General features: G+C 70.7%; 53 protein-coding genes and 3 pseudogenes (2 of these 56 cut by a window edge). 23 read left to right on the top strand and 33 right to left on the bottom strand.

Features of this window, described 5'->3' with window-relative positions:
* From IEY36_RS19150 to IEY36_RS19135, 4 genes are all read left to right on the top strand, one after another.
* Positions 1-664 carry the 3' portion of a uroporphyrinogen-III synthase gene (locus IEY36_RS19150; protein ID WP_188969681.1) on the top strand. 71 nt of this gene lie to the left of the window's left edge, so the window shows 664 of its 735 coding nt (coding positions 72-735); the start codon falls outside the window, past its left edge; it ends in the stop codon at positions 662-664.
* An 80-nt stretch (positions 665-744) separates the two neighbouring features.
* A complete protein-coding gene (locus tag IEY36_RS19145; RefSeq protein WP_188969679.1) occupies positions 745-1899 on the top strand; it encodes a hypothetical protein in 1155 nt (384 codons plus the stop codon).
* A 10-nt stretch (positions 1900-1909) separates the two neighbouring features.
* Entirely contained in the window at positions 1910-3178 is a 1269-nt protein-coding gene (locus IEY36_RS19140; RefSeq protein ID WP_188969677.1) for a heme biosynthesis HemY N-terminal domain-containing protein, read from the top strand.
* A 70-nt stretch (positions 3179-3248) separates the two neighbouring features.
* Positions 3249-4073: a GGDEF domain-containing protein gene (locus tag IEY36_RS19135; RefSeq protein WP_188969675.1), complete on the top strand. Its 825-nt coding sequence runs from the start codon at positions 3249-3251 to the stop codon at positions 4071-4073.
* Here the strand turns inward: IEY36_RS19135 and pgaD are convergent.
* The 5 genes and pseudogenes from pgaD to IEY36_RS31400 form a co-directional block, all read right to left on the bottom strand.
* Positions 4063-4533 (bottom strand): poly-beta-1,6-N-acetyl-D-glucosamine biosynthesis protein PgaD, encoded by a 471-nt coding sequence (gene pgaD / locus IEY36_RS19130; protein ID WP_188969673.1) that lies wholly within the window; start codon positions 4531-4533, stop codon positions 4063-4065. The two genes, IEY36_RS19135 and pgaD, sit on opposite strands and share 11 nt — an antisense overlap.
* Positions 4533-4907, bottom strand: a complete 375-nt coding sequence (locus tag IEY36_RS19125; protein WP_188969671.1) for a hypothetical protein — start codon at positions 4905-4907, stop codon at positions 4533-4535. Before IEY36_RS19125 ends, pgaD begins: the two co-directional genes overlap by 1 nt.
* A gap of 58 nt (positions 4908-4965) precedes the next feature.
* A pseudogene (locus tag IEY36_RS31405) lies at positions 4966-5214 on the bottom strand (glycosyltransferase family 2 protein); the annotation flags it as partial.
* Positions 5130-5654, bottom strand: a pseudogene (locus tag IEY36_RS19120) (polysaccharide deacetylase family protein); the annotation flags it as partial. The pseudogenes IEY36_RS19120 and IEY36_RS31405, both read right to left, overlap by 85 nt.
* 491 nt (positions 5655-6145) lie before the next feature.
* Positions 6146-6337 (bottom strand): annotated as a pseudogene (locus IEY36_RS31400) (hypothetical protein); the annotation flags it as partial.
* A gap of 7 nt (positions 6338-6344) precedes the next feature.
* Here IEY36_RS31400 and IEY36_RS31395 point away from each other — a divergent pair.
* Positions 6345-6698, top strand: a complete 354-nt coding sequence (locus tag IEY36_RS31395; protein ID WP_373290337.1) for a hypothetical protein — start codon at positions 6345-6347, stop codon at positions 6696-6698.
* Here the strand turns inward: IEY36_RS31395 and IEY36_RS31125 are convergent.
* Positions 6684-6809 (bottom strand): tetratricopeptide repeat protein, encoded by a 126-nt coding sequence (locus tag IEY36_RS31125; protein WP_268238153.1) that lies wholly within the window; start codon positions 6807-6809, stop codon positions 6684-6686. The two genes, IEY36_RS31395 and IEY36_RS31125, sit on opposite strands and share 15 nt — an antisense overlap.
* A gap of 331 nt (positions 6810-7140) precedes the next feature.
* On the opposite strand from IEY36_RS31125, the gene IEY36_RS19110 reads away from it, so the two are divergent.
* Genes IEY36_RS19110 through IEY36_RS19100 form a run of 3 tightly spaced genes read left to right on the top strand, consistent with a single transcriptional unit; the run spans position 7141 to position 11026 of the window.
* The gene (locus IEY36_RS19110; protein ID WP_188969665.1) at positions 7141-8184 is read left to right on the top strand and encodes an AbrB family transcriptional regulator; all 1044 of its coding nucleotides are present in this window, start codon (positions 7141-7143) and stop codon (positions 8182-8184) included.
* On the top strand, positions 8181-9725 hold the full coding sequence (locus tag IEY36_RS19105) for an amidase (RefSeq protein WP_188969663.1): 1545 nt from the start codon (positions 8181-8183) through the stop codon (positions 9723-9725). Before IEY36_RS19110 ends, IEY36_RS19105 begins: the two co-directional genes overlap by 4 nt.
* 14 nt (positions 9726-9739) lie before the next feature.
* The gene (locus IEY36_RS19100) at positions 9740-11026 is read left to right on the top strand and encodes an amidase (RefSeq protein WP_188969661.1); all 1287 of its coding nucleotides are present in this window, start codon (positions 9740-9742) and stop codon (positions 11024-11026) included.
* Between the two features lie 72 nt (positions 11027-11098).
* Here IEY36_RS19100 and IEY36_RS19095 read toward each other — a convergent pair whose 3' ends face one another.
* Entirely contained in the window at positions 11099-12133 is a 1035-nt protein-coding gene (locus IEY36_RS19095) for a MerR family transcriptional regulator (RefSeq protein WP_188969658.1), read from the bottom strand.
* A 316-nt stretch (positions 12134-12449) separates the two neighbouring features.
* Here IEY36_RS19095 and IEY36_RS19090 point away from each other — a divergent pair, with 316 nt between their 5' ends.
* The 4 genes from IEY36_RS19090 (at position 12450) to IEY36_RS19075 (ending at position 17235) form a co-directional block, all read left to right on the top strand.
* The gene (locus tag IEY36_RS19090) at positions 12450-13676 is read left to right on the top strand and encodes an MFS transporter (protein WP_188969656.1); all 1227 of its coding nucleotides are present in this window, start codon (positions 12450-12452) and stop codon (positions 13674-13676) included.
* A gap of 70 nt (positions 13677-13746) precedes the next feature.
* Positions 13747-14835 carry a TRAP transporter substrate-binding protein gene (locus IEY36_RS19085; RefSeq protein ID WP_188969654.1) on the top strand — a complete coding sequence of 363 codons (1089 nt, stop codon included), beginning with the start codon at positions 13747-13749 and terminating at the stop codon, positions 14833-14835.
* An 11-nt stretch (positions 14836-14846) separates the two neighbouring features.
* Complete coding sequence (locus IEY36_RS19080; protein WP_188969652.1) at positions 14847-16415, top strand: glycosyltransferase family 39 protein; 1569 nt, start codon at positions 14847-14849, stop codon at positions 16413-16415.
* A 16-nt stretch (positions 16416-16431) separates the two neighbouring features.
* Positions 16432-17235 carry an undecaprenyl-diphosphate phosphatase gene (locus tag IEY36_RS19075; RefSeq protein WP_188969650.1) on the top strand — a complete coding sequence of 268 codons (804 nt, stop codon included), beginning with the start codon at positions 16432-16434 and terminating at the stop codon, positions 17233-17235.
* Between the two features lie 41 nt (positions 17236-17276).
* Here IEY36_RS19075 and IEY36_RS19070 read toward each other — a convergent pair whose 3' ends face one another.
* Together IEY36_RS19070 and IEY36_RS19065 are read right to left on the bottom strand one after the other, a co-directional pair.
* Positions 17277-17930 (bottom strand): DUF4893 domain-containing protein, encoded by a 654-nt coding sequence (locus tag IEY36_RS19070; protein ID WP_188969648.1) that lies wholly within the window; start codon positions 17928-17930, stop codon positions 17277-17279.
* Positions 17931-18155: 225 nt separating this feature from the next.
* Positions 18156-18425, bottom strand: coding sequence for a hypothetical protein (locus IEY36_RS19065; RefSeq protein ID WP_188969646.1), 270 nt, complete (start codon positions 18423-18425; stop codon positions 18156-18158).
* A 456-nt stretch (positions 18426-18881) separates the two neighbouring features.
* Here IEY36_RS19065 and phbB point away from each other — a divergent pair, with 456 nt between their 5' ends.
* The 3 genes from phbB to IEY36_RS19050 are packed head-to-tail and all read left to right on the top strand — an operon-like array spanning position 18882 to position 20918.
* On the top strand, positions 18882-19604 hold the full coding sequence (phbB, locus tag IEY36_RS19060; protein WP_188969644.1) for an acetoacetyl-CoA reductase: 723 nt from the start codon (positions 18882-18884) through the stop codon (positions 19602-19604).
* Between the two features lie 45 nt (positions 19605-19649).
* The gene (locus IEY36_RS19055) at positions 19650-20225 is read left to right on the top strand and encodes a YciI family protein (protein ID WP_188969642.1); all 576 of its coding nucleotides are present in this window, start codon (positions 19650-19652) and stop codon (positions 20223-20225) included.
* Between the two features lie 54 nt (positions 20226-20279).
* Entirely contained in the window at positions 20280-20918 is a 639-nt protein-coding gene (locus tag IEY36_RS19050) for a YciI family protein (protein WP_229681429.1), read from the top strand.
* Positions 20919-21018: 100 nt separating this feature from the next.
* On the opposite strand, the gene IEY36_RS19045 is transcribed toward IEY36_RS19050, so the two are convergent.
* The 3 genes from IEY36_RS19045 to IEY36_RS19035 form a co-directional block, all read right to left on the bottom strand.
* Positions 21019-22041, bottom strand: coding sequence for a helix-turn-helix domain-containing protein (locus IEY36_RS19045; RefSeq protein ID WP_188969640.1), 1023 nt, complete (start codon positions 22039-22041; stop codon positions 21019-21021).
* A gap of 122 nt (positions 22042-22163) precedes the next feature.
* Positions 22164-22787 carry a DedA family protein gene (locus tag IEY36_RS19040; RefSeq protein ID WP_188969638.1) on the bottom strand — a complete coding sequence of 208 codons (624 nt, stop codon included), beginning with the start codon at positions 22785-22787 and terminating at the stop codon, positions 22164-22166.
* Positions 22788-24476 carry an ArnT family glycosyltransferase gene (locus IEY36_RS19035; protein WP_188969636.1) on the bottom strand — a complete coding sequence of 563 codons (1689 nt, stop codon included), beginning with the start codon at positions 24474-24476 and terminating at the stop codon, positions 22788-22790.
* Between the two features lie 37 nt (positions 24477-24513).
* On the opposite strand from IEY36_RS19035, the gene IEY36_RS19030 reads away from it, so the two are divergent.
* Complete coding sequence (locus IEY36_RS19030) at positions 24514-25833, top strand: RsmB/NOP family class I SAM-dependent RNA methyltransferase (protein ID WP_188969634.1); 1320 nt, start codon at positions 24514-24516, stop codon at positions 25831-25833.
* Positions 25834-26220: 387 nt separating this feature from the next.
* On the opposite strand, the gene IEY36_RS19025 is transcribed toward IEY36_RS19030, so the two are convergent.
* The 3 genes from IEY36_RS19025 to IEY36_RS19015 form a co-directional block, all read right to left on the bottom strand.
* Entirely contained in the window at positions 26221-26403 is a 183-nt protein-coding gene (locus IEY36_RS19025; RefSeq protein WP_188969632.1) for a hypothetical protein, read from the bottom strand.
* Between the two features lie 190 nt (positions 26404-26593).
* Complete coding sequence (locus IEY36_RS19020; RefSeq protein ID WP_188969630.1) at positions 26594-27217, bottom strand: DUF2459 domain-containing protein; 624 nt, start codon at positions 27215-27217, stop codon at positions 26594-26596.
* A gap of 148 nt (positions 27218-27365) precedes the next feature.
* The gene (locus tag IEY36_RS19015; RefSeq protein WP_188969628.1) at positions 27366-28349 is read right to left on the bottom strand and encodes a Bug family tripartite tricarboxylate transporter substrate binding protein; all 984 of its coding nucleotides are present in this window, start codon (positions 28347-28349) and stop codon (positions 27366-27368) included.
* Positions 28350-28463: 114 nt separating this feature from the next.
* Here IEY36_RS19015 and IEY36_RS19010 point away from each other — a divergent pair, with 114 nt between their 5' ends.
* From IEY36_RS19010 to IEY36_RS18995, 4 genes are all read left to right on the top strand, one after another.
* Entirely contained in the window at positions 28464-28934 is a 471-nt protein-coding gene (locus IEY36_RS19010; protein ID WP_188969626.1) for an Lrp/AsnC family transcriptional regulator, read from the top strand.
* 456 nt (positions 28935-29390) lie between these two features.
* Complete coding sequence (gene rpe, locus IEY36_RS19005; RefSeq protein ID WP_188969624.1) at positions 29391-30050, top strand: ribulose-phosphate 3-epimerase; 660 nt, start codon at positions 29391-29393, stop codon at positions 30048-30050.
* Complete coding sequence (locus tag IEY36_RS19000) at positions 30047-31708, top strand: heparinase II/III family protein (RefSeq protein WP_188969622.1); 1662 nt, start codon at positions 30047-30049, stop codon at positions 31706-31708. The genes rpe and IEY36_RS19000 overlap by 4 nt, the downstream gene beginning before the upstream one ends.
* Positions 31709-31714: 6 nt before the next feature.
* The gene (locus IEY36_RS18995) at positions 31715-32962 is read left to right on the top strand and encodes an MFS transporter (protein WP_188969620.1); all 1248 of its coding nucleotides are present in this window, start codon (positions 31715-31717) and stop codon (positions 32960-32962) included.
* 251 nt (positions 32963-33213) lie between these two features.
* Here IEY36_RS18995 and IEY36_RS18990 read toward each other — a convergent pair whose 3' ends face one another.
* From IEY36_RS18990 to IEY36_RS18970, 5 genes are all read right to left on the bottom strand, one after another.
* Complete coding sequence (locus tag IEY36_RS18990; protein WP_188969618.1) at positions 33214-33846, bottom strand: flavin reductase family protein; 633 nt, start codon at positions 33844-33846, stop codon at positions 33214-33216.
* A gap of 117 nt (positions 33847-33963) precedes the next feature.
* Positions 33964-35457 carry a tripartite tricarboxylate transporter permease gene (locus tag IEY36_RS18985; RefSeq protein ID WP_188969616.1) on the bottom strand — a complete coding sequence of 498 codons (1494 nt, stop codon included), beginning with the start codon at positions 35455-35457 and terminating at the stop codon, positions 33964-33966.
* A 323-nt stretch (positions 35458-35780) separates the two neighbouring features.
* Positions 35781-36674 (bottom strand): PhzF family phenazine biosynthesis protein, encoded by an 894-nt coding sequence (locus IEY36_RS18980; protein WP_188969614.1) that lies wholly within the window; start codon positions 36672-36674, stop codon positions 35781-35783.
* A gap of 149 nt (positions 36675-36823) precedes the next feature.
* Positions 36824-37330 (bottom strand): tripartite tricarboxylate transporter TctB family protein, encoded by a 507-nt coding sequence (locus IEY36_RS18975; protein WP_188969612.1) that lies wholly within the window; start codon positions 37328-37330, stop codon positions 36824-36826.
* A gap of 19 nt (positions 37331-37349) precedes the next feature.
* Complete coding sequence (locus tag IEY36_RS18970; RefSeq protein ID WP_188969610.1) at positions 37350-38318, bottom strand: Bug family tripartite tricarboxylate transporter substrate binding protein; 969 nt, start codon at positions 38316-38318, stop codon at positions 37350-37352.
* 963 nt (positions 38319-39281) lie between these two features.
* Here IEY36_RS18970 and IEY36_RS18960 point away from each other — a divergent pair.
* Positions 39282-39875 (top strand): hypothetical protein, encoded by a 594-nt coding sequence (locus IEY36_RS18960; RefSeq protein WP_229681427.1) that lies wholly within the window; start codon positions 39282-39284, stop codon positions 39873-39875.
* A 439-nt stretch (positions 39876-40314) separates the two neighbouring features.
* Positions 40315-41493, top strand: a complete 1179-nt coding sequence (locus tag IEY36_RS18955; RefSeq protein WP_188969606.1) for a cupin domain-containing protein — start codon at positions 40315-40317, stop codon at positions 41491-41493.
* A 231-nt stretch (positions 41494-41724) separates the two neighbouring features.
* Here IEY36_RS18955 and urtE read toward each other — a convergent pair whose 3' ends face one another.
* The 11 genes from urtE to IEY36_RS18900 form a co-directional block, all read right to left on the bottom strand.
* A complete protein-coding gene (gene urtE, locus IEY36_RS18950; protein WP_188969604.1) occupies positions 41725-42417 on the bottom strand; it encodes an urea ABC transporter ATP-binding subunit UrtE in 693 nt (230 codons plus the stop codon).
* A 251-nt stretch (positions 42418-42668) separates the two neighbouring features.
* A complete protein-coding gene (gene urtD / locus IEY36_RS18945; RefSeq protein WP_188969602.1) occupies positions 42669-43406 on the bottom strand; it encodes an urea ABC transporter ATP-binding protein UrtD in 738 nt (245 codons plus the stop codon).
* A complete protein-coding gene (gene urtC / locus IEY36_RS18940) occupies positions 43403-44497 on the bottom strand; it encodes an urea ABC transporter permease subunit UrtC (RefSeq protein WP_188969600.1) in 1095 nt (364 codons plus the stop codon). The genes urtD and urtC overlap by 4 nt, the downstream gene beginning before the upstream one ends.
* Positions 44494-46065, bottom strand: coding sequence for an urea ABC transporter permease subunit UrtB (urtB, locus tag IEY36_RS18935; RefSeq protein ID WP_188969598.1), 1572 nt, complete (start codon positions 46063-46065; stop codon positions 44494-44496). Before urtB ends, urtC begins: the two co-directional genes overlap by 4 nt.
* Before the next feature lie 41 nt (positions 46066-46106).
* Positions 46107-47351 (bottom strand): urea ABC transporter substrate-binding protein, encoded by a 1245-nt coding sequence (gene urtA / locus IEY36_RS18930; RefSeq protein ID WP_188969596.1) that lies wholly within the window; start codon positions 47349-47351, stop codon positions 46107-46109.
* Positions 47352-48009: 658 nt separating this feature from the next.
* The gene (locus IEY36_RS18925; RefSeq protein WP_188969593.1) at positions 48010-48411 is read right to left on the bottom strand and encodes a hypothetical protein; all 402 of its coding nucleotides are present in this window, start codon (positions 48409-48411) and stop codon (positions 48010-48012) included.
* Between the two features lie 5 nt (positions 48412-48416).
* Positions 48417-48743, bottom strand: a complete 327-nt coding sequence (locus tag IEY36_RS18920; protein ID WP_188969591.1) for an NIPSNAP family protein — start codon at positions 48741-48743, stop codon at positions 48417-48419.
* A 16-nt stretch (positions 48744-48759) separates the two neighbouring features.
* Complete coding sequence (locus IEY36_RS18915) at positions 48760-49725, bottom strand: Bug family tripartite tricarboxylate transporter substrate binding protein (RefSeq protein ID WP_188969589.1); 966 nt, start codon at positions 49723-49725, stop codon at positions 48760-48762.
* Between the two features lie 73 nt (positions 49726-49798).
* Positions 49799-51340, bottom strand: coding sequence for a hydantoinase/oxoprolinase N-terminal domain-containing protein (locus tag IEY36_RS18910; RefSeq protein ID WP_188969587.1), 1542 nt, complete (start codon positions 51338-51340; stop codon positions 49799-49801).
* On the bottom strand, positions 51337-52410 hold the full coding sequence (locus tag IEY36_RS18905) for a DUF917 domain-containing protein (RefSeq protein ID WP_188969585.1): 1074 nt from the start codon (positions 52408-52410) through the stop codon (positions 51337-51339). Before IEY36_RS18905 ends, IEY36_RS18910 begins: the two co-directional genes overlap by 4 nt.
* Positions 52410-53069 (bottom strand): AroM family protein, encoded by a 660-nt coding sequence (locus IEY36_RS18900; RefSeq protein ID WP_188969583.1) that lies wholly within the window; start codon positions 53067-53069, stop codon positions 52410-52412. Before IEY36_RS18900 ends, IEY36_RS18905 begins: the two co-directional genes overlap by 1 nt.
* Positions 53070-53189: 120 nt before the next feature.
* Here IEY36_RS18900 and IEY36_RS18895 point away from each other — a divergent pair, with 120 nt between their 5' ends.
* Positions 53190-53915, top strand: a complete 726-nt coding sequence (locus IEY36_RS18895) for a transporter substrate-binding domain-containing protein (protein WP_188969581.1) — start codon at positions 53190-53192, stop codon at positions 53913-53915.
* A gap of 3 nt (positions 53916-53918) precedes the next feature.
* On the opposite strand, the gene IEY36_RS18890 is transcribed toward IEY36_RS18895, so the two are convergent.
* Both IEY36_RS18890 and IEY36_RS18885 read right to left on the bottom strand, forming a co-directional pair.
* Complete coding sequence (locus tag IEY36_RS18890) at positions 53919-54878, bottom strand: oligopeptide/dipeptide ABC transporter ATP-binding protein (protein ID WP_188969579.1); 960 nt, start codon at positions 54876-54878, stop codon at positions 53919-53921.
* Positions 54875-55630 carry the 3' portion of an ABC transporter ATP-binding protein gene (locus tag IEY36_RS18885; RefSeq protein WP_188969577.1) on the bottom strand. 231 nt of this gene lie beyond the right edge of the window, so the window shows 756 of its 987 coding nt (coding positions 232-987); the start codon falls outside the window, past its right edge; the stop codon is at positions 54875-54877. Before IEY36_RS18885 ends, IEY36_RS18890 begins: the two co-directional genes overlap by 4 nt.

Raw genomic sequence — 55630 nt, 5'->3', positions numbered from 1 at the left:
CGCCAGCGAAACCGCCGCTGCCTGCGCGGCGTTGGGCTGGGATGCGATCCTCGCCCCGGCCATGCTCCTGCAGGCGACGCCGCCGGTCCGGCTGCCACGGGCGCAAGCGGTGCTGCTCGCCTCCCGCGCCGCCGCCCGCGCGCTCGCACCCATGGCGCTGCCGGTGCTCGCGGTCGGCGACGGCACCGCCGCCGAGGCCCGCGCCCGCGGGTTCACCAATGTCCGCGCCGCTGAGGGTGACGCCGCCGCCCTCGCCGAGGCCGCCACCGCCACGCTGGACCCGGCGGCCGGGCCACTGCTGCTCGCGGTCGGGTGCGGCTATGGCGCCGAGCTGGCGGCAGCGTTGCGAAGGCGGGGCTTCCGCGTCATCCGCCGCGTCACCTATGCCGCGGCCCCGGCCACCGCCCTGCCGCCGCCGGCGCTGGCAGCGCTGCGGGCCGGCCGTATCACCGCCGCGCTGTTCACCTCGCCGCGCGGCGCGCGCATCACCATCGCGTTGCTGCGCCAAGCCGGCCTGGCAGCGGCGGCGCGCGGCATCCGTGCCATCGCGATCAGCCCGCGCATCGCCGAGACCCTGGCCGTGCTGCCCTGGGCCTCGACAGACTGCACCGCCCGCCCCGACCCGGCCCTGCTGCCGGCCCGGCTCGGCCCGCCACCGGTTTGATCTGGCGCGGGGGCGCGATCCCGCACAGCGGTGCTATACAGCGCTCCCCGTCGCCATGGCGCCGCAGCATGAGGACCGGCATGACCGAAACGCCCACTCCCCCGATCCGTCGTATCCTTGACCCCGCCGCCCTGCCCCTTTTGGCGGGAGGCGTGGTGCTGGTGATGGCGGCGGCCTGGCTTTGGGTCACGCCCCGCCCGGCCCCGCCGCAGAACCCCGACACGGCCGCCATCGCCGCGCTGGAGGCCCGTCTCGCGGCGCTGGAACTGCGCCGCGGCCCGAGCCTCGCACCGATCGAGCAGCGGCTCGCCGCGCTGGAAGCCCGCCCGGCACCCGACCTGTCGGGCATCGAACAACGCCTCGCCGCCATCCCGGCGCCGCCTGACCTGCGCCCGTTCGAAGGCCGCGTCGCCGCCGCCGAGGCCCGCGCCTCCCAGGCGCTGGAACGCCCGATCCCCGACCCGGCGTCCTTCGCCCCGCGCGCCGCCGTCGAGGGCCTGACCAACCGGGCCGATCGCCTGTCGGAACGGCTGGACGCCGTTGCCGCCCGCCAGCAGGCCGCCGACGCCGAGGCGATCCGCCGCACCGAGGACCTCGCCCGCGGCATGAATGAACGCCTCGCCACCGCCGAGCGGACGGAGGCCGAGCGCATCACGGCGGCCACCACCGGCCTCGAATCCCGACTGCGCGGCGCCGAGTCGGCCCTCGCCACCCGTCTTGCCGCGCTGGAGGCCGCCCAGGCCCGAGTCGCGGCGGTCGAGTCGCGCGCCACCCGCCTCGCCGCCTTTGACGCGCTGCGGCTGCGCCTCGATGCCGGCCAGCCGCTTGGGCCGGCGCTCGCGCTGCTGCCCGCCGCGCCGGAGGCGCTGACCCGCTATGCCAGCGCCGCCCCGCCGACCGAGGCATCGCTCCGCCTGTCCTTCGAAGCCGCCGCGCGCGCCGGACGGGCCGCCAGCGAGCCGGCCCGAGAAGGCCAGGGCATGCTCGATTCCGCCGTCACCCGGTTGTCCGGGCTGGTGACGGTGCGCCGTGGGGACCAGGTGGTGTGGGGCGATGCCGCCGCCGCCGAGATTGAAGGCGCCCGCCGCGCCCTGGAAGCCGGCGACGTCGACGCCGCCGTGGCGCGGATCGACCATCTGCCGCCGGCCGCACGCGCCGCGATGGCCGATTGGGTGGCCCAGGCCCGTGCCCTCGGCGCCGCCCGCGCCGCCCTTGCCACCCTGGCCGCGGGCTGAGGAGCGCAGCATGCGTCGTGCTCTGAAGGTGCTGGTCGCGCTCGCGGCCATCACCGCCCTCGCTTTCTGGTTCGCCGAGACCGGCGGCACCATCGAAGTCCAGGTTGGCGAGCTGTGGATCGGCATCGGCCTGCCGATCGCGGTGCTGATCCTGGTTGCCGCCTTCCTCCTGCTGCATGCGATCCTGGCGGCCTTCGCGGCGCTGCGCCGGATGCCCGCGCGGCGTCGGGCGGCCCGTGCCGACCGCCGCCGCAACGATGGCGATGCGGCAGTGACCCGCGCCCTGATCGCGCTGGCCGCCGGCACGCCCGAGGCCGCGCGGGTTGAGGTGCGCCGCGCCCGCTTCCTGCTCGGCGACACGCCGCAGACCCTGCTGCTGGCCGCCGAGGCTGCCCGCCTCGCCGGACGCGAGGACATGGCCGCCGACGCCTTCAAGGCGCTGGCCGAACGCCCCGATGCCCGCTTCCTCGGCCTGCGCGGCCTGCTGCGCCAGGCAATGCAGCGCGAGGATTGGGACGCCGCCCATCGCCTCGCCAAGGAAGCCGACGCCGCCCAGCCGGGCGCCGCTTGGCTGCGCGAGGAACGCCAGCTCCTGGCGCTGCGCACGCATGACTGGCGGGAGGCGCTCGCCCTGTCGCCCCCCGGCGGGCCGCGGGCCGCGCTGGCGCTCGCCGCCGCCGAGCAGGAAACCGACCCCGGACGCGCCGGCGAGTTGGAGAAACAGGCCTTCACCGCCGATCCCGGCTTCGCCCCGGCGGCGATCGCCCATGCGAAGCGCCTGGCCACCGGCAGTGCCAGGCGGGCGCGCGCGGTGCTGGAACAGGCCTGGGCCACCGCGCCGCATCCCGATATCGGCGCCGCCTGGATCGCTGGCACGCCGGCGGCGCTAGCCCGCGTCAAGACGGTGGAAGATCTCATTCACCGCAACCCGGAACATCTGGAAAGCCGGCTGCTGATGGCGCGGGTGGCACTCGATGCCGGGCTGACGGGCCGTGCCCGCGCCGAGCTGGAGGCTCTGGTCAACGCCGAGGCGGCCGACCGCCGCGCCTTCCTGATGCTGGCCGAGTTGGAGGAGGCCGAGCATGGCGACACTGCCGATGCCCGCGCCGCCCAGGCCCGCTGGCTGCGCGGCGCGGCCAATGCCCCCGGTGCGCCGGTTTGGCGCTGCGCCGCCTGCGGGGCGGAACACAACGCCTGGAAGGCCGAGTGCAATGCCTGCGGGGAGGTCGGCCGGATCGCCTGGTCGGCGCCTGGCAACGTGCTGACGGGGGGCGCGTAACGGTTTCCCAAGATGTTTCGTCCATTGATGGCGTGCCGGCGCCTGCCGGGCTAACCAGAGAGGCCGCGCCATGCCCTGGGACATCTTCCTGCACTTTGCCCTGCGCACGACAACGGCGGGGCTGGCCATCGCCGCGCTGGCCTACGGCGCCATGCGGGCCGTGTCGGTGCGCGGCGACCGCTGGCGCCGCGCCATGCGCCTGCTTGGATTGCCGTTGCTGGTCGGCATCGCCACGCTGTCGATCATCGATATCGTGTCCGTGTTGCGTCTGGGCGCGGTGCCGGAGAGCCGGACGATCGACTGGTTCTGGGCCTCGCTCGACGAGTTGGTGCCAGTCTTCTTCCTGCTGCAGATCGAAAGCTGGCGGCGCCGCGACCAGCTTGAAAAGCAGCTCGCCATGCTGTCGGAGACCGATCCGCTGACCGGCCTGCCGAACCGGCGTGGCTTCCTCGCCCGCGCGCTGCTCGCGATGGCCGCTGCGCGCCGCAATGGCGGCCGCTGTTCGGTGATGATGCTCGACCTCGATCGCTTTAAGGCGATCAACGACAATTTCGGCCACCCGGCCGGCGATGCGGTGCTGCGCGGCGTCGCCGTGGCGATCGGCCAGGCGGTGCGCGGCAGTGATGTGGCCGGGCGCCTGGGCGGGGAGGAATTCGCCCTGCTGCTGCCCGATGGCGTGGCCGATTCGGCGCAGGTCGCAGACCGATTGCGTGCTGTGGTCGCGACGGAAGTGGCCCATCCGGCCGGGGCGGACAGCCTCGTCACCTTCAGCGCCGGGATCGTCGCGCTGGACCCGGCCGGTGATGAATCGGCGTTGGAGGCCGCCCTCGCGGCGGCGGACCGCGCACTCTATGCCGCCAAGGCGGCCGGCCGGGACCGGGTGGTCATCGCCTGACCGGCTCGCCGGTCTCCATCCGTATCACCTGCCCCGCCGCATCGTGGTGGATGGCAAGGCGACGCGCGCTGCGCCAGCCAGGCAGCGCCGCGGCGGCGACACCGAAATCCTCGGCGATGGCGGCATCATCCGGGCGCGGGAAGGCACGGCGGCGGTCCTCGCCAGCGTAGCGGCGACGCTCGACGATGACCCGCAGCAACATTAGCGTGCAGATGAAGGTGGCGATGGCGACGCACAGCACCGCGACGTGCACGACATCCCACGGATGCGCCGGCGGGGCGACCGGCAGCAGCCGCTGCACGAAGGGCGGCACCCATAGCGCACCGACCGCCGCCGCCAACAGGTAGCACCAGCCGGCCCAGAGCAGCAGCGTCAGCACCGCGTCCCGCCACCGCGCGGCGCGTGGGCGCGAGGCGGCATCAAGGATCAGCGGCGGGACGAAGCGGACCGGACCATGCATCAGCGGAACCCCCTGTCGGGACTGGTCCATCGCGCGCGGGCTCCGTCGCGCCGCAGCAGGGCGCGCGAAAAACCGGCGGCGGTGGAGGCGGCCGACGGCATCCAGAACGCCGCCGGATACCAGATGACCCGCAGCAGCGGCCGGAAGGCCTGCGCCTTGGCCGGTTCATGCCGCCGGTCAATGAACAGCGCGATGGCGAACTGCACCAGGCAGGCGACCGACAGTACCATCCCCCAGATCGACAGCAGCGAGGGTGCGGGTTCGAGCACCGGCGGCACAAGGCCGAACTGGCCCAGCGCTGTCATCGCCAGGGTGAAGATCATGGCGTAGCACCAAGCGGTCGAAACGACGTATTGCGCCAGCACGCCCCCCATGCGCCGCCCATCCCAGCGCAGATGATCCGGTGCGTTGCGGAGGTAAGGTCTGCGCCCCGCCCTCGGCCCAGCGCAGCCGCTGCTTCCACAGCCCGCGCAGCGTCTCGGGCATCAAGATGTAGGAGAGCGCGTTGGGTTCGAAATGCACCACCCAGCGGCGGCGCTGCAGCTTCCAGGTGACATCGACATCGTCGGTAAGGTTGTCCGGGGTCCACCAGCCGACATCATGCAGCGCGGCCGGCTGCCGAGTTCGCGCGCCAGGATTGTGCTGGCGCGGGCAAGGTCGGTCTCGATGCGGCGTTTCCATTTGGCGTCGGTCTCGTAGCGCACGCCGTTCCAGTTGCGCGTCACCACCGCGAGCTTGACATCGCCCTGCGGATTGGCCGGCACGCCGTGGTGCAGGTCATGCGTGTGCGAGGCGAATTCGCACAGCCTGCTCGCCTGCATCGCGCGCGCCTGCGCCCAGGTGATGAGGCCGCGCCGTGGCGTCGGCGTGCCGCCATAGTCGAGGGTGCCGTTGGCCGGCGTCTCCATCCAGGAGGTGACCAGCGCGACGACCGCCGGCACGTTGACGGCGTGCAGCAGCGGGAAGACGCGGGTGGCATAGTCGTCATAGCCATCGTCGAAGGACAGCAACAGCACCTTGTCCGGCAACGGCCGGCGGCCGTCGGGCGCGGCGAGCAGCGCGTCGATACCGATGAAGTGCCAGCCATCCTGCCGCAGGAAGGAGACGTGCTGGACCAGCATGCTCTCGGCGATGGAGTAGTGCTTGTCACGCCCATCCTCGCCGATCGCGTGATAGGCGATGGTGGCGAAGCGGCCCGGGCCGGGCCTGTGCCTGCGTGCCGCGCGGCAGGGCGAGGGCGACGGGCAGCGACAGCACCCCACGGCGGGTGAGGGGCAGGATGCGCATCAGAACCTTCAGCGCACCATGCCGGTGACGGTCAGCCCATCCTCCCGCTGCCCGTCATGGTCGCGCGAGACCCAGTCCGCACCGTAGGCGATGGAGAAGGTGCCCAGCAGCACATGCTGGTTCTCCCAGCGCAGCGCGATGAGCGGCGACCAGCCGTAGTTCTGCTGCCATTAGCCGCTGGCGGTGGCGACGAAGCGCACGCGCAATTCGCCTTCATAGCGCTTCCAGGCGAACCAGGTGAGCGAGGCGGTGATGCCGGTCTCGAGGTCGCTTTCGGATTGTAGTAGGGCGTGCCCTGCTCGCTGTTCTGCATCGCATAGGCATAGGGTTGCAGGTCGAGTTTCCAGTCCGGCAGGTTCATCTCCCGTTCCTGCCAGCCGAGGAATCCGATGAGCCGGATGTTGTCGTCGAAGAAGCGCATGACGCGGAAGGACGCGCCGGCCTCGCGAAAATCGGAGGCGCGCCAGACGATGCCCGCCCCAGCGGCATCGGCCGGGTTCCAGCAATGCCAGCGCATCGAAGGGGTGGCCGGCATCGAGCAGGGCGTCGATGCGCGGCAGGATCGAGGGTGGCGCGGGCGGGCGGGCGATCTCGGCGACGACCTGGGCGATGCGCGGGCTGCCGGGGTCGATGGCCTCGGCCTCGGCGAGGGTGGTGCGGGCGGCGGCGGCCTCAGCCAAGGCGAGGCCGAGGCCGAGGCCGAGGCGCGTTTCGGTGCCGGTCTTGCCGGCCGCGATGGCGCGGCGATACAGCACGACGGCGCGCGCCGCCTGACCGCTGTGCCGCGCGGAAACCGCAGCGGCGGCGATGGAGTAGGCCGGCGGGTCGCGCAAGGTGGTGAAGCGCGCCAGCGCCTGCCGATCCTACCCGGCCCATGACAGCACGACGACGAGATCGGCCAGCGCGCCGGCGTCGCCTGGCGCCGTGGCAAGGGCGGCTTCGAGCAGGAGGCGGGCTTCCGCCGTTTGGCCGGCGCGCGCTGCCGCCACGCCGGCGGCGCGCAGGGCCGCGGCATCCTGTTGCCCGCGCCGGCGGCGCCGCGAGCAGCGCGAGGGCGAGAACGAATCCCGCCATGGCCCGCGCGGCGCGGCGCGGTGGCGGCGTGGGGCCTGGCTGCAGGATGGCCGTCTCTAGGCTCGGTTGCCGGCGGGACTGGCCACCCCTTCACGCCAAGCATGGCGGCAATTCGCTACCATCCCCTTAGTGGCGCGGGACTTGCGTGCGAGGATCGTTCGGGTACCCAGGATCGCCCTCGCGATGACCGACCAAGGAGCACGCCAGCATTCGCCAGCCCCTGGAGACTGACCTGGGCGGCCCGTCGTGACCGCCACCCAGGCCCTGCGCCTGCTGTTCGGTGCCGTCATCGGCGGCGTGGGCGGCACAATATTCTGGCTGCTTCACCTGCCATTGCCCTGGCTGATTGGCGCGCTGGTCGCGGTGGCCGGCGCGCGCCTCGCCGGGCTGCCGGCCGATGCCAACCCGAAGATGCGCAACTTCTTCCTCGGCATCATCGGCATCGCGCTGGGTTCCTATTTCACGCCGGCCACCGCGGCGGTGCTCGCTGCCAAGGCAGGGCTGCTGCTGCTGGCGGCCTTCGTGACGCTGGCGATCGGCGCGGCACTCGCCCCGCTGCTCGCGAAACGGGCGCGGGTGGACATGGCGACGGCGTGGTTCGCCTCGATCCCCGGCGGCGTCGCAGACATGGCGATGCTCGCCGAAGGCTATGGCGGAAGGCCCGCACCGGTCGCGCTGGCGCAATTGCTGCGCGTCTGTTCCGTCGTCATCCTGGTGCCCAACATCTTCGCGTTGCTGGGGCTGCGGGGGGACATGCCGCAGCTCTCCTTCATCCTGCCCTTCCTGCCGCTGATCCTGGCGATGCAGGTCGCGGGTGGCCTGGTGGCGGGGTGGCTGCTGGTTTGGGGCGGGGTGCGGGCAGGATGGATGCTCGGGCCGCTCTCGGTGACGGCGGCGCTGACCGCCTCGGGCGTCGTGCTGTCGGGCGTGCCGCCGTGGCTGTCTTCCCTGGCGCAGGTGATGCTGGGGACCAGCCTCGGCGCCGCTTTCGGGCGCGAGACGATCCGTCCGCTGCGCCGCTTCCTGCCCTATGCGGTGATGCAGGTGGTGCAGCTGATGGCCGCCTGCGCGGTCGCCGCCATCGTGCTCGCCTGGGCGTTCGGCGAACCGGTGGGCGCGATGCTGCTCGGCACCGCACCTGGCGGCGTGGCGGAGATGAGCCTGACCGGCAAGGTGCTCGGCCTCGATGTTGCATTGATCGTCACGCTGCACGTCACCCGCATCTTCCTGGTGACCGTGCTGACGCCGCCCGCTTTCCGCCTGCTGCATGCGAGGAAGAAATCCGAATGAGCGACGACCCCTGCTTCCTCTCCGCCGCCGAGGCGGGGCGGCGCATCGCTACGCGGCGCCTCTCATCGGTCGATCATGTGCATGCGATCTTCGACCGGATCGACGCGATCGACGGGCGCGTGCGCGCCTACATCACGCCGTTGCGCGACCACGCCATGGCCGCCGCGCGACGCGCCGAAGCCGAGATCGCCACCGGGCTGTGGCGCGGCCCGCTGCATGGCGTCGGCTTCGCGGTGAAGGACAATTATTTCACCGCCGGCATCCGCACCACCGGCGGCTCGCGGCTGATGCTGGACTTCGTGCCCGATGCCTCCGCGCATATCATCGCGCGGCTGGAGGCGGCGGGCGCCATCCTGCTCGGCAAGCTGAACACCTGGGAATACGGCACCGGGACGGGCGCGGTGCATCACGACCTGCCGTTCCCGGTGGCGCGCAACCCGTGGGACCTCGACCGCTTCACCGGTGGCTCCTCGACCGGGTCGGGCGCGGCAGTGGCGGCGGGGATCGCGCCCTTCGCGCTCGGGTCGGATACCGGCGGGTCGATCCGCCTGCCGGCGGCGGCGAATGGGTTGCAGGGGCTGAAGGCGACCTATGGGCGCACCAGTCGCGCGGGCGTGCTGCCCAATTGCTGGTCGCTCGACGTCACCGGCGCGCTGTGCTGGACGGCGGAAGACAGCGCCCTGGTGCTGAACGTCGTCGCCGGGCATGACCCAGGGGATGCGGGTTCCAGCACGCTGCCGGTGCCGGATTATCGTGACGGGCTGCGCGCGGGCGTGGCGAGCATGACGGTCGGCATCGTCACCGGCCTGCCGGACAGCGAGATCACGCCCGCCATCGCCGCCGGCGTCGAGGCGACGGCGCGGCTGCTGGAATCGCGTGGGGCGCGGCTGATGGAGATCCCGCTGCCCGCACCGCTCGCGCATTACCGGCGCGCGGCGGGGATCATCAACCCGGCCGATTCCTACTCGATCCACGAGGCGGATTTCGTCGAGCGCGCCGGGATGATGGGCCAGGCGCTGCGCGACAAATTGACCACGGGCTCGATGATCCGCGCCGGCGACGTGATTGCCGCGCATCGCCTGCGGCGGCATCTCGCCCGCGCCACCGATGCGCTGTTCGGGCTGTGCGATCTGCTGCTGCTGCCGGGGGCGTATCGCACCGCGCCGCGCTTCGATGACCCGGCCGCGGTCATCGCCTTCACGCGTGAGGGTGCGATGAATATTGCCAGCCTGTCGGGCCATCCGGCGATGTCGGTGCCGTGTGGCTTCGATGCCGATGGCCTGCCGCTCAACGTGCAGGTGATGGGGCCGTATTTCGGCGAGGGCCGCGTGTTGCGCGCGGCGCAGGTGATCGAGGACGGACTCGGCGAGCGCGACCGTCGCCCGACGCTGCGTGGCGGCGACCTGCCGCTGGCGCCGACGCCGCCTGTGGATCGCGCAGCGCGGGAAGCGGAGCTGGCCCAGGCGCTCGCCACCGCGGCGGCCGAATTGCCGCGCCTCGACAACAAATTCGCCGAACCCGCCGGCGTGTTCCGGCCCTGACGAGGATGAGCCCGATGGAACCCTGGCAACTCACCGCCGCCGCGGCCGCCGCGAAGCTGCAGGATGGCTCGCTGACGGCCGAGGCGCTGACGCGCTCCTGCCTCGAACGCTGCGCCGAACGCGAGCCGATCACCAAGGCCCTCGTCTTTCTCGATGCCGAGTTGGCCATCCGCAATGCGCGCCGCGTGGACAAGGCTTACGCGAAGGGCGTGCTGCACGGGCTGCCGCTCGGCGTGAAGGACATGATCGACACCGCCGACATGCCGACCACCCACAACTCGCCGCTCTATGCCGGGTTGCAGCAGGGGCGCGACGCGGCCTGCGTGGGCGTCGCGCGGGGCGAGGGCGCGGTGGTATTCGGCAAGACCGATACGGTGGAATTCGCCGCCGCCGGCAGGCGCGCGCTGACGCGCAACCCGCATGACGTGACGCGCACGCCGGGTGGTTCCTCCTCCGGTTCCGCCGCCGCCGTCGCGGAGGGGATGGTGCCGATCGCCTTCGGCACGCAGACCGGCGGCAGCACTATCCGTCCCGCGTCATTCTGCGGCGTCTATGCGATGAAGCCGACACATGGCGTGGTGAACAGCGAGGGCGCGAAGCGGTATTCGCACACGCTCGACACCATCGGCTGGTATGGGCGCTCGCCGGCCGACCTGCACTTGGTCGCACGCGCCTTCCGGCTGTTCGGCACCGAGGCGCCGGTCGCGAAGAGCGTGGGCGGGCTGCGCATTGGGCTGTGTCGTGGGCCGCATTGGAATATTGCCGCGCCGGAATCGCAGGAGGCGGTGCTGACCGCGGCCAAGCGCCTGGAAGCTGCCGGCGCGGTGGTCGAGGACATGGTGTTGCCAGATGCCTTCGACGAGATCTCCCGCGCGCATCACATCGTGCTGCACGGCGAAGGGCGCGGGGCGTTCCTGCAGGAATTCCTCGCCGCGCCCGGCCTGCTGCACCAGGACTTCCACGACCGCGCGCTGAACAAGGAAGGCATCACGCCGCGCGACATGGTCTGGGCCTATGACCACGCCGCCGCCTGCCGCCGGTTGTTCGACGCGGTCTTTCCTGGCTACGACGCGGTGCTGACGCCGGCCGCCGCGGGCGAGGCGCCGGTCGGGCGACAGGATACCGGCAACCCGATCTTCAACAGCATGTGGACGCTGCTGCACGTGCCCTGCATCGGCATCCCTTGCATCACCGGGCCGAACGGCGTGCCGGTGGGGGTGCAGATCATCGGGCCGCGCATGGGCGACGCCGCGCTGCTGGATGTGGCGGCGGCGGTGGCGCCGGTGGTGGACGCGGCATAGCACGGCCGATGGGCGCGGGTGGCGCCCTTCGCCTTATCATGCCCGAGGACGCGTCGCCTGGTGCCGTTGGCATCAGGCCGCCGGGGGTCGCATCGCGACCACGCCTTCCGTGCGCGCCCGCACCTCCGGTGAGGCCAGGCAGGTGGCGACGGCCTCATGGCCCGGCGCGCCGAGATAGGGCGCGACACGGCTCGGCGGGCTGTGATTGGCCGGGCAGAGGATGATCGCCTCATCCGCGCCGACGGCGCCGAGGTCGAGGATGGCGCTCGACCGCGTCAGCAGGAACAGCGGGCGGGTCCCCGGCGGCCGGGCGCGCAGATGGGCGATCAGTGCTTCCTGGCTCGCCTGGTCCAGCCCCTGTTCGACCATGTCGACCACCAAGGCCGTCGGGCCACTGGCTTCCAGCCCGGCGACCAGCGCGACGAGCGCCGGGGAGCGGGTGGCGCCATCCTCGACCAGCCAGGCCAGCGCCCCATCGACCCGCGCGTGCAAGGCCGGGTCGGCGGCAAGGTGGGCCTGGTCCGCGGCGGCGCCGTCGGCCAGTCGGTCAAGGCCGAGAAAGGCCGCGCCGGGCAGGCTCTCGGCGAGACGATGGGCGAGCCGCGTCTTGCCGCTGCCCAGTGGGCCGATGATGTAGGTCAGCGCCGGGATGTCGCGCAGTTCGAAGCGCTCGCCACCCCAGGGCCAGGGCAGGTCGAAGGCGACGTCCGGGCCGGACCCGGCCTCGAGCAGCCGCGCGAGGTCGGCGGCGGCGGGCGCCGCGCCGCGGGCGAGGTCGGCGCGCAGGGTGCGGACCCTGTCCAGCGTGCCGGCCAGGTGGTGGAGGCGATCCTCCAGCGTCGCCTGGTGGGCGGCCAGTGCAGGCGCCAGGGCCTGCGCATCGCCATCCAACACCTGCGCGACCTGGGCGAGGCTGAGGCCGAGGGCGCGCAGGGCGACGATCTCGCCGGCGCGAGCCACCTCGGCGGGACCGTAGGCGCGCCAGCCGGAGCCGGTGCGGACCGGCGACACCAGGCCGCGCTGCTCATAGAGCCGTAGTGCCTTGATGGAGACGCCGAGGCGCCGCGCGGCCTCGGCGGGGGTCAGGTAAGGGGCGGAAGACGTCACGAAACACCTCGCTGGTTGTCAGCCGCAGGATTTATCGGGGCGGCCCCAGGGATCGGGTCAAGCATGCAATCGCGATGGCCATGACGCGATCACCCGGCCCCATCATGCGGGCCGGCGCAACGCGGCCGAAAGGAATCTGCCACCCGCCCCGAAGCCCATGAATGGCATTCCAAAGTGCCCGGCACTTTGGCGGGGTGGCTTGGAGGGGCGGCGCCCCTCCAACCTTCGGCCTGCCCGCCCGCCGCATCCCCCCCGCGCCCGTGACGCATGGACTCTCCGCTCGACGTGCCTGCTGCGGCGGGCGACCATTCGGCCCATGAAAACGCAACTCGGTCCCAGCCTGCCGCTGCTGCTCGGCGTGGCGGTGATGCTCTCCCTTGCCATGGGGCTGCGGCAGAGCCTGGGGCTGTTCATGGCCCCGGCGACGCAGGATATCGGCATCGCGGTGGCGCAGTTCACCCTAGCGATCGCGGTGCAAAATCTCGGCTGGGGGCTGTTGCAGCCTTTCGCTGGGGCGGCGGCGTCGCGCTGGGGGTTCCGTCCGGTGTTGGTGACGGGCGTGCTGTGCTACCTCGCCGGGCTGGCAGTGATGGCCAGCGCCCATGGCGCCTTCGCGCTGATGATCGGGGCCGGGGTGCTGATCGGTATTGCCCTTGCCTGCACCGGCAGCGGCATGGCGCTGGCCGTCGCGGCACGGCCGGTGCCGGCGGCATTGCGCTCCACGGTGCTCGGCATGGTCTCGGCGGCGGGGTCGGTCGGCGCGCTGCTGGCGGCGCCGATCGGGCAGGTTCTGGCCGAGGGCTGGGGCTGGCGGGCCGGGGTCTGGGGCTTCCTGGTGCTGGGGCTGGCGATGGTGCCGGCGGCCTGGGTCGCGGGGCGGGTGGACCGCGTGCCGATCCCGCCACTGGCACCGGGCGAGACGCCGCGCATGGGAGTGGCGCTGCGCCGTGCGGCGCAGCACCCACCCTTCCTGGTGATGACGGCGGCCTATTTCGTCTGCGGGCTGCAGTTGGTGTTCCTGACCACGCACCTGCCCTCCTACCTCGCGCTGTGTGGGCAGGACCCGATGCTCTCGGCCAAGGCGCTGGGGATGATCGGCGGGTTCAACGTGCTGGGCTCGCTGTTCTTCGGCTGGGCCGGCGGGCGGTGGAACAAGGGGGCACTGCTCGGCGGCATCTACCTGGTGCGGTCACTGGTGCTGGGGCTGTATTTCACCTGGGCGCCGTCCGAAGCCTCGACGCTGGTCTTCGCCGCCATCATGGGCTTCCTGTGGCTTGGCGTGGCGCCGCTGGTCTCGGGGCTGGTGGTCGAGATGTTCGGCCTGCGGTTCCAGGCGATGATCCAGGGTCTTGCCTTCATGTCGCACCAGTTCGGCTCGTTCCTCGGCGCCTTCGGCGGCGGGGTGCTGTTCGATTTGAACGGGGACTACGTGCTGGCCTGGAAACTGGGCGTCGGCATGGGGCTGGCGGCGGGCGCGGTGCAGGTGGCCTATGCGCTGCGCGGCGCCAGGCCGCCGGCGGCCGAACGGCCCGCCCCGGCGTGATGCTTTCCCACCCGCCCGCAATCCCTTATGGGACGGGCGTATCGCCACCCTGCGGGAGGAACCTGGTCACATGAATCGTCGAGCCCTGATGGGGGCCGCGGCCGCCGCCGCCCCCGTAGCCCTGGCTGTCCCCGCGCTGGCGCAGACCGACATGCCGGAGGTGCGTTGGCGCCTCACCTCCTCCTTCCCGCGCAACCTTGATGTGCTGTTCGGCACCGCCGAGGGCATCGCGCGCCGCGTGGGCGAGCTGACCGGCGGCAAGTTCCGCATCCAGGCCTTCCCCGGCGGCGAGATCGCCCCGCCGCTCGCCGCCCTCGATTCCGTGCAGTCCGGCGCGGTCGAATGCGCGCATACGGCGTCGTATTACTACGTCGGCAAGGATCCGAGCTTCGCCTTCTTCACCGCCGTGCCTTTCGGGATGAAGTCGCGCCAGTTCACCGCCTGGTGGCGGCTTGGCGGCGGCAAGGAGCTCGGGGCGGAGCTGTTCAGTGACTACAACTGCGTTGCCTTCACCGCTGGCGACACCGGCGCGCAGATGGGCGGCTGGTTCCGCAACGAGGTTCCGACCCTCGCCGCGCTGCAGGGGCTGAAATTCCGCATCGCCGGCTTCGCGGGGCAGGTGTTCCAGCGCCTCGGGGCCGCGCCGACGCAGGTGGCCGCGGCGGACATCTATCCATCGCTCGAACGCGGCACGCTGGATGCGGTAGAATTCGTCGGGCCGCATGACGACGAGAAGCTCGGCTTCGTACGGGTGGCGAAATACTACTACGCGCCGGGTTTCTGGGAGCCGGGCGCGCGGCTTCACCTGCTGGTCAACAAGACCGCCTATGCGGCGTTGCCGGACGTGTACAAGGCCGCCATCGAGACCGCCTGCAACGAGCAGGATTCGGAAATGCTGGCGCGATATGACCACCTCAACCCGATCGCGCTGCGTCGCCTGGTCGCCGCCGGGGCGCAGTTGCGCTTCTGGCCGCGCGAGGTAATGCAGGCGGCGTGGAACGCGTCGAACGAGGTCTATGCCGAGACCGCGGCGCGCAACCCGCGCTTCAAGAAGATCCTCGATGCCTACATCCCGTATCGCAACGAGCAGTTCCAGTGGTTCCGCGTGTCGGAGAATTCCTTCGACAACTTCGCGTTTCCGGCGGCGGCGGCGCGCTGACGCAACGGGCCATGGCTGGGCGGGGCGGGGCCCTTGCAGGTCTCGCCCTTGCCTTGGCCGCGGCGGCGGCCCTGCGCCTGCCCGCACTCGGCGGCTGGAGCCTCTGGGCCGATGAGGTCGCGACGGCGGGCCTCGCGTCGCTGTCCTGGGCGGAGCTGACCGGCACGCTGCCCTGGCTCGAGACGACGCCGCCGGTCTATTATTTACTCATCAAGGGCTGGACGGCGCTGGCGGGGGACAGCGACGCGGCGCTACGGGTGCCCTCGGCGCTCGCGGGCATCGCCTCGGTGGCGGCGCTGGGGCTGCTGTGCCGCGATGCCTTTGGGCGCCGGGCCGCCTTCTGGGCAGCGCTGGTGCTCGCCGTCACCGGATGGCACTTGTTCCATTCCCGGGAGGCGCGGGTCTACGCGATCCTGACGCTGGTTTTCCTGCTCGCCCTGCTGGCTGGGCGCGGCTTCGCGGCACGCGCCGTGCGGCCCGGCGGCAGCTGGGTGTGGTCGGCGCTCGGCTTGGCGATCATCAGCGTGCTCGCGGCCTGGCTGCATTTCGCGGGGATGATCGCGGCGGCGACGGCCTACCTCTATGTCCTGCTGTTGATGCTGGGCCGGCGAAGCCTCGATCCCCGCGCGATGGGCCGGTTCCTCGTGGCCGGCATGGCGGCCGCGCTGCTGGTGCTGCCCGTCCTGTGGCTCGCCTGGGTGCTGACCTCGACGGATGAGTATGACGGGATGGCCTGGCTCGGGGGCTTGGGCTACCGCTTCGCCGCCGTCAGCCTGTCCCGGGTGGTGTTGCTGGCGCCGCCGGTGCTCGACCCATGGCCCGTGCTCGGCCCGGCCTGCGCCGCCGTGGCGGCATTGCTGGTGGCGGTCCTGGCCTGGCGGAGCCTGCGTGCCGGATCGCGCACGGCCGAACGCATGGCCTGGGCCGGGGCACTGCTGGGTGGGATGGCACTGTTCCTCCTCGCCCAGGCGGTCGGGCCGATCGTGCTGCCGCGCACCCTGCAGCTGCTGGTGCCACTGGTCGCAGGTCTGATGGGCCTCGGCATCGCCGGGATGCGGCCGGGCGTCCTGCGGGTCGGCCTGTTCCTGGCCTTCGTGGTAAGCCAGGCGCCCGGGCTGCATGATATTTTCCGCACCCCGCCGGATGGCTCCGACTGGCGCGACTTGGCCGCACGTCTGGCAGCCGCGCCGCGCGATGGCAGCGTGGTGATCGCCCTGGACGCCTTCGACGCGCTGGCATTCGACCGTTACCGCGCGCCGGGAGGGCCGGTCGCCGATCTCGTGCTGCTGCCGGCCGAAGGGCCGGAGCTTCAGCGGTTCGCCACGGCGCGCCTGACATCCGCCACACCCGTCGCGCCGGAGGCCCTGCTCGCGACACTTTGCGGTGGCGCCATGGCCGGGTCCGGGCTGCTGGTGGTCGAACGACTCAGCCCGCTGCTGGACGAGGCGCGCCGAATCCTTGACACCGCCTTGCGCCCGGCCGGGGCGCAGCCGGGCGCTGCAAGCGGCAGCCGAAGCCTCCGGCTGCGGCCCTGGACACCACCTGCCTGCCCGGCGCGGCCTTCCGCCGCCCGTCCGTGAAGCCCTGGAGCATCCGATGGATTTCGCCTCCCTGTTCTCCGCCCTGTTCATGGGCATCGTCGAAGGCCTGACCGAGTTCCTGCCGATCTCCTCGACCGGCCATCTGATCCTGATGGGCGAGTTGATCGGGTTCGAGGGGCCGCCAGGCAAGGCCTTCGAGATATCGATCCAGCTCGGCGCCATCCTCGCCGTGGTGGTGATCTATCGCGAGTTGATCGTCTCGTTGCTGCGGGAGATGTGGCGGCCGGGGCTTGCACGCTTCTACGTCGTCAATCTGGTGCTCGCCTTCCTGCCGGCGGCGGTGATCGGCGCACTGCTGCACAAGACAATTACCGAGTTGCTGTTCAACCCCTGGGTGGTCGCCACCGCGCTGATCCTGGGCGGCGTCGCCATCATCGTCATCGAGCGCAAACGGCCTGCACCGACCATCCATTCAGTGCCGGAGATCGGGCCGCTCGCCGCGCTGCTGGTCGGCTTCGGCCAGGCGCTGGCGATGATCCCGGGGACGTCGCGCTCGGGCGCCACGATCATCACCGCGCTGCTGATCGGGGTAGAGCGGCGCACGGCGGCGGAATTCTCCTTCGTGCTGGCGATCCCGACGATGTTCGCGGCGACCTTCTACTCGCTGTTCAAGGCGCGGCACGAGATCGACTTCTCCGCCTTCGGGCAGATCAGCGTCGGCTTCGTCGCGGCCTTCATCGTCGCCTTCTTCACGGTGCGCGCGGTGCTGGCGGTGATCGGGCGGATCGGCTTCACGCCGTTCGGCTGGTACCGGATCGGGCTCGGGCTGGTGGTGATGGCGGTGCTGGCGCTGCGCTGAACGGGGCGTCCTGTCCCCGGGCGGGGCCGGCGCGCCCACATTCAGCGCGTCGCCACCAATTCCATCACCTCCAGGATCGCGCCGTTCGACGGATGCGGAAACACCAACCGCCAGCGATCCGGGCCGACGCGCTCGACCGCGGCGATTCGGTCCCGCGCAGCATCGGCGCCATAGGCGGGAAAGCCTGCCTCATTACCAAGCGCTTCGGTGCCGATCAGCACCGATCGGGTGGGCGTGCCGGGCAGGATCACGCCCGCGGTACGCTGCGACCCGTTGATCTTCTCGAAGATGGTGGCGCCGCCCTCGATGCGGACGCGGCAGCGGAACGGCGGATAGGCGATGAAGGCCGGCGTGTCCGGAACGGTCGTGCCGAGCCGCAGCGACCGGCAGCGGTAGTTGCCGGCGGTCGGTTGGGCGCCCTCGCCGCCGGGGCGTGAATCGAGCAGCGCGCCGGCGGCGGCGACGGAAGGCGCGTGGCCACCGCCGCGCACGCTTTCAAGCGCCTCGGCCCAGGCGTCACCGAGCGCATCGAGCCGCACGACATCGCGCGGCTGCGCCTGCCTACGCCAATCGGCACCGGGCACCGCGCGTCCGATGGCCGCGGCGCTTTCGCCCGCCTGGGCCGCCGCATCGTCGGCGGCGCCGAGCAAGCCGAGCGCGACGAGGGCCGCGAAGGGACGGAAGGTACTGATCATGCGCATGCGCCTCCTGCGGCGCGACCGATGGGTTGCGATGGTGGCATCCTGACCGGCTCGCGGCGGATCGCACCATGAAACCGCACAGGGCCTGTCGCCGCGCGTCGCGTCACCATGGCAGAGGTGCCGGCAGACGCATGCGCGCATGCGACCCCGGCCCACCATCCAGGAACTGGTCGCAGTGCCAAGCGTCGCGGACCGGAGCCGCATGGTTCGAGCCGTCCCTCAGGCAGCGAGCTGCGCCTCGACGCCGCCGAGCAGTTCCATCACCCCGAAGACCTGGCCGAGATTGCCGGCCACTAGATGCACCATGCCGGCGGGCATCGCCTCGAGCGTGATCTCGACGCGCATCGCATCGCCCTCGCGGCGCGCCTGGATGTGGTCGGGCACCAAGTCGCGCTTGGCGAGCGGTTGCAGCAGACGTGACAGCAGGCCGGGCGAGGCCTCCGCCAGCACGAGGAATCGTACGGCAACGGGACGATGAGGGTCGGACATGGGAGGAAAGGCTTTCGGCAGCGGCGGAGGCGGGTGGAGGGACCAATCGACCGAAGGCGCGCCCACCCGGGGCGCGGACCTTAAGCGGTCGTGCCGATAATTCGCCCTGCGATGCGCCGATGCACTGCCATGGCACAAAACCTAGCAGCGCGATGCCGGCCACGCCAGGGTTCGCTGCGGCATTCGGCGCGCCGTCGCGGGAAAGCAAGATATGATCGCGTTGCGGCGGCGCGGTGACGCAGCCTTGCCGCGGGAAACCATGCCTCGGTTCGTTTCTGTCGAGACGAACGCAGATGCAGCAAGACGACCCACCGTATCCCCCGCATCGCAATTCCGCGGATGGCACGCTTTTACTGCTGGCGTCGGTTGCTCGGGCGGGTTTTGATCGGCATCAAGGACCACCCTCCGGACCCGGCCAATACACAGGCGGGCGGAACGCTCACAGGGAGAGAGATCATGTCACGCGTCGCACTCGTCACCGGAGGTCAGCGCGGCATCGGCGCCGCCATCAGCGAAGCCCTGCAGGCGGCCGGCCGCAAGGTCGTCGCCTCCTATGCCGGCAACGATGCGGCCGCGAAGGCCTTCACCGATCGCACCGGCATCCCGTGCTACAAATTTGACGTCGCCGACTATGACGCCTGCGCCGAGGCGCTGAAGAAGATCGAGGCCGAGGTCGGCCAAGTCGAGGTGCTGGTCAACAATGCCGGCATCACCCGCGACGGCACCATGAAGCGCATGAACCGCGAGATGTGGGACGCGGTGATCGATACCAACCTCGGCTCCTGCTACAACATGTGCAAGCTGGTGTGGGACGGCATGTCGGCGAAGAAGTTCGGCCGCATCGTCAATATCGGCTCGATCAATGGCCAGGCGGGGCAGTATGGCCAGGTGAACTACGCCGCCGCGAAGTCGGGCATCCACGGCTTCACCAAGGCGCTGGCGCTGGAAGGCGCGCGCGGGCAGATCACGGTGAACGCCATCGCGCCGGGCTATGTCGATACCGAGATGGTGCGCGCGGTGCCGCCCGACGTGCTCGAGAAGATCATCGCGCGCATCCCGCGCGGCCGGCTCGGCACCGCCTATGACATCGCCCGCGGCGTGGTCTTCCTGACCGCCGACGATGCCGACTTCATCACCGGCTCGACGCTGTCGATCAACGGCGGCCAGCACATGTACTGAGCCGTCCGCGGGGGTGGCCGCGTGCCGCTCCCGCGACCGCCTCCCATGGCCTATGCGATCATCGCCTTCGACGGGCCGGACCCGTCCCGCCGCGCCGCGGCGCGCGAGCGGCACATCGCCTCGATCGTGGTGATGGCGCGCGAGGGCACGCTACTGCTCGGCCTGCCGTTGCACGGCGCCGAGGGGCGATCGCTCGGGTCGCTCATGGTCATCGATGCGCAGGACCAGGGCGGCGTCGACGCCTATCTGGCGCGCGAGCCCTTCGCGACCGGTGGCGTTTGGCAGGACATCGCCTGCCGGAAGCTGCGCATCCCCACCCTGCCGTGGCGCCCCTGGCCGGCGGCGGCGGCGCCGATGCCGCCGGGGCGCGGCCACAGCATCGTCATCGCCGCCGGCGCGACCGACCTCGCGCGCCTCGCGCCCATGGCGGAGGCGGGTGGGCTGATCTTCGCCGCCGAGACGCTCGACACGCCCGGCGCCATCCTGGTCACCACCCATCGGGACGACGCCGCGGCGCGCGCCTGGCTGGCCGGGGAGCCCGTGCTGCGGCACGCCACCGTCGCGCTGCACGCAACGCTGTTCCGCCCGCTGGCCTATCGCCCGCTGCCCGGCATGGGCTGACGCGCCGGCGCGGCCGTGGCAGGCTGCGGCAACATCGCAAGGGCAGGAGACATTATGGGCTACGCCATCATCGCCTGGGACGGGCCAGACCCCGCCCGCCGCGCGGCCGCACGCGACAAGCATCTCTCGATCCTCACGCGCTGGGCGCAGGATGGGCGGCTGGCGCTGGGCGTGCCGCTGTTCTCGCCAGCGTGGCAGCCGGTCGGCTCGCTGATGGTGCTGAACGTACCGGACAAGGCCGGCCTCGACGCCTATCTGGCGGAAGAACCCTTCGCCGTGGACGGCGTCTGGGACAAATGGGAAGTGCACCCCTTCCGCATCGCGCCGCTGCCCTATCGCCCGCTGCCGCAGCCGGGCGAGCCGGTCTCCCCCACCCGCACCCACACCGTGACCGTGGCGCTGGACGGCACCGATGCCGGCGCGGCCGAGCGGCGCGCGGCGGTGCGGCCGACGCATCTCGCCCGCGTCACCAGCATGGCGGCGGATGGCACGCTGACCATGGGCGGCGCGATCGTGGACGAGGCGGGCGCCATGCGCGGGTCAATCGTGGTGACGCGCCACGCGACCGATGCGGAGGCACGCGCCTGGATCGATGCCGACCCCTATGTGACGGGCGGGGTCTGGCAGGACATCACGATGCATGGGACGCGTTTCGCGCCACTGCCGTACAGGGCGCTGCCGGGCAGCGGCTGACGACAGGCGGAAGAAGGTCGAAAGGCACCGCCCCTCGAACACCCCGCCAGGAAACTCAGTTTCCTGGACCTTCGGGCGATTTTCGTGAAATCGGCGGGTATCAGAAGGCGCGCAGGCAGGCGCTCAGGCTGGCGAGTTCCGCCTGCATCTGCGGCCTCCACGCCGCCGGCAGCGGCACCCCGCAGCGCGAGGCAGCCCGTACGTCGCTCGGCGTCGCGCCGAATTCGCGGCGGAAGGTACGGCTGAAGGTCGACGGTTCGTAGAAGCCACAGGATTCGGCGATGGCGGCGATCGAGCGGTCATCGGCCGGGTTCGACAGCGCGGCATGGATCGCCCGCAACCGATGGCCCTGGATGTATCGGATCACGCCACCTTCGCCTTCAAGCAACCGATACAGTTGCGACCGCGACATGCCGACATCGCGGCACAGCGAGGCCGGCGTCAGCGTCGCCGAATGCAGGCGGCGGCGGATCGCTTGGCGCACCCGTTCGAGCCGGGTCAGGTCCACCTGCGTCGCGGCCTGCGCGGCGCGCGCGGCGCTTGGCGCGATGCAGGCGGCCACCATGGCCTGGACCGCATCGCCGAGATTGGCCAGGTCGTCCGCCACCAACCCGGGCACGGCGCGTTCCAGCAGGCGAAGATAGTCGGCGAGCAACTGCCCGAGCCCACCTTCGATCACCTGGCCACGCACCCTGTCGAGTTCCGGCGCGAGGGCGGCGAAGCGGTCGCGCGGGAGGTAGAGATGCAGCCGGTCATCGGCCTCGCGCCGGCTTTCGACCGGGTCCCCGAGCGAGATCAGGAAAGGCGCGGTGGCGGGCACCAGCAGGTCGCGGTCGCCCAGGGTGATGTGGGATTCGACCGTCCCGATCGCGAACACCCAATGGTCGGTCGGGTCGCGGCGGACATGGTGGGCACCGCGCAGCGAATGCAGCTTCGGCGCGCGGACACGGCTGAGGATGGCGCCACCGGCCGACCAGGTGGTGCTCTCCGCCTCGAAGGGCAGCTCGGCTTCGTCACTGTCCCAGTTCAGGTCGAATACCGGGTTGAACCAGGCGCGCCAGGCATCGCGCTGCTGGCGGCTGGGCAAATCCCTCGTCGAGAAGACATGAGATGACACGGTCATGCGCGTTCTGCCCCTGGCCGTACGTCAAGGCTGGCGCCCCGACCGCCGACGGCGTGAACCGGCTGTCGGACGGCCACTAACGCCAGCCGCGGCCCCCGCGCGTCAAGCGGGAAAGTCTCAGGTCAGCCCTGCTGGCGGCGGCGCCGGCGCGACCGGCGGAAGGCGAAGGTGAGATGCGCGGCATAGCCGCCCACCGCCACGCCGACGACGACCCAGGCGAGCGGTTCCACCCAATGCTCGACCTTGTCGTAGTGCTCCTCGAGGAAATACCCCGCCAGGGCGAGAAAGGTCAGCCACACCGCCGAGCCCAGCGCGGTCCAGAGATAGAACACGCTGCGCGGGATCTCGACCATGCCGGCGGGCACCGAGATCAGCGTCCGCACGCCGGGGAACATGCGGCCAATGCAGATGGCGAAAGGCCCCCAGCGCTTCAGCATGCTGGTGGCGCGGTCGAGGTCTTCCTCCTCCACCGCGAACCATTTGCCGAAGCGGACGACCAGCGGGCGGAAGCGTTCCACGCCAAGCCAGCGGCCGAGCTCATACCAGAACAGGTTGCCCGCCAGCGTGCCGGCCACCGCGAAGACGATCAGCCAGACCAGCGACATCTGCCCGCGTGCCGCGGCGAAGCCGGAGGCGGCCATGATCAGTTCGGACGGGATGGGCGGGAACAGGTTCTCCAGCACCATTAGGGCGAACACGCCCCACAGGCCGCCGGCGGCGACCATTTCCGTGACCCACTGGAACATTCAATCCACCTTGAAGAGCGACATGGCGACCCAACGGCCCCGGACGTAGTTCAGCCCGGTGACGGTGCCGAGTTCGCGCACCGCCAAGCCGCGTTCCGCCGCCGCGCGCCGGAAGGCTGCTTCCTGCCTGTCATTCACGGCGGCAATACGGCCGGGCGCCTCGGCAAGGAAGGCCGCCGCCGCGGCGCCGTCCCGCAGCAGGCGGATATCGCCGCCCATGGCGAATTGCAGCGAGGGTTCATGGTGGCCGACCACGCCGAAGTCGCGCGCCGTCAGGCCGGGGGCGACGGCGGCCACCTGGGCGGCGAGGCGCGGCGACAGCCACACCGCCTGCAGGCGCGGGATGACGCCTTCCAGAACGCTGGCATAGACCGGCACCGCCAGGATCGCGGCGGCCAGCGCGGCGCGGCCCCATTGGGCGCGGCGGGCCATGCGCAGCAGCGCCCAGGTCATGGCGATGCCGGCGATCAGCCCGATGATGGCGAAGAGGTCGATCCGCTCTTCCACGCGGAACACCGCGACCCCCGCCACCAGCGGCAGCCCGATCGCCACCCCGCCCAGCGCCAGGTTGGCGAGCCAGTCGACCCAGCGCGGCGGTGCGACGCGCAGCGGGTCCATCGCCCAGCGGGCGCCGAGCAGCATCAGCGCCGGAAAGGCCGGCAGGGTGTAGTGCGGCAGCTTGGTCGCCACCGCCTCGAACAGCAGCCAGGTCGGCACGGCCCAGGCGAGCAGGAAGCGCACCGGCGCCTGCATGCGGTCCGCCCAGGACCCCGGCAGGGCGCGCAGCACGACCCAGGCGGCGGGGAAGGCGGTGATGCCGAAGATCGCGGCATACATCCCCGGCGGGCCCCAATGGGCTTCCTCGCCCGAACTGACCTTGCCGAGCATGTCGCCGCCGACTGCCTCGGCGAAGAAACGGCCCTCGGTGGCGATGCCGATGGCGACGAACCAGGGGGCGGCGCAGAGCACCATCAGCGGGATGCCCCAGCCGGCGCGCAGCGACCACTGCCAGGGGGCGGAGGGCTTCCACCAGGGCGAGCCGGCTGGCCGGTCCATCGCCGCCAGGGTCAGGCCCGCCAGCAGCGGCACGATCGGCGCGATCGGGCCCTTGAGCAGGATGCCGAGGCCGAGCACCGCCCAGAAGGTGGCGGCCTGGCGCGGCGTGAAGCCGTTCGGCGTGAGGTAGGCCTTGCCCATCAGCCCCATGGCGATGGTGATGGTCGCCAGCAAGGCAGCGTCGGTCTTGGCGATGTGCGTCTCGACCAGCAGCACCATGCAGGGCGCGAGCATCGCCGCGGCGATGAAGGCCGCCCGTCGCCCGACCAGGGAACGCCCGAGCAGGCAGGTCGCCAGCACGGCGATGATGCCGCCGATCAGGGATGGCAGGCGATAGGCCCAGATCTGCCCGCGCGCCGGGATGCCGACCGCTTCCAGCGCATGCACCGTGGCAGCCTGCGCCCAGTGGATGCCGGCGGGCTTTTTGTTGCGCTCGACCTCGCCCAGGCGGATGCGGACGTAGTCGCCCGATTCCACCATCTGGCGGCTGGCCTGGGCGAAGCGAGATTCGTCGCGGTCCCCGGCCGGGATGGTGAAGAAGCCCGGCAGCCAGAGCAGCAGGCACAACAGCAGCAGCCACGGCACCGGCCGTCGCGTCTCGGGCAGCCGGTCAAGGAAGGCAGCAGGGCGCATCGCGCCGGGCGTCTAGCACGCAACGCCCGAGGGTGCCATGAAGCCTCGGCGCTGCCCCCGCACCCCCGCCGGGGGGCACACGCCCCCGGACCCCGCAGGCACCTTGGCACCACTTTCTGGACTTCCGACCCGCAAGGCCGCGCGCGACCTGCTCGACGCGACGCTGGAACAGCGCAAGCCGCTCGAGGATGCGCTGGAGCACCTGTCGAAGCGGCTGGACCCGCGCGACCGCGCCGCGGCGCATCGCATCGCCGCCATGGTGTTGCGGCGGCTGAGCAGCATCGACGAGGTGCTCGCCCCCTTCCTGCGCAAGGAGCCGCCGCCGCCGGCGCGGCACGCGCTGCGCATCGGCGCGGCGGAATTGTTGTTGCTCGATACGCCGCCCCACGCCGCTGTCGCCACCGCCGTGGCCCTGGCGCCGAAGGCCTTTGCCGGGCTGGTGAATGCCGTGCTGCGCAAGGTCGCGACCGAGGGGGCGGCGGTGCTGGAGGGGCTGGATGCGGCGCGGCTCGACACGCCGCAATGGCTGTGGTCAGCCTGGCATGCGGCCTATGGGCCGGCGGTGCGGGCGATGGCGGAGGCGCATCACGGGCCGGCGCCGCTCGACCTGACCCCTGCCCCGGGCGCCGCCCCGCCCGAGGGGGCAGAAGTGCTCCCCACGGGCTCCTGGCGCTTTGCCGCGGGCACGCGGGTGACCGACCTGCCGGGCTTCGCCGAGGGACGGTTCTGGGTGCAGGACGCCGCCGCCGCGCTGCCGGCGCTGCTGCTGGCGCCGCGCCCCGGCGAGCGCATCGCCGATCTGTGTGCCGCACCGGGTGGCAAGACGGCGCAACTCGCCGCCGCCGGGGCCGAGGTGACGGCGGTGGAGCGCGATGCCAACCGCGTCGCCCGCCTGGCGGAGAATCTGGCGCGGTTGCGGCTGCCGGTGGAGATCGTCCGCGCCGATGCGGCGACCTGGACACCGGCGGCATCGTTCGACGCCATCCTGCTGGATGCGCCCTGCACGGCGACGGGGACCATTCGTCGCCACCCGGACGTTGCCCACGCCAAGCGGCCGCGCGACGTGCAGGCGGCGGCCGAGGCGCAGGCGAGGCTGCTCAAGGCCGCTGGCGGGATGCTGAAGCCGGGGGGGCGGATTATCTTCGCGACCTGCTCGCTGCAACCGGAGGAAGGCGAGGCGCATCTGGGCCGCGCCGGGGCGCTCGGGCTGGTGCATGACCCGATCGGGCCGGGCGAATTGCCGGGGCTGCCGGAGGCGATCACGCCGCAGGGCTGCCTGCGGACGCGGCCGGATTTCTGGGGCGAACGCGGCGGGATGGACGGATTTTTTGCGGCCAGGTTCCGCAAGGCCGGGTAGGGCGGCGCCAGGGTGGTGGTGCCGCGCGGCAGCCGTGGAGAGGGCTTCGTCGCCTCTGTCCGGCCCCCCCACCAAAGGCCCGAGGGCCTCTGGAAACCTCAACCTGGCGCCCGGCGCGGCCGCCTGTCGTTGCGATATCGGGTCATCTTGGGCGTGAGGGCGAGTCTTGGTACCAACACTCGGAGGGAGTCCAAGCGTGGCTCAGGATAAGATATTGATATCGCTCATTTTAAGATTTTAAGGTTTTAGGATTTTATCGGCCTTGGGCGTCCGGCGTTCCTGGGCGCGTCACGCCCGACAGTGTCATGAACATATCAGGAACAATCGTCAAATTCCAGGAACAACGGTCAGCGCGGGCGGCTGCCCGTTTGTCGGGCCGTGCCCGCATCAATGCGACGTCTTCTGCCCCTCCACCAGGCGCAGCCGCCGTCGCCGGGGCGCGGCCTTGGTGGCGCGCCGCGGCGGCGGTGGCGCGTCCGGCTGCGCGACGGCGCGCAGGGGCGGCAACGGCGGCATGTCCGGCTGGCGGAGCAGTGCGGTGCGCAGCAGCAGATCGCGGCGAATGGACATCAACTCGGGTTCCGTGGGCGATTCGTGGTCGGGAGGGTGTTCAACCCGCCAATCAGGGCAAATGAAGGTCTTCACGGCGAATGATCCGTGACATTCCACACAGGGACCACCTGCCCGGCCATCCCCGTACCGGGGCGCCATGGTTGAAGGCACCGCAAACTTCGCAACCCACCCCTGCAAGGGCGGGCAATCAACCCGCCGTGGCCTGGCGCGTTGCCTCTGTCCGCACAGCCCGCATGGATTCGCCACGGAAGCGGATGCCGGCGACCGGCACCGGCAGGCCGGCTGCGGCAAGGCCGGCCATCACCCAGGTGTTGCAGGTGAAGTCCAGGCTGTAGCGTCGGCTGGAGGCGAGCAGCAGCCAGGCGCCACCCGGCGGTGCCGCGGGCGGCGGACCGTCGAGCTGCGCCAGGATGAAGGCCTGGATGGCCGCGAGGCCGCCTTCCGGCACGCGCAGCGCCACCGATTCCTCTGCGCCGGGCGGCGGCAGCGGCCCAGGCACGGCGCGCGCCACAACGACGGCGGGGCCGCCGGCCATGGCCGCCAATGCCTCGCCCGAGCCGGGCCGCGCGGCCCGCATCCAGGCTTCGAGGCCGAAACCGAAGGCGAAGGCCGCCGCGGCGGGGGCATGCCGGCCGAGGGGCGCGAGCGGCCCCGTGGCGACCGATGCGGCCGGCAGGCAGAGGTCGGTGTGCCAGGATTCGGCCGCGACCAGCACCGCTTCGCGCGACAGCGGCGCCAGGTCCGGCCGCGGGCCTGCCGTGGCGCAGGCAGCCAGTACGGTGGAGGAGAGCACGGCGCGCCGGGGCAGCATGGCGCCCATTGATCATGGGCCGTCGGCCCCGGTCCAGCCTGCCGGGTGCGGCATCGGGCCGCGCCCCGCCAGACCGGCCTCGCCGAAGCCCGCCACGGGGTGGCGTGGCGAGGCCAAGGGTCGGCGCCGTCTGGTCGGGACCGGACACCTATTCCGACCGGGCGCCGGTGCTGCGCACCACCGCGGGCCAGCGCTCCGCCTCGGCACGCACCAGAGCGGCGAAGCGGTCCGGGCCGTTGGCGGTGACGGTAAAGCCCTGCCGAGCCAGATCCCCGGCCACCTCCGGCAGCGCCAGGATGGCGGCGAATTCGGCGGTCAGGCGGTCGGTCGCCGCCTGCGGCGTGCCCGCCGGGGCCAGGATGCCCTGCCAGGTCACCACATCGAAGCCCGGCAAGGCCGTCTCAGCCACGGTCGGCACGTCGGGGATGGCAGGGGAACGCTCGGCCCCGGTCACCGCTAGCGCGCGCAGGCGGCCACCCCGGATGTGCTCGATGGCGGCGGGCAGGGTGACGAACAGCGACTCGACATGGCCGGCGACCAGGTCGATCACGGCCGGGCCGCCGCCGCGATACGGCACATGGGTGAAGCGGACATCCGCCTGCTGCGCGAACACCGCGCCGGCCAGGTGGCCGATCGACCCATTGCCCTGCGAGGCGACGGTCAGCCGGCCTTCCTGCTCCTTGGCCCAGTCGATGAAGGAGGCGACGTCCGTGACCGGGGAGCGCGGGTTGACGACCAGTACCTGCGGGGCGCGCACCGCCTCGATGATCGGGGTGAAGTCGCGCACCGGGTCGAACCCGACGCGCGGATAGAGCGACGGGTTGATGGTCAGCGGATCGGAACCGACCAGCAGAGTGAGGCCGTCGGGCCGTGCGCGGGCGACCAGTTCGAAGGCGAGGTTGCTGCCCGCGCCAGGGTGGTTGTCTGCCACCACCGGCTGGCCAAGACGCGGCGCGAGGTGCCGCGCCAGCACGCGGCCCAGGATGTCGAGGCTGCCGCCAGGCGACACCGGGATGATGATCCGCAGCGGCCGGTCAGGCGACCAGGGCTGCTCCTGCGCCAAGGCTTGGCGCGGCGACAGCCCGGCGGTGCCGAGCAAGGCGGATCGGAGGAGGAGGTCGCGGCGGATCATGGCGGGAGGCCCCGGAAAGGTCATTGGGGGATACGTTTCTCCAAACGCCTGATAATCTTGCAATAGAAAGATTTTTCACCTACTGGACACCGCAAATCAGCCAAGGACTTGCCTGTGAGCCGCCGTTTTGAGCCCGACGACACCGACCGCGCGATCCTCCGCCTGATCCAGCGTGATGCGGCCCTTTCGCTGGCCGATATCGCCAAGGAGGTCGGCCTCACTCCCACCCCCTGCTGGAAACGCATCCGGCGGATGGAACAGGAAGGGGTGATCACCGGCCGCGTCGTGCTGCTGGACCCGGAGAAGGTCGGCCTCGGCGTCTCCGTCTTCGTCGCGATCGAGACCGGCGACCATTCGGCGCCGTGGATCGAGACCTTCGCCGCGACCGTCGGCAAGATGCCCGAGATCGTGGAATGCTGGCGGCTGGGCGGGGATGTCGACTACCTGCTGCGGGTGGTGGTGCCGGACATGCAGGCCTTCGACACCTTCTATCGCCGGCTGACGGCGCAGGTTCCGGCGCTGCGCAAGGTGACCTCGCGGTTCGCGATGGAGCGGGTGAAATCGACGACGGCGCTGCCGATCTGATCCTTGACCCGCTGACGGCCTGGGTTTGCGCGGTGGGACGGGGGGAGCCGGAGAGGGCTTTGCCCCCTCCGGACCACCCCTACCAAAGGCCTAAGGGCCTCTGGACACCTGTATTTGGTGTTGCGCATCGTGGGGGTCTCGTGTCGGCAGGAGGCCTGCCCTGCCCGCTGCCACGAATCCTTCTGGGCATTGGGCGCGACGCGACTTTCTCGTCTCGGCACACATGCCGGGCCATGCGCCAAAGGAAGGTGTCCAGAGGCCCTTAGGCCTTTGGCGGGGTGAGGTTCGGAGAGGGGCAGCGCCCCTCTCCGGGCCCCAAGCGCCATGAGTTCCTTGCCGATCGGGCGCGCCGTTCCATGCGACGGCCTATATGCCGCCGCCCCGCCAGGCCTTTTCGCGCAAGGGGCGACTCGACCTGAGTTGTCCGCGCGCAACGCTCGCGGCTACAAGTGATTCGTGCCCGCGCCGCTGATCGCCCCCTCGCTCCTCGCCGCCGACTTCGCCCGCCTGGGCGAGGAGGTGGACGCCATCGCCGCCGCCGGCGCCGATTGGCTGCATCTCGACATCATGGATGGGCATTTCGTGCCCAACATCTCGTTCGGGCCGGTTGTCGTGAGAGCCTTGCGCAAACGCAGCGCGATGCCGTTCGACGTGCATCTGATGATCGCGCCGGCCGACCCGTATCTGGCCGCCTTCGCGGAGGCGGGTGCCGACCTCATTTCCCTGCACCCCGAGGCCGGGCCGCATCTGCATCGTTCGCTGCAGACCATTCGCGCGCTCGGCAAGAAGGCCGGCGTGGTGCTGAACCCGGGCACACCGGTCGAGGCCGTGGCCCAGGTGCTGGACCTCACCGACCTGATCCTGGTGATGTCGGTGAACCCCGGCTTCGGCGGGCAGTCCTTCATCGACAGCCAATTGACCAAGATCGCCACACTGCGGCGGATGATCGACGCCACGGGGCGGCCGATCCACCTCCAGGTTGATGGCGGGGTGACGGCGAAGACCGCGCGGCCCTGCATCGAGGCGGGCGCCGATGTGCTGGTCGCCGGCACGGCGGTGTTCGGGCAGGCCGATTATGGCGCCGCGATCGCCGCCATCCGCGGGGCCGCCCCATGATCGGCATCGTGCGCGGGTTCCGGCAGAAGCTGTCGCGGCTGAAGCCGGTCCGCGTGCCCGATGCCCCGGCGCGGGCCTTCCGCGACCTCTGGCCCGGCGACCCGGCGCGCGGCGCCCGGCTGCTGCGCGGCGAATTCGAGACGCTGGGCACCGCGCGCCCGCTGCGCCCCGGCCTGCCGGGGACCGAGGGCTGGGACAGCGCCTCGGGCACCGCCGCCTGGCGCGCGGCCGCGCACGGCTTTGCCTGGATGCGTGACCTGCGGGCGCTGGGGACCGATGCGGCGCGGCTGCATGCCCGCACCATGACCGACGATTGGCTGGCGCGCGGCGCCGACGAGGCGGTGGCCGATGCGCCGGAAGTGATCGGCGCGCGGCTGTCAGCCTGGCTCGGCCATTGGGATTTCTTCGCCGCCACCGCCGAGGACGCCTTCCGCCGCGCGGTGATGACGCGCATGGCGCAGGATGCGCGCGACCTGTCCGCCGCCCTGCCGGCCGAGGCCGAGCACCGTGGCGCGCTGGCCGCGCTGAAGGGGGCGATGGCGGCGGCGATCGCCTTGCAGGAGGATGCCTACCTCCAGCGTGCCGCCCGCTTCCTGCCGGCCGAGATCGAACGCCAGTTCCACCCCGATGGCGGGCATGTGGAACGCTCACCCTCGATGCAGTTGCTGGCGTTGCAGGACCTGATCGAGATCCGCAACCTGCTGCATGGCGCGGGGATGGAACCGCCGCCGCATCTGGCCGCCGTGCTGGACCGTGCGGCGCCGGCGCTGCGGCTGTTCCGCCATGGCGATGGCGGGCTCGCGCTGTTCAACGGCACGCGGGATGAAGGCTCGGCGCTGCTCGACCTGGTGCTGACGCAGGGGCAGGCGCGCGGGCGGGCGCCGCTCGACCTGCCGGAAACCGGGTTCCAGCGGTTGCAGGCCGGGCGGACGCTGATCATCGCGGATACGGGCGCGCCGCCCGCCGCGCGCGCCGCGACCGGGTCCGAGGGGGGGCTGCCGGCCGGGGCTGACCGATTCGCCCATGCCGGGACGTTGGCCTTCGAGATGTCGGTCGGGCGCGACCGGATGATCGTCAATTGCGGCGCGGCGCCGGCCGCCGAGGAAGCCTGGCGCGACGCGCTGCGCGCCACCGCGGCGCATTCGACGTTGGTGCTGTCGGACACCAATTCATCGGAGCTGCGCCCCGAGGGGCTGGGCCGGCGACCGGAACAGGTCGAGACGGCGCGGCATGAATCCTCCGGCGCGCAATGGCTGGAAGCGAGCCATGATGGCTGGCGTCGGGCCTTCAATGCAGTGCATCGGCGGCGGCTGTATCTCGCCGAATCAGGCGACGATCTGCGCGGCGAGGACATGATCGAGATCCCGGGCGATGGGCCGGTGCCGGGGTTTTCGGTGCGTTTCCATCTGCATCCCGGCGTCGCCGCCTCCCTGTTGCAGGATGAGAGCGCGGCGCTGCTGCGGCTGCCTTCCGGCGTGGGGTGGAAGATCCGCGCCAAGGGTGGGCGCGTGGCGCTGGAGGAAAGCGTCTATCTGGGCGGCGAGCCGCGGCGGTCCTCGCAGGTCGTGCTGCTGGCCGATGAGGGCGAGACCTCGGTGCAATGGGCGATCACCCGCGTCTCCATGCCCGCGCCAGGCACGACAGCGGCCATTGAATAACGCCGCATGAACCGCAGGGCCCTGGCCTGGGCGTCCTTCGACTGGGCGAACAGCGCGTTTCCGACGGTGGTCTCGACCTTCGTCATCGCCGCCTATTTCACCCAAGGGGTGGCGCCGGATGCGGCGACGGGCCAGGCGCAATGGGGCTGGATGCAGACCGCCGCGGCGCTGGGCGTCGCGCTGATGTCGCCGCTGCTGGGGGCGATCGCCGACCTCGGCGGACATCGGCGCGCGTTGCTGGCGATCTGCACGCTGGTCACCGCCGTGTTCACCGGGCTGGTGTGGTTCGCCGCACCCGATCCGTCCTGGACGGTCTGGGTGCTGGTGTGCGTCGGCCTCGCCACCGTCGGGTTCGAGCTTGGCACCGTGTTCTACAATTCGATGCTGCCGGAAGTGGCGGAAACGTCGCAGATCGGGCGGGTGTCGGGGCTCGCCTGGGGGTTGGGCTATGCGGGCGGGCTGGCCTGCCTGGCGATTGCGCTGGTGTTGCTGGTGCAGCCGAACCCGGCGCTGTTCGGGCTTGATCGCGGCAGCTCGGAACATGTGCGCGCCACGGCGCTGCTGGTCGCGGCCTGGACGTTGGTGTTCGGCTGGCCGGTGCTGTTGATGGTGCCGGATTCGCCGGGCGAGAAACTGCCGATGGGCCGCGCCGTGACCGCCTGCGTCGCCGAGACCAAGGGGTTGGTGCGCGGGCTGCCGAAGCGGCCGGACATGCTGCGCTTCCTGGTGGCGCGGATCTTCTACACCGATGGGCTGAACACGCTGTTCGCCTTCGGCGCCATTTTCGCCGCCGGCGTGCATGGGATGGATTTCGAGGAGATCCTGCTCTTCGGCATTGCGCTGAACGTCACCGCCGGGTTGGGCGCGGCCGGCTTCGGGCTGGTCGAGGACCAGCTGGGGTCGAAGCGCACGGTGATGGTCGCACTGGTGGCGATGATCGTGCTTGGCGCCGCGTTGCTGCTAACCGGCAGCAAGACGGTGTTCTGGGGCATGGCGATGGCGCTTGGCATCTTCATGGGGCCGGCGCAGGCGGCGTCACGTACGCTGATGGCGCGCATGGCGCCGGAAGGCGAGATCACGGCGCATTTCGGGCTGTTCGCGCTGTCGGGGCGGATCACGGGCTTCGCGGGGCCGGCGGTGCTGGCGATGGTCACCGCGGCGACCGGCAGCCAGCGGGCGGGGATGGCGACGGTGCTGGTGTTTCTTGGTGTGGGCGCGGCGATATTGGCGACGGTCAGGCCGGTGCGGGGGTGAGAGGGCACCGAGAGGGGCTTTGCCCCTCCCGGACCCACCCCACCAAAGGCCTAAGGGCCTCTGGACACCTCGACTTGGCACCGCGCAGCCGGGGCAGAAGCAGTCAGCGACCCGCCCTTACGCGCGGGGCAGGCGTCACCGAAGCAGCATGCCATCATCGCCCGCGGCAACAGATGGCTTTCCAAATGACGCTGTCATTTGGTGGGGTGGTTTGGAGGGGCGACGCCCCTCCAATGGCAACTCCGACCCTCTCAGTGATCCCGCTGCCCTGGCGCGAAGGCCCCGCCATCGGTCGGGCGCAGGGCTTCGAACATTTCGGTCACCACCGCGTAGTCGCGATAGCCGCAGCGGGCGAGCGGCCGGGCTGCTGCCGTGTCGAAGCGGCCGTCACGCAGGAAGGCTTCGTCGATATGCACGCCGACGACCTGGCCGATGAGGATCCAGCCCTCCAGCGCGTTGCCGTCCACATCACGCAACTGCATCGACTGCACCACCTTGCATTCGAGTGCCGCCGGCGCCGCCGCGACGCGTGGCGCCTTGACGATGTGCGATGAGGCGGTTTCGAGCCCGGCGGCGATGAACTCGTCTTCGCCGGCGGCGAGCGCGGCGGATGACGTGTTCATCGCGTCGAACAGCGGATGGGTGCAGAGGTTGAAGACGAATTCGCCGGTGGCGATGGCGTTGGCGGCGCTGTGCTTCATCGTCTCGCTGGTGAACATCACCATCGGCGGGCGCGAATGCACCGCGTTGAAGAAGCTGTAGGGCGCGAGGTTCGGCCGCCCCTGCGCATCGAGCGTCGAGATCCAGCCGATCGGGCGCGGGGCGACGATCGCCTTGAACGGGTCATGCGGCAGGCCGTGGCCGGTGCGGGGTTCGTAGAACATGGGTCGGAGTGTGTCCCGGAATGCGCCGGATGGCGACTGTCGAACCGCGGCGCCGGCTTGCGCTGCCCGGCACGGCGCCAAGGTCCCGGGTGGGTGGCAGCGTTGCAGGACGGCCGGTCAGGCCTTCCGGGCGATGGCGCCATAGAGTCGCGGCCCGGCCAGTGCCGCGACCGCGAGCGCCAGGATGATCGCGCTGCCCGGCCGGGTGATGAAGACAGACCAGTTGCCCTGGCTGATCGTCAGCGCCTGGCGCAGCGCCTGTTCGGCCATGGGTCCGAGGATCATGCCGATCACCACCGGGGCGACGGGGAAGTCGAAGCGCCGCATGAACATCGCGATCACGCCCAGCGTGTAGAGGATCACCAGGTCGATGACGCTGTTCGAGATGCCGTAGGTGCCGATGGTGGCGAAGACCAGGATCCCACCATAGAGCTGCGGCAGCGGGATTTTCAGGATGCGCACCCACAGCCCGACCAGCGGCAGGTTCAGCACCACCAGCATGACATTGGCGATGAACAGCGAGGCGATCAGCGTCCAGACCAGCTCCGCCTGCTGGGTGAAGAGCAGCGGGCCGGGATTGATGCCGTAGGATTGGAAGGCGGAGAGCATGATCGCCGCCGTCGCACTGGTCGGCAGGCCGAGGGTGAGCATCGGCACCAGCACGCCGGCCGCCGCGGCATTGTTGGCGGCTTCCGGCCCTGCGACGCCCTCGATGGCGCCAGTGGTGCCGAATTCGCCACGGTGCTTCGCCTTCACCAGTTTCCGTTCGGCGAAATAGGACAGCATGGTCGGCATCTCGGTGCCGCCGGCCGGCAGCACGCCGAAGGGAAAGCCGATCGCGGCGCCGCGCAGCCAGGGCCAGAAGGATCGCTTCCAATCCTCCTTCGACATCATCAGTCGGCCGACCTCGAGCACCTCGTGCTTCCCGGCGTGATGGTGCCAGGCCATGTAGAGCGCCTCGCCCACCGCGAAGAGTGCGACGGCCACCAGCACGACATTCACGCCGTCGAGCAGTTCCGGCACGCCGAAGGTCAGGCGTGGCTGGCCGGTCTGCAGGTCGACGCCGACCAGTCCCAGCATCAGCCCGAAGGCGAGCGAGGTCAGCCCACGCAGCGCCGAGGCGCCGAGCACCGCCGAGACGGTGACGAAGCACAGCACCATCAGCGCGAAGTACTCCGCCGGGCCGAGCACCAGCGCCCATTCGACGATGATCGGCCCGAGGAAGGCGATGCCCAGCGTGCCCACCGTGCCGGCGACGAAGGAGCCGATCGCCGAGGTCGCCAAGGCCGGTCCCGCGCGGCCGTTGCGGGCCATCTTCGCGCCTTCGAGGGCGGTGATGATCGACCCGCTCTCACCCGGCGTGTTGAGCAGGATCGACGTAGTGCTGCCGCCATACATCGCGCCGTAGAAGACGCCGCAGAACAGGATGAAGGCGCCCGTCGCGCTGACGCTGAACGTGATCGGCAGCAGCAGCGCGATGGTCAGCGCCGGGCCGATGCCGGGCAGCACGCCGACCGCGGTGCCGAGGAAACAACCCAGCAGGGCCCAGGCGAGATTGGCGAAGGTCAGCGCATTGCCGAAGCCGAGCGCGAGGCCGGAGATCGAATCCATGGGTCAGGCTCGCGCTGGAGGTGAGGCAGGAGGAGCGGAATGGCGTCGGCCAGTGGCGGAGAGGGGCGCCGCCACTTTCCGGACCTCACCCCGCCAAAGGCCTAAGGGCCTCTGGACACCTCGATTGGGCGTTCGGCGGCAGCGCGTGGATTGGCCCGCCGAACGCGTGTTGGGCGCAAGGGTGGGTTTCGGCACGCAGGCTGACAGGGGCGCCCGGCGCCAATCGAGGGCATTGCCTTTTCGAGAGCCCATTGACGATGTGCAGCATGGCCGATGGGGCCTTGAAGGGGTGGATTGGAGGGGCGACGCCCCTCCGATGCGCGTCATAGCAACGCCTCGCCGCGCAATACCGGCACGCAGTGCCCGCCGACGCGCGCGCGAATGCCCTCGGGCATGCGCCGTGCCCCGGCCAGCAGCAGCGAGGGTCGCCCCATCTCGACGCCCTGGGTGATGTCCCAGCGGCCTTCGGCCGCGCCGTCGAGGTGCAGCAGGAAGCCGGCCAGCGGCGTCGCCGCACTGCCGGTCGCCGAATCCTCCCAGGTGCCGGTGAGTGGCGAAAACATGCGCGCCCGCACCGCCGCGCCGTCGCGGCAATACAGGTAGAGCGAGAGAAAGCCGCGCGTCTCCTCGGGATGCGCGGCCACCGCACGACGGAACGCGCCGAGGTCCGGCGCGGCGGCGGCGAGGCCCTCCGGCGTCACCTCGGTCAGCAGCCGATGGTTGCCGCCATCGGCCGCCAGCGTCGGCGCGTGGCGCGTGGTGATGATCGCATCCTCGGGCAGTGAAGCGCAGGCGGCGGCGGTCGAAATCGGCAGCGGCGCGCCGATGCGCAGCGGCTGCGGGGCGGCGACGTCGGCCCCCGTCACGCGGTCGCCCTCGTCGCGCAGCAGGGTGACCTCCACCAGCCCGGCGGGTTCCTCGAAGCGATAGGCGCGAGGGCGGCCTTCATCGGCCTGGCCCAGCACATAGGCGGTGCCGACATTGGGGTGGCCGGCGAAGGGCATCTCGGCGACGCGGTTGAAGATGCGTACCCGCGCGCTGTTCTGCGGGCTGTCGGGCGGCAGGACGAAGGTCGTCTCGCTCAGGTTGAACTCGGCGGCGAGCGCCTGCATCTCGGCATCCGACAGGCCGCGCGCGTCGGGGAAGACGGCGAGCTGATTGCCACCGAAGCGGGTGGTGGTGAAGACGTCGACGGTGGTGAAGCGGTAGGCGCGCATTCAAGCAAGGTCGGGGGAGAGAACTCCCCCGAACCCCCTCCTTTTTCTATCTGTTTGGCGACGACCGCCGCTGCCGGTTCCCAAAAGACAAAAGACGGAGGGGGATTCGGGGGAGGTGTTCCTCCCCCGACCTTTCTTCCTCCCGGCCATCACAACACCTCCTGCCCGAAGGCACGCAGGATGGCGCCTTCCAACACGCCCGCGCCGATGTTGACGCCGAGCGCCTCGACGAACAGGAAGAAGGCGCCGAGCGAGACCGCCAGCGCGATCACCGCATCGCGCAGCGGCGCGCGGGAGCCGAAGGCGCGCGCGGTGCAGACGAACTGCACCGCCGCGCCGATCGAAAAGCCCAGCGGTTCGATCAGCACGAGGTTCAGCACCATCCCGCCGCCGAGCCAGCCGAGCGCGCGGATATTCGCCGGGCCGGAGTCGACGACCTCGGACAGGTCGCGGCTCCAGCCACCGCGCATCGCCACGACCGACAGCAACAGCCCCAGCACCACCAGCGCGCCGGCGACCACCGCCGGGACCAGCTTCGGCCCGACCACCGCATAGACCGGCGTGACCGGGATGACCCAGGTCAGCCAGACGGTCAGCAGCCCCAGGGCCGTGACCGTGAGGCCGACCCCGAGGTCGGCCAGCGCGTCCTGCTTCATGGCGATCCGACCGCGCCGCTCAGGCGAGGCCGAGGTCCTTGAGCACGCCTTCCGTCTCGGCGCGGTCACGGGTGAGGAATTCGTCGAAAGGCTGGCCGGTCAGGAAGGCATCCGCCCAGCCACGATCGGCGAGGATGCGGCGCCAGGCCTCGGTCGCGTGGATGGCGGTCATCAGGTCCACCAACGCCTGGCGCTGCGGCGCGGTGATGCCCGGCGCGCCGAACACGCCGCGCCAATTGGTCGCCACCACATCGAGGCCGCTTTCCTTCAGCGTCGGGACATCCGGTTCGATCCGGCTCGACCCGGTGGTGGCCAGGGCGCGCACGCGGCCGGCCTTGATCTGTTCGGAGAATTCAGACCAGCCGGAAATGCCCGCGGCGACCTGGCCGCCGAGGATCGCCGCCTGCGCCGGCCCGCCGCCGGGGAAGGCGACGAAGGAGGCCTCGCGCGGCTGGCGGCCGAGCTTCTGGAGCATCAGGCCGAGGATGATGTGGTCGGTGCCGCCGGCGCTGCCGCCGGCCACCGACACCGCGCGCGGGTTCTCCTTCAAGGCGTCGGCGAGTTGGCCAATGTTCTGGAAGGGGCTGTTGGCCGGCACGATGATCACGCCGGCTTCCTCGGTCATGCGGGCGACCGCGACGGTGTCCTGCAGGCTGACGGGGGTTTTGTTGGTCAGCGCGGCGCCGACCATGACCGAGCCGCCGATCATCAGCGCATCGGGGCGGCGGCGGCGCTGTTGCAGGAAGCGCGGCAGGCCCACCATGCCGCCGGCGCCGCCGACATTCTCGAACTGGAAGGTGCCGACGAGCCCGGATTGGCGCGCCGCCTGCTCGATGGCGCGGCCGAGCCCGTCCCAGCCGCCACCCGGCCCGGCCGGGACGAACATGAAGATGCTGGAGAAGAGCTCCGCGGCGAGGGCGCCGCGCGGCGAGAGGCTGAGGCTCGCCAGGCCGGCGGAGGCGGCTAGAAGCGTACGACGTTGGGTCATTGTGGTGGTTCCGGGCGTTCCTGAGGCGGCGAAGTCTGCGCTGCCATCAGCCCGGTGTGGAAGGGGAGAAACGTCGTTTCGGCTGCCTTGCCTATGACTTCACGTTCGCGTTACGGTGACGATAGTTGCCAAAGACGTTCCTTCCGAAGCGTGGCGCGCCGTCCTCCCGCGGTGCTGCGCCGATGGGGACGGGAAACGGCCGGTGACCAGGAACGGCAATTGCGCGACGCGGCGTCGCTCAGGGAGGAACAGGTTCGATGACTGACGAAGCCGGCACGGCGCGATTGCGCCGGCGCATGTTGGTCCTGCGCGTCGCTGGCGTCGGCGCGCTCGCTGCGGTGCTGCCCGGTTGCGTCGTGCAGGCACCGCAACCGGTGCGGCAGTACCGCGGCACCGGACTGACCGACGCCGACCCCAATGACGGGCCGGGCAATGGCCGTGGCGGACGTCGCGGCACCGGGCTGACCGATGCCGACCCCAATGACGGGCCGGGCAATGGCCGTGGCGGGCGTCGTGGCACCGGGCTGACCGACGCCGACCCCAATGACGGGCCAGGCAATGGCCGTGGCGGGCGTCGTGGCACCGGGCTGACTNAGGCAATGGCCGTGGCGGGCGTCGTGGCACCGGGCTGACTGACGCCGACCCCAATGACGGGCCAGGCAATGGCCGTGGCGGGCGCCGCCGCACCGGGCTGACAGATTCCGACCCGAATGATGGGCCGGGCGCGGGCCGCCGGGGCTTCTGAGCGCCCGTTTGGAAACGCGCCTTCCGGCGCGGCGCCGGGATGGCCGATGCCGGTCGGACCCGCGGGGCGCTTGCGCGTTCCGGGCCCGCATGTCGGCGGCGACGGGATACCAGGGGGCGTGGCCGGACGTGCGCCAGGACACTCACCCTTCGGTCACGTTGCTTGCCCAGAATGGCACCGTGGCCCGATGATGATATTTGGTGAGGAAGAGGACGATCATGAGCGAGAAGGACAAGCAACAAGGCGTGCGGCCGACCGACGAAGCCGGGGTGGCGGCAGATCCGGGGCGCAAGGCGCTTGGCCGGCGGTTGCTAATCCTGCGGATCGCCGCGACCGGTGGCGCCGTCGCAGCCGCAGCGCCCGCCGCCGAGGCGCTGGACGTGACGCCCGTGCAGTACCGCACCGGCATTACCGATTCCGACCCGAATGACGGGCCGGGCTATGGCCGCGGGTATCGTGGGGCGCCGCGCACCGGCATCACCGACAACGACCCGAGTGATGGGCCCGGCCAAGGCCGCGGCTATCGCGCCGCGCCGCGCACCGGAATCACCGATTCCGACCCCAATGACGGCCCGGGCAATGGCCGTGGTTATCGCGCCGCGCCGCGCGGGCGTGCCTATACCGGAATCAATGACGGCGATCCGGGCGACCCGTCCGGCTATGGCACTGGGTGGCGGCAGCGTCGTGGCACCGGCATCACCGACGCCGACCCGAGTGACGGCCCCGGCAATGGGCGTGGCGGGTCCCGTGGGCGCAGCGTCAGCGACAACGACCCAAGCGACGCCCCGGGCCGCGGCCGCGGCTGGCGCTGAGCGGCGACGTGGCCGAGGAGGAACCCGGACGCCGCGGTCGATTGTCGCGGCGGCTGCTTGTCCTCGGCACGACGGCCGGCCTTGCGCCCATGGGGGCGGCGGCGCAGCAGCGCAGCGGCACCTCCGACAGCGATCCGCGCGACCCGGCCGGGCGCGGGCGCCCCTATACCGGCCAATCCGACAGTGACCCCCGGGACAGCGCGGGCCGCGGCCGGCCCCGCACCGGCTTTTCAGACAGCGACCCCCGCGACGCCGCCGGCCGTGGGCGGCCGCGCACCGGACAGTCGGATAGTGACCCCCGTGATGCCGCCGGCCGTGGGCGGCCGCGTACCGGGTATTCCGACAGCGACCCGCGGGATGGCGCCGGCCGTGGCCGTCCCCGCACCGGCTTTTCAGACAGCGATCCGCGCGATGCCGCCGGACGCGGACGAGGATCACGATGAGCGTTACAGTAGCCGAGGAAGCCTGGACCCTGGCCTTCGGGACGCTGTCCCTGGAGGATGGCATGGCGATGCGCGAAGGCACCGCCTGGCGGCTGATGCCGGGCAATGACCCGGACCGTTTCACCGGGCTGCTGTCGGTCGCCGACCTCGACGCCTTCCTGCGCACCGATGCGGCCCGCACGCCGCGCATCTCGATGGCCGATGGCGCGCGCAAGGGCAGCGCCGGGCTGCCGGTCGAGGACTACATCGAGGAGGGCGGCGACCGGGTGGACCTGCCGGCGCTGTTCGCCCGGCATGATGAGGGGGCGAGCCTCGTCGTTTCGCAGTTCCACGAGATTCATCCGCCGCTGGCGCGTTTCTGCCGTGGGCTGGAGAAGGCCTTCCTGCATGGGGTGCAGGCCAATATCTACCTGACGCCGCCCGGCGCGCAGGGCTTTCGCGTGCATTTCGACACGCATGACGTGCTGGTGATGCAGGTCTCCGGCCGCAAGGCCTGGCGGGTGTGGGACCACATCCCCTTCGCCGCGCCCACGCGCCACACGCCCTGGGCCAACAATGCCTCGCCCGAGGGCGAGCCGCATGCGTTGCTGATGTCGCCGGGCGACGCGCTGTATCTGCCGCGTGGCGTGATGCATGAGGCGATGGTGCAGCAGGGCGAGGAGCCTTCCCTGCACATCACCATCGGGCTGATGGAACCCGGGCTGGGGGAGATGCTGCGCAACCTGCTGTCCGAGCTCGAAGCCGAGGAGCCCGCGCTGCGCGCCGCCATGCCGACCTGGCGGCTGGCCGAGCCGGAGGGTGCCGCGATGGTGAAGGACCGGCTCGCTGCGGCGGTCGCGAGCCTGGCGCGGCCGGATGTCGCGGACCGTCTGACCATGGCGGCGCTGGACCGGCTAGGGCGGGACCGCATGTCGCTGCCGGGCCGGTCGTTGCATACGCCGCCGCCGGGGCCGGAAGACCGGCTGCGGCTGTCGGAGACCATGCACCACACGCTGGTGCCCTTCGACGAGGGCGGGGCGGCGCTGCGCTGGTATGGCGGGGTCGAGAAGCTGAACGCGCAGGAACTCGACTGGCTGATGGCGCTGGAGGATGGCGCGACGGCGGCGGAGCTGGGGGGGGAGGCGTTGGCCTTTTGCCGGAAGCTGGCGCGGCACGGGGTGTTGGAGCGGACGTAGGGGGTGTTGGAGAGAGGCGCCGCCCCTCTCCAAACCTCACCCCGCCAAGGGCTTAAGGCCCTTGGATTCCTCGGAGTTGAGCGGATATTGCCGGCGCGGTTCGCCATCTGCCCTTTTGCATGGGGCATGCCCGAGCCACCCGGGTGGCCAGCCCAAAAACTGGTGTCCAGAGGCCCTTAGGCCTTTGGTGGGGGTCGTCCGGAGGGGACAGAGCCCTCTCCGGTTGCTTCCCTACACCGTCAGCAGCGGCCGTACCGCTTCTTCCGACAGATCACCCGCTGGCCCTTGCAGGACCACTTCCCCGCGCACCATGACGGTGATCAGGTCGGCGAGTTCGCGGGCGAAGTCGTAATATTGTTCGACCAGGACGATCGCCATGCCGCGGTCGCGCGACAGATGCCGGATGACGCGGGCGATGTCCTTGATGACCGATGGCTGGATGCCCTCGGTCGGTTCGTCGAGGATCAGCAGGCGCGGCCTGGCGCAGAGCGCGCGGGCGAGGGCGAGCTGCTGTTGTTGGCCGCCTGAGAGATCACCGCCGCGGCGGCGCAGGAACTGCCGCAGAATCGGGAAGAGGTCGAAGATGTCGCTCGGCACGCCGGAACCGCGCGGGGCGGCGGCGAGCGCGGTCTCCATGTTTTCCTGCACGGTCAGGAAGGGGAAGATCTCGCGCCCCTGCGGCACGTAGCCGATGCCCGCGCGCGCGCGCTCGGCCGGCCCGAGGCGGGAGATGTCCTTTCCTTCCCAGGTGATGCTGCCGGCCTGGATGCGTTCCAGGCCCATGATGGCGCGCAGCAGGGACGATTTGCCGACACCGTTGCGGCCGAGCACGGCGGTGACCTTGCCAGGTTCGGCGACCATGGAGACGCCGCGCAGGCAGCGGCTGGCGCCGTAGGAGAGGTCAATGTTGGCGACTTCGAGCATCTGTCAGCCTCCGAGCCGCGTGGTCTGCTGGTGGCCGCCTGGATGATCGGAAGGGCGACGCGCGATGCCGGGCAATCGGCCCGATGCCTGGCATCGGACCGGGAGCGCACGGCGCGACCGCGCCCAGACCGCCCGTTGTGGCCGGACCGCCAGTGCGTGGCGCGCAAGCCAAGCGCCCGCATGGGCGCGCCGGCGCTTGCGGCAGGAAAAATGCTGACCAGGATGCGCGAGCGGCAGCGAGCGGATCATGGTCAACGTCCCAGATAGACTTCGACCACGCGCGGGTCGTTCTGCACGTGGTCGATCGAGCCTTCCGACAGCAGCGTGCCTTCGTGCAGCACGGTGACCTTGCAGCCCAGCGCACGGACGAAGTCGAGGTCGTGCTCGACGACGACGACGGAGTGCCGGCCGGCGATGCGCGCGAGCAGCTTGGCGGTGTGTTCGGTCTCGGCATCGGTCATGCCGGCGACGGGTTCGTCGACCAGCATCAGGTCGGGGTCCTGCATCAGCATCATGCCGATCTCGAGCCACTGCTTCTGGCCGTGAGAGAGGATGCCGGCCAGGTCATGCGCGCGGTCGGTCAGGCCGATCTCGGTGGTGACTTCCTCGATGCGCGTGCGGCCGGCTCCGGCGAGGTGCCAGCGCAGGCAGGCGACCGGACCGCGCGGCGCCTTGAGCGCGAGTTCGAGATTCTCGAACACCGTCAGCGCGTCGAAGACGGTGGGCTTCTGGAATTTGCGGCCGATGCCGAGATTGGCGATCGAGGCTTCATCCATGCGCGTCAGGTCGAGCTCGCCGAAGGTGACGATGCCCGAGGTCGGGCGCGTCTTGCCGGTGATCACGTCCATCATCGTCGTCTTGCCGGCGCCGTTGGGGCCGATGACGGCGCGCATCTCGCCGGGTTCGACGACCAAGGCAAGATTGTTCAGCGCGCGGAAGCCGTCGAAGACCACCGAGACACCGTCGAGATAGAGCCTGCGCCCCTTCATTTCGCGCGGCCCTTCAGCAGGCCGACGAGGCCCTTGGGCAGGAACAGCGTCACCGCCACGAACAGACCGCCGAGGACAAAGAGCCAAAGGTCCGGCGCGGCGCTGGTCAGCCAGGTCTTCAGGCCATTGACGGAGAAGGCGCCGATCACCGCGCCGACCAGCGTGCCGCGGCCACCGACGGCGACCCAGATAACAGCCTCGATGGAATTGCCGGGGCTGAATTCGCCAGGGTTGATGATGCCGACCTGGGGGACGTAGAGCGCGCCGGCGAGGCCGGCCATCATCGCGGAGGCGACGAAGGCGAAGAGCTTGTGGCTGGTGGTGTCGTAGCCGAGGAAGCGCACGCGGTTCTCGGCGTCGCGGATCGCGGTCAGCACGCGGCCGTACTTCGTGCCGGTCATCCACAGGCAGAACAGGTAGCAGCCGACCAGCGAGACCAGCGAGGCGTAGAACAGCGAGGCCCGCGCCGCGCCAGTGTTGAGCGGCATGCCGAGCAGTTCCTTGAAGTCAGTGAAACCGTTATTGCCGCCGAAACCCATGTCGTTGCGGAAGAAGGCGAGCATCAGCGCATAGGTCATCGCCTGGGTGATGATCGAGAGATAGACGCCGGTGATGCGGCTGCGGAAGCACAGCCAGCCCAGTACCAGGGCGAGCATGCCGGGCACCAGCAGCACCATCAGCATGGCGAAGGCGAAGTGGTCGAAGCCAAGCCAGTACCAGGGCAGTTGCTGATAGCCGAGGAACACCATGAAATCCGGCAGCACGGGGTGGCCATAGACGCCGCGCGGGCCGATCAGACGCATCAGGTGCATGCCCATCGCGTAACCGCCCAGCGCGAAGAAGGCACCATGGCCGAGCGAGAGGATGCCCGCATAGCCCCAGGCGAGGTCGAGCGACAAAGCGAGGATGGCGTAGCAGATCCATTTGCCGGAGACCGAGACGAGGAAGTCCGACACATGGAAGACGCTGTCCTGCGGCAGCATGTTCAGCAGCGGGAAAGTGGCGAGGACCACCACCACCACGCCCATCACGGCGCGCAGGCCGAGCCGGATGCGGGACGGCGCCGGGGTATCGAGTGTGGTCGCGCTCATGCCTCGGCCGCCCGACCCTTTTGCGGGAACAACCCGCGTGGACGGCGCTGGATGAAGGCCATCACCGCCACCAGCACGAAGACCTTGGCGAGCACCGCGCCGGCCCAGGGTTCCAGCATCTTGTTGATGACGCCGAGGCCGAAGGCGGCGATCAGCGTGCCCGCCAGGCTGCCGACGCCGCCGAAGACGACGACGAGGAAGCTGTCGATGATGTAGCCGGTGCCGAGGTTGGGCGAGACATTGTCGATCTGGCTGAGGGCGACGCCGGCGATGCCGGCGATGCCGGAGCCGAAGGCGAAGGTCAGCGCATCGACGCGGCCGGTGCGGATCCCCATGGCGGCGGCGATGGGGCGGCGTTGCGTGACGGCGCGCATCTCAAGCCCGAAGCGCGTCATGCGGATGGCGGCGAGGATCAGGCCGAAGATCACCAAGGAGAAGCACAGGATCCACAGCCGGTTGGCGGTGACCGGGATGTCGAAGGGCAGCATCAGCGTGCCCTGCATCCAGGGCGGGCTGATCACCTCGCGGTTCTGCGCGCCGAAGATGAGGCGCACCGCCTGCTGGATCATCATGCCGACACCGAAGGTCAGCAGCAGGGTTTCCAGCGGGCGGCCGTAGAGGTGGCGGATCAGGCCGCGTTCCATCGCCGCGCCGATCGCGGCGGTGACGAGGAAGGCGGCGGGCACCGCGATCGGCAGCGACCAGGGCTGCAGCCAGGGAATGTCGCGCGCGAAATCCTGCACCATCACGGTGGTGTAGGCGCCGAGCATGACGAACTCGCCATGCGCCATGTTGATCACGCCCATGACGCCGAAAGTGACGGCGAGGCCAAGGGCGGCGAGCAGCAGGACAGAGCCGAGCGAGAGGCCCTGGAACAGCGTCTCCGCCGCGCGGCGGATGGCCAGGCGCTGGTCGATGGCGGCGACGGCGGCGTCGATCTGCGTGGCCACCTCGGGATTGGCGGCGCGGGCTTCGAGCAGGATGGAACGCGCCTGGGGCGAGGCGGTCTCTCCGAGGGCGGTGATGCCGGCGAGCTTGTCGGCGGGGTTGGTGGCGACGAGGCGCGAGGCGGCGAGTGCGAGGGCGATGCGGTCGCGCACCTCAGGGACGGATTCCCGCGCCAGGGCGGCGTCGAGCAGCGGAACGTTCTCGGCGCTGCGAGCGCGGAAGATGGCGTCGGCGGCGGCGAGGCGTTCGGCGGAATTGGGCGAGATGATCTGCAACTGGCCGAGGGCACCACGCAGGGCACCGCGGACGCGGTTGTTGATGGTGACGCGTTGCGTGTCGGCCTCGGCGACATCGACCGGGGCGCCGGTCGCGGCGTTGAGCAGGCGGGTGCCGTCGCGGATGAGCAGCGTGCCATCGGCTAGGCGCAGCAGCCGGCCTTCGGAAAGGGCGGTGAGGATGGGCAGGGCGCGCGGATCACCCAGCGTGCCGAGCTGGCCGACAGCCTCGACCTGGGCACCGAAGCCGCCACCGAGGCCGGGCAGCGCGGCGAGGAAGGCGTCCTGCGCCCGCGCCGGCATCGCGGCGAGGAGCAGGAACAGCAGGAGGATGGTGCGTTTCATGCGCGTGCGGGCGGGGCGTATGACGGCCCCGCCCAGCCTGCTCAGCCGCGACGACGGTTGGCGTTTTCGGGGATGAACTGCGACCAGTTCTCGGCCGGGACGACGGCCGGCGTCTTGTAGACGATGTTGAACTGACCATCCGCCTGGATCTCGCCGATCATCACCGGCTTCGAGAGGTGGTGGTTCGGCAGCATCTCCTCGGTGTAGCCGGAGGGGGCGGCGAACTTCTCGCCGATCACTGCGGTGCGCACCGCATCGACCGCCGTGGTGTTGGCCTTGGCCACGGCCTGCGCCCACATGTTGAAGCCGGTATAGGTGGCCTCCATCGGGTCGTTGGTCACGCGGCGCGGGTTCTTGATGTAGGCCTGCCAGAGGTTTTTGAACTCGGTGTTCGCCGGTGACTGCACCGACATGAAGTAGTTCCAGGCGGCCAGGTGGCCGACCAGCGGGCGGGCGTCGATGCCGGCCAGTTCTTCCTCACCGACGCTGAACGCGACGCAGGGAATGTCCTCGGCCTTGATGCCCTGGTTGCCGAGCTCGCGGTAGAAGGGGACGTTGGCGTCGCCATTGATGGTGGAGACGATCGCGGTCTTCTTGCCCTCGCCGGCGAAGCGCTTCACGCGGGCGACGATGCCCTGCCAGTCGCTGTGCCCGAAGGGCGTGTATTCTTCCATGATGTCGGCATCGGTGATGCCCTTGGAATTCAGGTAGCCGCGCAGGATGCGGTTGGTGGTGCGCGGATAGACGTAGTCGGTGCCGAGCAGCGCGATGCGCTTCGCCTCGCCGCCATCAGGGCCCATCAGGTATTCGACGGCCGGGATCGCCTGCTGGTTCGGCGCGGCGCCGGTGTAGAAGATGTTGCGGCTTTCTTCCTCGCCCTCGTATTGGACGGGGTAGAACAGCATGCCGTTCAGTTCCTCGAAGACCGGCAGCACCGACTTGCGCGAGACCGAGGTCCAGCAGCCGAAGGTGACATCGACCTTGTGGACCTGCAGCAGCTCGCGCGCCTTTTCGGCGAAGAGCGGCCAGTTGGAGGCCGGGTCGACCACCACCGCTTCGAGACGGCGGCCGAGCAGGCCACCCTTGCTGTTCTGATGTTCGACCATCATCAGCACGGTGTCGCGCAGCGCCGTCTCGGAGATCGCCATGGTGCCGGACAAGGAGTGCAGCACGCCGATCTTGATGGGGGCCGCCTGCGCGAAGGACGGGCGGAACGCCGGGGTCGCCAAGGCGGTGGAAAGGCCCGCCAGCGCCGCGCGACGCGTGATCTTCCTGGTTTCGGTCATCGGTCTCTCACCCTCAATCGTTCTGGGCGCGGGGCTGGACAGTCGCCGCCGGGGATCGGCGCGCTGACGCGCTGCGCACAACGTTCCGGTAGCGAAAGCCGTGCCAGTGCAATGCGAGGGCGAAGGGCAGCGGCAAGGCGACATTGTATGCAGGGACGATGCGCATTGCCGCCTGCGGCGTCATCGATGTGCGCAGCTATTGTGCATTTCGTGATGAAACTTGGCAGAGCGAGCGTGTGATATCGGCCGCAACGCCTAAGACGCGGGCAATCATTTCCCAGGATGGATAGAGGGCGGTCTGTTTTTCCATTTTTTGCGGCAAAACGACCTGAAGTTTCTCCATTTCTCCGTGTATTGGAAATTTTTTACCGGCGAGGACCGGCGGGCAGCAACCAGCGCCGCCTCGACCGATGGTGACTTCCCGGCGCGTCGATTTCGCCGAAATCACTCGACGGTCCAGTAACCTTCGATTCCTGCGAGGTGCTCGAGAGGCAACGCCCCTCGACCTTTTGCCAACGCTCGCGGATCCCCACCGCTCGTATCGGCGTGTTCATCCCCTCAGGCGCCGGGCGCCACCCTCTGGGTTGCTCGGCCTTCGCCGGACTCTCCACGGGCCGCATTCGCGGCCCAGGCGCGACCCACGGATTCGTGCCATTGGTTATTGCAGCTCCGGCACCTCGCCATAATCCGCCAGTTCTGGCCGCATCGCCTCGATGACGAAATCGACGAAGGCCGCCGGCACGTCGAGGTAGAATTCCCGGTCCGAATAGGCGCCGACGCTGGCGGCAAGGCCGCGTGCCTCGAACCAGGTAGCCAGGGCGTCGAGCGCCTCGCGTGGCGTCTCGCTGAGGAACGACACCTGCGAGCGCAGCTTGTCGGCATCGCGCTGCGCCGTGTCGCTACGGCTGAATTGCAGGTCGATGTTCGCGCCTGGCTGGCGCAGCCAGATCGCGCGTTCGGTGCGCCGCAGTTCGACGAAACCGAGTTGCGTCTTCAGCATGGTGACCACCGCCTCGAAATGCCGGACATCGAGGCGGTTGGCGACGTGGTTGAAGCGCACGCTTGCTACTTCACCGAGGAGAAGGCTGTCGGCTGCAGGAAGGCGTTCGTCACGTTGGCGACGATGGCGCCGTCCTTCTCGGTGCCGGCGCGCTTCTCGATCCATTCCGGGTCGTTCTGGAACGCGGTCCATTTCTGCTCGCGCTCGGCCATCGAGGCCCATTCGAGCAGGTAGAACAAGTCCTGGCTCGATTCACCGACGATCGTCGTCCAGAAGCCAGCCTGGCGGATGCCGTGGCGTTCCCAGATCTTCAGCGTGATGGTGTCGAAGCGCTTCAGCAGCGCCGGCAGGCGGCCCGGCACGCAGCGATAGACGCGCAGTTCGTGGATCATGTCGGTGGTTCCTCGTTCACTCAGCCGTTGCGCCGGAAGCGCGGATGATGGGTATCCAGATGCGGAACTGCTCGTCCCAGAAGGTGGCCAGTTCCTCCGCCCCGGTGCCCCGCGGGTCGACGCCGAGAGCGATGAGGCGCTGGCGGGTGGCCGGCGCGGCGATCGCGTTGCGCAAGGCGCGTTCGAGCCGGGCGATGATCGGTGCCGGCGTGCCGGTGGCGACGAAGACCCCGTGCCAGTTGTAGGTCTCGTAGCCGGGCAGGCCGGCTTCGGCGGCGGTCGGCACATCGGGCAGCGCAGCGTTGCGGGTGCGCGACGCCATGGCCAGCGCACGCACCTGCCCGCTTTGCACCAGCGCGACATAGGGCGGCAGCGTATCCACCATCACCTGCACTGTGCCGGCCATCAGATCGGCCAACGCGGGGCCGGAGCCACGATAGGGGACATGCACCATCTCCGCGCCGATGGCGTTGGCCAGCATGTGGCCCGACAGGTGGACGATCGTCCCTGGCCCTGAACTGGCATAGGTGATACGGCCCGGATTGGCACGCACCAGGGCGATGAGCTCCTGCAGGGTCTGCGCCGGCACGCCGGGATTGACGACGATGATGTTCGGCACCGTGCCCACCAGGCCGACCGGCGCGAAGGCGCGATGCAGGTCGAAGGGCATCGAGCGATAGAGCCCCGCATTCATCACGCCCGAGGACAGCGTGTGGAGGACGATGGTGTAGCCGTCGGCCGGCGCCTGAAGCGCCGCCTGGGATCCGATGATGCCGCCGCTGCCGCCACGGTTTTCGACGACGACGGGCTGGCCGAGATCCTCCGACATAGCCTGCGCCGTAAGGCGCCCGACGACATCGGCCGCACCGCCAGGTGCGAAGGGGATCACCATGCGGATGGGTCGGTCCGGATAGGCGGCCTGCTGCGCGCGCGCGGGCAGCGTCGCGACCAGCAAGGCAAGTAAGATGACAAGTCGACGCATGTGTTCCCCCCAATTCGTTTCTTAAGGGCAGCATGGCGCGTCGCCATGCATTGCGCCAGCGGCGGCGGGGCGATCAGCCTGCGGCAATCTCGCCCACCACGCGGGCGCGCACGCGCAGCGCGCCGCCAGGGAGGTAGGCGATCGGCAGGTCCTCGATATCCACGAGGGAAAGCGTCGCGCCATCGGCACCGGCCTCCACCGCGCGGTCGCGGGCGATACGTTCGGCGGCGGCCATCGCCTCGGTGCGGGTCATGCCCTGGAACACCTGGTCGGCCTCGCCGCTGACCTGGGCGATGGCGGCGCCGACCGCGTTGGCGACCGCGGCATGGGCGGGACGCAGCACTTCCGAACAGCCGGGCAGTCGGTCCGGCACCAGGAAGGCGCCGCCGCCGACGGCGAGCAGCGGCACGTCCGTCGCCTCGGTCTTCATGCGGTCGACGGCTTCCTCCAGCATGCGGGCGGCCTCGGCAAGCGTGTCGCGGGTGAAGCTGTCGGCGATGTCCGCGACGCGCGATGCCTCGCCGAGCGAGAGCAGCCCCGCGCGCACGGCGATGTCGCTGGTGGTAAGTTGCGGGCCGCCGAAGATGCGGGCGAGTTCGGGCAGGCGGAAGCCGACGCTGCGCGGCCCGATGGCGATGCGCCCGTCGCGCGCTTCGACATGCGAGCCGCCGCCGAGACCGATCGAAAGAAGGTCCGGCATGCGGAACAGCGTGCGCACGCCGCCGACATGGACGATGGCATTGGCCTCGCGCGGGAAGCCCGCCTTGAGCGCACCGACATCGGAGGTGGTGCCGCCGACATCGACGACCAGCGCATTCTTCAGCCCGGTGAGGAAGGCGGCGCCGCGCATGGAATTGGTCGGGCCGGAGGCGAAGGAGAGCACCGGGAAGCGCGCGGCGAGTTCGGCGCGGATCACCGTGCCGTCATTCTGCGTGATGAACAGGGGCGCCGCGATGCCCGCCTGGCGCAGGGCTTCCTCGAAGGCCTGCACGGTGTGCTGGGCGAGCGGGGCGAGGCAGGCGTTGAGCAGCGCGACGTTCTCGCGTTCCAGCAGGCCGATGCGGCCGAGGTCGTGCGAGAGGGTGATGGAGGCGCCGGGCATCTCGGCGCGCAGGATTTCCGCTGCGCGGTCTTCCATGGCGGGGTCGAGCGGAGAGAAGATGCTGCTGATCGCGACGCAGGCGATGCCGGCGGCGTTCATCGCGCGTGCGGCGGCGGCGACGGCGCGCTCATCGAGCGGCATGATCGGGCGGCCGTCGTAGTCGTGGCCGCCCTCGACCATGTGGACCTGGCCGCGCACCAGGGCGGCGAGGTCCGCCGGCCAGTCGCAGAAGGGTGGCAGGGAGCGCGATGCCGGCAGGCCGATGCGCAGCGCGCCGACCGGGGCGAGGTCGCGCCGCTGCACCACCGCATTCACGAAATGCGTGGTGCCGATCATCACCGCCTGGACGGGCTCGCTGCCCATGGCGCGGGCGGTGCTTTCCAGCGCGAGGCGGACGCCGGTCAGCACATCGGCGGTGGTCGGCGTCTTGACCGCGTGCAGGACGCGGTCGTCTTCGAGCAGCACCGCATCGGTGTTGGTGCCGCCGACATCGATGCCGATGCGCCGCCTCATGCGAACACCGAACGGAAATCGAGGTCGTAGCCGAAGGCGCGCGGGCCGACGAAGTCGAGACCTCGTGGCGAAAGGAACACAGGCGGCGCGGGCAAGGCCACCACCGTGACGCGCTGGCCATAGCGTGCCACTTCCGTGCCGATCGCCTCGCCGCTTACGCTGTCGAGCACGCAGATCAGGTCCGGCGTCATTACCTGCGCCACGCCGTCGAGCCAACCGACGGCCCATTCATTCTGGAAGGCGAGTTCGAAGGTATGGCCGCGCGAATCATCCAGACCTTCAAGCTTCACCGTGCCGCGCAGGAAGCCTTCCGTGGTGCGCCGGGCGATGTCGGCGATCTTGCCGCGGAACAGCAGCATGCCCTTTTCCTGCGCCAGGATCGCCTGCACCGGATCGCGATGTTCCTTCTGCGCCAGGCGGATCGCCTGGCCGAGCTTGATCGCCTGGGTCGTGGTGCGCAGGATGCCCCAGCGCTTCACCTCGGCACCCGTGCGCGGCGCCTTGCAGGTGGCGGCGATCGAGCCGACCTCGACGCACATCTTGCGTGACAGGCGCTCCATCCATTTCCAGGACGGCACCTTGGCGACGATGCCCTCGATGCCGCGCGGATCGACCAGCGAGAGCGGCCAGGGCTTGAGGTCGCCCACCGCGAAGGAGGTCATCTGCGCTTCAGGGTAGGCGCGGCCCATCGCGTCGGCATCGACCACCGGCTTGCCGGTCTCGGCGGCGGCAAGGAAGGGTTGTACGCCGTTGTTGCCGCCGATCTCGACGGACATGATCGCGCGGAAGGGGCGGCCGAGATATTCCTCCATCAGCGTCACGGCGCGACCGATAGTGGCGCTGTCCACCAGCCGTTCCTGGCCGACCAGCGGGGCGCCCATGTTGGAGACGACGGCGACCATGTCGTCATCGGCGAGTTCGTCCGGGTCCATCAGCTGCACGCGATGACCCTCGGCATAGAGCCGTCGCACGTTGAGCAGGCCGAGATAGGGCGAGCCGCCGCCACCGGTGCCGAGCACCCAGGCGCCGACGGCGAGCGATTCGATCTCATCGATGGTGATCTCGCGCATCAGGGCTCCGGCAGCAGGGAAGCGGCGGCGCGCGCGGCGACGGCAACGGAGAGCAGGACCGGGCAGGACATCACGGCCACCGCCGCGGCCTTGTCCGCCCGCGTGTAGGAAATGCAGTCGAGTAGGACGAGATCGGGCTTTTGTTCCGCCATCGCGGCCATCGCCGCCGCGCGTGTCGAAGCATCGGCATGTGGGCGCAGCGGCAGCACGGTGATCGACAAGCCTTCGCGGGCGCGCGACGCGCCGAGGGTTGCCGCCTGCTCCGGCAAGGGCACGAAGAGGCCGAGCCGGCCGCGCGGCAGCAGCGCCTCGGCCATGCCGTTCAGCACGGCGGAAGGCTGCACCAGGTCGGGACGGTCGGGCAGGCCTTTGAAGGCGCCGGTGCAGGCAAGCAGCACGGGGCCATCCGTTGCCGCCAGCATCGCCTTCATGCGCGAAGTGACCGCCGCCTTGGAAATGGAGACGGCCTCGCCCGAGGGCAGCATGGTGAACAGCGTGTCGGCGCCGTCGCGGGGCGGGATGGCGGCGATCTCCGCGCGCGTCATGCCATCGAGCGCACCGCGCATGGCGATGGGCAGGCCCGGTGCCGCCGCGGCGATCTCGGCGGCGAGGTCCAGGCGCGGCGCCTGGCCGATGACGAAGACGGGTAGCGCCGACATGCCTGTCCCCCATGATGCGACGCGGCATGATGACGCCTGCGCCGCGCGCCGCAAGCCCCGCCGACTTGCCCCGGCGCCGGTCGCGCCTTCTACTGCCGGCAATGGAAACGGAAGCCACTCATGTCGCCTGAGATCATCGCCCAACTCGCGCCGCGCGGCGTGCTGCGCGCCGGCATCAACCTCAGCAACTTCCTGCTCGTCACCGGGCGGGATGCGTTCGGCAGCCCGGAGGGCGTCTCGCCCGACATGGTGCGCGCGCTGGCGGCGCGGCTCGGCGTGCCGGTGCGTCTGGTGCCGTATGCCTCGCCGGGGCTGGTGGCCGACGCGGTGGATACCGACAGCTGGGATGTCGCGCTAATCGGCGCGGAACCGCAGCGGGCGGAGAAGATCGCCTTCACGGCCGCCTATGCGGAAATCGAATCGACCTATCTGGTGCCGGCGGGTTCGCCGATCGCGACCATCGCGGAGGTGGACCGCGCCGGCGTGCGGATCGCGAGCACCGCGCGCGCGGCCTACGATCTCTGGCTTGAGCGCAACATCAGGAATGCGACGCTGCTGCGGGCCGAGGGGCTGGACGGGGCGTTGCAGCTGTTCACCGAACAGAAGCTGGAGGCCCTCGCCGGGCTGCGCCCCCGCCTGCTGAAGGATGTCGAGCTGCTGCCCGGTGCGCGTATCCTGGATGGCCAGTTCAGCGCCGTGCAACAGGCGATCGGCACGGCGCGGTCGAATGCCGCCGGCGCCGCCTTCCTGCGCGACTTCGTCGAGGAGGCGAAGGCGAGCGGGCTGGTGGCGCGGCTGATCGACAAGCACGGCGCACGCGGACTGTCGGTGGCGCCGCCGGCGTGAGGCTCAGCCCACGCGCGGGCAGCGCAGGCGGTGCCCGTCGCCCAGGGTGACGAGCGGCGGCATCGCGGCGCGGCACGCCGCGACGGCGAGGGCGCAACGCGGATGGAAGGCGCAGCCGGATGGTGGCGATGCCGGGTTAGGCGGTTCGCCCGGCGCGGCAGGCGGTGCCTGATTCGCGCCGAGCCGCGGCACCGATTCCAGCAGCGCCCGCGTATAGGGGTGGCGTGGGGTGCCGAGCACCTCGGCCGCACTGCCTTCCTCGACGATGCGGCCGAGATACATCACCGCCACGCGTTCGCAGACCTGGCGCACGACGGCGAGGTTGTGGCTGATGAAGAGATAGGCGAGGCCGCGTCGCGCGCGCAGCGCGTCCAGCACATCGAGGATCTGCGCCTGGACGGAGACGTCGAGCGCCGAGGTGGGTTCGTCCAGCACCAGCAGGTCCGGCTCCAGCGCCAGCGCTCGAGCGATGCAGACGCGTTGCTTCTGGCCGCCCGAGAGTTCGTGCGGGAAGCGATGCAGGAAGGCCGATGGCAGGCCGACCTCGGCGAGCAGTGCGGCGACGCGGTCACGCAGCGCCTGACCGGATGCGACGCCATGGATGCGCAGGGGTTCGGCGACGGCGTCCTCGGCGCTGAGACGCGGGTCAAGCGCGGCGGAAGGATTCTGATGGATCAACTGCATGCGCCGGCGCAGCGGGCGCATCGCCGATTCATCGAGCGCGGTGATGTCGCGGCCGTCGAAGATGATGCGCCCATCGCTGAGCGGGATCAGCCGTAGCAGCAGGCGCGCCAGGGTGGACTTGCCGCAGCCGCTTTCGCCCACGATGCCGAGGGCGGTGCCACGGTCGAGCGTCAGGTTGAGTTCCGCTACGGCGCGCACACGTGGTGTTTCATGGAACAAGCGTCGGCGGCCTTCGAAGCTGCGCGACAGGCCCTCGGCGCGGAGCAGCGGTTCGGTCATGGCGTGGCGTGGTGGCAGGCGACGCTGCGGCCGGGCAGCAGCTCGCGCCGCAGGGGCTTTTCCCGTCGGCAGCGATCGGTGGCGGCGGAGCAGCGTGGGTGGAAGCGGCAGCCGGACGGTGGCGCGATCAGGCCGGGGATGCTGCCGGCGATGCCTTGCGGGCGGCGTTCCGGATGGTCGAGGTCCGGCACCGCGGCGATCAGCCCGCGCGCATAGGGGTGCAGCGGGCGGGCGAGCAGCTCGCCGGTCGGCGCTTCCTCCACCACCGTGCCGGCATACATCACCGCGACGCGGGCGCAGGAGGCGGCGACGACGCCGAGGTCGTGGCTGATCAGCATCAGGGCGAGGCCGCGTTCCGCGACGAGGCGCGCGATCAGGGCGAGCACCTGCGCCTGCACGGTGACGTCGAGCGCGGTGGTCGGTTCATCGGCGACCAGCAGCGCCGGGTCGCCGGCCAGCGCCATGGCGATCAGCACGCGCTGGCGCATGCCGCCGGAGAGCATGTGCGGATGGCTGTCGAGGAGCCGCGCCGGTTCGGGCAGGCCGACCGCGGCGAGCAACTCCGCCGCGCGCGCCCGTGCGGCGGCACGCGGGCGTTTGCGCAAACTCGCGGCGATGTCCTGGCCGCGGATGGCGTCTTCCATCTGCGTGCCGATGGCGAGCAGTGGGTTCAGATAGGAAGCCGGGTCCTGAAAGATCATCGCGATGGCTCGGCCGCGCAGCCGGCGCATGGCGCGTTCGGGCAGACGCAG

It is taken from the genome of Neoroseomonas lacus (genome assembly GCF_014644535.1).
In the GTDB taxonomy this organism is placed as follows: domain Bacteria; phylum Pseudomonadota; class Alphaproteobacteria; order Acetobacterales; family Acetobacteraceae; genus Neoroseomonas; species Neoroseomonas lacus.
This window is presented reverse-complemented; position numbering and strand designations above follow the sequence as displayed.

Bases quoted from the DNA above. Each gene is read 5' to 3' on its own strand.
- IEY36_RS19085 (WP_188969654.1), top strand. From the start codon at position 13,747: ATGAATCGTCGAGCCCTGATGGGGGCCGCGGCCGCCGCCGCCCCCGTA.
- IEY36_RS19090 (WP_188969656.1), top strand. From the start codon at position 12,450: ATGAAAACGCAACTCGGTCCCAGCCTGCCGCTGCTGCTCGGCGTGGCG.
- IEY36_RS18960 (WP_229681427.1), top strand. From the start codon at position 39,282: ATGAGCGAGAAGGACAAGCAACAAGGCGTGCGGCCGACCGACGAAGCC.
- urtE (WP_188969604.1), bottom strand. From the start codon at position 42,417: ATGCTCGAAGTCGCCAACATTGACCTCTCCTACGGCGCCAGCCGCTGC.
- phbB (WP_188969644.1), top strand. From the start codon at position 18,882: ATGTCACGCGTCGCACTCGTCACCGGAGGTCAGCGCGGCATCGGCGCC.
- IEY36_RS19145 (WP_188969679.1), top strand. From the start codon at position 745: ATGACCGAAACGCCCACTCCCCCGATCCGTCGTATCCTTGACCCCGCC.
- pgaD (WP_188969673.1), bottom strand. From the start codon at position 4,533: ATGCATGGTCCGGTCCGCTTCGTCCCGCCGCTGATCCTTGATGCCGCC.
- IEY36_RS18990 (WP_188969618.1), bottom strand. From the start codon at position 33,846: ATGTTCTACGAACCCCGCACCGGCCACGGCCTGCCGCATGACCCGTTC.
- IEY36_RS19100 (WP_188969661.1), top strand. From the start codon at position 9,740: ATGGAACCCTGGCAACTCACCGCCGCCGCGGCCGCCGCGAAGCTGCAG.
- IEY36_RS19125 (WP_188969671.1), bottom strand. From the start codon at position 4,907: ATGGGGGGCGTGCTGGCGCAATACGTCGTTTCGACCGCTTGGTGCTAC.
- IEY36_RS19070 (WP_188969648.1), bottom strand. From the start codon at position 17,930: ATGATCAGTACCTTCCGTCCCTTCGCGGCCCTCGTCGCGCTCGGCTTG.
- IEY36_RS18900 (WP_188969583.1), bottom strand. From the start codon at position 53,069: ATGTCGGCGCTACCCGTCTTCGTCATCGGCCAGGCGCCGCGCCTGGAC.
- urtA (WP_188969596.1), bottom strand. From the start codon at position 47,351: ATGACCGAAACCAGGAAGATCACGCGTCGCGCGGCGCTGGCGGGCCTT.
- IEY36_RS18905 (WP_188969585.1), bottom strand. From the start codon at position 52,410: ATGCGCGAGATCACCATCGATGAGATCGAATCGCTCGCCGTCGGCGCC.
- IEY36_RS18910 (WP_188969587.1), bottom strand. From the start codon at position 51,340: ATGAGGCGGCGCATCGGCATCGATGTCGGCGGCACCAACACCGATGCG.
- IEY36_RS19050 (WP_229681429.1), top strand. From the start codon at position 20,280: ATGGGCTACGCCATCATCGCCTGGGACGGGCCAGACCCCGCCCGCCGC.
- IEY36_RS19040 (WP_188969638.1), bottom strand. From the start codon at position 22,787: ATGTTCCAGTGGGTCACGGAAATGGTCGCCGCCGGCGGCCTGTGGGGC.
- IEY36_RS19025 (WP_188969632.1), bottom strand. From the start codon at position 26,403: ATGTCCATTCGCCGCGATCTGCTGCTGCGCACCGCACTGCTCCGCCAG.
- IEY36_RS19015 (WP_188969628.1), bottom strand. From the start codon at position 28,349: ATGATCCGCCGCGACCTCCTCCTCCGATCCGCCTTGCTCGGCACCGCC.
- IEY36_RS19035 (WP_188969636.1), bottom strand. From the start codon at position 24,476: ATGCGCCCTGCTGCCTTCCTTGACCGGCTGCCCGAGACGCGACGGCCG.
- urtD (WP_188969602.1), bottom strand. From the start codon at position 43,406: ATGAAGGGGCGCAGGCTCTATCTCGACGGTGTCTCGGTGGTCTTCGAC.
- urtB (WP_188969598.1), bottom strand. From the start codon at position 46,065: ATGAAACGCACCATCCTCCTGCTGTTCCTGCTCCTCGCCGCGATGCCG.
- IEY36_RS19080 (WP_188969652.1), top strand. From the start codon at position 14,847: ATGGCTGGGCGGGGCGGGGCCCTTGCAGGTCTCGCCCTTGCCTTGGCC.
- IEY36_RS18995 (WP_188969620.1), top strand. From the start codon at position 31,715: ATGAACCGCAGGGCCCTGGCCTGGGCGTCCTTCGACTGGGCGAACAGC.
- IEY36_RS18985 (WP_188969616.1), bottom strand. From the start codon at position 35,457: ATGGATTCGATCTCCGGCCTCGCGCTCGGCTTCGGCAATGCGCTGACC.
- IEY36_RS18920 (WP_188969591.1), bottom strand. From the start codon at position 48,743: ATGATCCACGAACTGCGCGTCTATCGCTGCGTGCCGGGCCGCCTGCCG.
- urtC (WP_188969600.1), bottom strand. From the start codon at position 44,497: ATGAGCGCGACCACACTCGATACCCCGGCGCCGTCCCGCATCCGGCTC.
- IEY36_RS19140 (WP_188969677.1), top strand. From the start codon at position 1,910: ATGCGTCGTGCTCTGAAGGTGCTGGTCGCGCTCGCGGCCATCACCGCC.
- IEY36_RS19000 (WP_188969622.1), top strand. From the start codon at position 30,047: ATGATCGGCATCGTGCGCGGGTTCCGGCAGAAGCTGTCGCGGCTGAAG.
- IEY36_RS19065 (WP_188969646.1), bottom strand. From the start codon at position 18,425: ATGTCCGACCCTCATCGTCCCGTTGCCGTACGATTCCTCGTGCTGGCG.
- IEY36_RS18915 (WP_188969589.1), bottom strand. From the start codon at position 49,725: ATGCGTCGACTTGTCATCTTACTTGCCTTGCTGGTCGCGACGCTGCCC.
- IEY36_RS18975 (WP_188969612.1), bottom strand. From the start codon at position 37,330: ATGAAGCAGGACGCGCTGGCCGACCTCGGGGTCGGCCTCACGGTCACG.
- IEY36_RS19055 (WP_188969642.1), top strand. From the start codon at position 19,650: ATGGCCTATGCGATCATCGCCTTCGACGGGCCGGACCCGTCCCGCCGC.
- IEY36_RS18890 (WP_188969579.1), bottom strand. From the start codon at position 54,878: ATGACCGAACCGCTGCTCCGCGCCGAGGGCCTGTCGCGCAGCTTCGAA.
- IEY36_RS19020 (WP_188969630.1), bottom strand. From the start codon at position 27,217: ATGCTGCCCCGGCGCGCCGTGCTCTCCTCCACCGTACTGGCTGCCTGC.
- IEY36_RS19135 (WP_188969675.1), top strand. From the start codon at position 3,249: ATGCCCTGGGACATCTTCCTGCACTTTGCCCTGCGCACGACAACGGCG.
- IEY36_RS18980 (WP_188969614.1), bottom strand. From the start codon at position 36,674: ATGCGCGCCTACCGCTTCACCACCGTCGACGTCTTCACCACCACCCGC.
- IEY36_RS19105 (WP_188969663.1), top strand. From the start codon at position 8,181: ATGAGCGACGACCCCTGCTTCCTCTCCGCCGCCGAGGCGGGGCGGCGC.
- IEY36_RS18895 (WP_188969581.1), top strand. From the start codon at position 53,190: ATGTCGCCTGAGATCATCGCCCAACTCGCGCCGCGCGGCGTGCTGCGC.
- IEY36_RS19075 (WP_188969650.1), top strand. From the start codon at position 16,432: ATGGATTTCGCCTCCCTGTTCTCCGCCCTGTTCATGGGCATCGTCGAA.
- IEY36_RS18970 (WP_188969610.1), bottom strand. From the start codon at position 38,318: ATGACCCAACGTCGTACGCTTCTAGCCGCCTCCGCCGGCCTGGCGAGC.
- IEY36_RS19030 (WP_188969634.1), top strand. From the start codon at position 24,514: ATGAAGCCTCGGCGCTGCCCCCGCACCCCCGCCGGGGGGCACACGCCC.
- IEY36_RS19045 (WP_188969640.1), bottom strand. From the start codon at position 22,041: ATGACCGTGTCATCTCATGTCTTCTCGACGAGGGATTTGCCCAGCCGC.
- IEY36_RS18955 (WP_188969606.1), top strand. From the start codon at position 40,315: ATGAGCGTTACAGTAGCCGAGGAAGCCTGGACCCTGGCCTTCGGGACG.